This is a genomic window from Streptomyces sp. NPDC046122 (genome assembly GCF_056429965.1).
Genome location: NZ_JBWKLQ010000003.1, coordinates 432,917 through 489,178, shown reverse-complemented (window position 1 = coordinate 489,178; position 56,262 = coordinate 432,917). Strand labels below are relative to the sequence as shown.

Below are 56,262 nucleotides of genomic sequence, written 5' to 3'. Positions count from 1 at the left end.
CGGCACGACGGGACAGCCCACGGTCGTCGGCTACACGCAGCGTGATCTGGACATGTGGGCCGACATGGTCGCCCGCTCGATCCGCGCGGCCGGCGGCAGGCCCGGCCACACCGTGCATGTGGCGTACGGGTACGGCCTGTTCACCGGCGGGCTCGGCGCGCACTACGGGGCCGAGCGCCTCGGGTGCACCGTCGTCCCGGCGTCGGGCGGCATGACCGCGCGCCAGGTGCGGCTCATCCAGGACTTCCGCCCGGAGGTCGTCATGGTGACGCCGTCCTACATGCTGACGCTGCTCGACGAGTTCGAGCGCCAGGGCGTGGATCCCCGTACGACCTCCCTCGAGGTGGGCATCTTCGGCGCCGAACCGTGGACCGAGGAGATGCGGCGCGAGATCGAGGAACGGTGCGCGATCGACGCCGTCGACATATACGGGCTCTCGGAGGTCGTCGGTCCGGGGGTCGCCCAGGAGTGCGTGGAGACGAAGGACGGACTGCACATCTGGGAGGACCACTTCTATCCGGAGGTGGTCGACCCGGTCACGGGTGAGGTGCTGCCGGACGGCGAGCAGGGCGAGCTGGTGTTCACCTCGCTCACCAAGGAGGCCATGCCGGTCGTCCGCTACCGCACCCGCGACCTCACCCGGCTGCTCCCGGGAACCGCGCGTCCGGGCTTCCGGCGGATGGAGAAGGTCACCGGCCGCAGCGACGACATGGTCGTCGTGCGCGGCGTGAACCTCTTCCCCACCCAGATCGAGGAGATCGTGCTCCGGACGCCCGGGGTCGCCCCGCACTTCCAGCTGCGGCTGACGCGCGAGGGCCGTATGGACGCGCTGACCGTACGGGCGGAGGCGCGGCCCGGTGCCACCGGGGACCAGCGGGCCGCCGCCGCGGCGTCGATCGCGACCGCCGTCAAGGAGGGCGTGGGGGTCTCGGCCGGAGTCGAGATCGTCGACCCCGGGACGCTGGAACGGTCGGTGGGCAAGCTCAGGCGGATCGAGGATCTCCGGGAGAGGTGAGCGCGCCGAAGCGCTCCCGCAGTTCGCGCTTGAGGACCTTGCCGCTGGCGTTGCGCGGCAGTTCGTCGACGAGGACCACCCGCTTCGGCGCCTTGAAGCGGGCCAGCTTCTCCCGGGCGTGCGCGAGGAGCACGGCCTCCGTCACGTCGCCGCGCGGCACGACGAAGGCGGTGACGGCCTCGATCCACCGCGCGTCGGGGAGGCCGACGACCGCGGCCTCCGCGACGCCGGGGTGGGTGTGGAGGGCGTCCTCGACCTGACGCGAGGCGATCAGCACACCGCCCGAGTTGATGACGTCCTTCACGCGGTCGACGATCGTGAAGTACCCCTCGCCGTCGCGCGTCGCGAGATCCCCGGAGCGGAACCAGCCGTCGCGGAACGCCTCCCGGGTCTCGGCCGGCTTGTTCCAGTACCCCTCGCACAACTGCGGTGACCGGTAGACGATCTCGCCGGCCGTGCCGTCCGGGACCTCGGCGCCGCTCTCGTCGACGACCTTCGCCTCGACGAAGAGCACGGGCCTGCCGCACGAGTCCATCCGCCCCTCGTGCTCGTCGGGCCCCAGCACCGTCGCGAGCGGGCCGATCTCGCTCTGCCCGAAGCAGTTGTAGAACGCGAGAGCGGGCAGCCGCTCGCGCAGCCGCTCCAGTACGGGCACGGGCATGATGGACGCGCCGTAGTACGCCTTGCGCAGGCCGCTCAGATCGCGGGTGGCGAAGCCGGGGTGCCGGGAGAGGCCGATCCACACCGTGGGCGGGGCGAAGAGGCTGTCGGCCCGCCCCGCCTCCACCAGGTCGAAGATCTGCTCCGGGTCCGGACCGTCGATCACGGTGTTCTCGGCCCCGACAGCGAGATACGGCAGCAGGAACACGTGCATCTGCGCCGAGTAGTACAGCGGCAGCGAGTGGACCGGCCGGTCGCTCTCCCTCAGGTCCAGCGCGGTGACGGCGCTGACGTACGCGTGGACGAGCGCCCGGTGGGTCATCATCGCCCCCTTGGGGAGCGCGGTGGTCCCGGAGGTGTAGAGGAGCTGCACGACGTCCCGCGCGTCCCGGTCCGGGTCGAACTCCCGTGGCGCGGCGAGCGCTTCGAGCAGCGATCCCCCGGCGTCCCGCAGCGGCCGCACCGCGACGCCGCCGGGCAGCCGGCCGGCCAGGTCGGGGTCGGCGAGGACCAGGGCGCTGCCGGAGTCGTCGAGGATGTACGCCAGGTCGTCACCGGTGAGGTGCTGGTTGACCGGCACGTGGACGAGCCCGGCCCGCGCGCAGGCCAGGAAGGCGATCAGGTACGCGTCCGAGTTGTGGCCGTAAGCCGCCACCCGGTCGCCGTCTCCGAGGCCGTGGGCGACGAGTTCGGCGGCGGCGGTGGACACGGCGGCGTCCAGCTCGGCGTACGTCCAGGAGCGGTCCGCGTACCGCAGGGCGGTGCGGTCCGGGGTCCGGCGGGCGCTGCGGCGCACGATCCCGTCGACTGTGCTGCTGCGTGCGTCTGTCGTCATGGCGTGATCCTGGGTCGCGGCGGCGACAGGGGTCAAGGGGCCGAACGGGCCGGGCGGCGGGGTGGAACGGCGCGGACCCGACGGGATACCGAACGGGATGTTGACATGTGCGCGCCCGGCTGCGTGCATGGACCAATCACTGCGCAACTTCTGTGCACCACAGTCGCTCTGGGAGGCACGTTGCACTTCCGCACCCGCCTGAGACAGCTCGCGCTCACCTCCATAGCCCTGGCGACGGCCGTGGCCGCGCTGCCGCCGGCCACGGCCGCGGCCGGCGACGCCGGTTCCCGCGACCGGCACCCGTCGTCCGGCGGACTGTCGGCCCTGATCCGCTACACGGAGTACGGCGTCCCGCACATCGTGGCCAAGGACTACGCGAACCTGGGCTTCGGCACCGGCTGGGCCCAGGCGGCCGACCAGGTGTGCACGCTGGCCGACGGCTTCGTGACCGTGCGCGGCGAGCGCTCGCGCCACTTCGGCCCGGACGCGGCGCCCGACGGCTCGTTGTCGTCCGCCACCAGGAACCTCTCCAGCGACCTGTACTTCACCGGTGTACGGGAGGCGCGCACGGTCGAGAAGCTGCTGGCCACGCCCGCCCCCGCCGGCCCCAGCCGGCGGATCATGGAGTCGATGCGCGGCTGGGCCGCCGGGTACAACGCCTGGCTCGAACAGAACCGTGTCACCGACCCGGCCTGCGCGGGCGCCGACTGGGTGCGCAAGGTGACCCCGCTGGACGTGGCCAGGCGCGGCTTCGCGATCTCCGTGCTGGGCGGCCAGGGACGCGCCGCGGACGGCATCACCGCCGCGACGCCGCCGGGCTCCGCGCCCGTCGGCCGGGTCGACCCCGGGCGGGCGGCGGTGGCGGCGCGCGAGCTGTTCGCGTCGGACCGCGCCGACATGGGGTCCAACGCGGTGGCGTTCAGCGGGAAGACCACCGCCAACGGGCGCGGACTGCTGCTGGGCAACCCGCACTACCCCTGGCAAGGGGGTCGGCGGTTCTGGCAGTCGCAGCAGACCGTCCCGGGCGAACTCAACGTCTCCGGAGCGTCGTTGCTCGGCACGACCATCGTCAGCATCGGGTTCAACGACAAGGTGGCCTGGAGCCACACGGTGGCGACCGGCGTCACGCTCAACCTCCACCAGCTGACCCTGGCCCCGGCCGACCCGACGACGTACCTCGTGGACGGCAGGCCGGAGCGCATGACGAAGCGGACGGTGTCCGTGCCGGTCAAGGGCGGCGAGCCGGTCACCCGGACCCAGTGGTGGACCCGCTACGGGCCCGTCGTCACGACGCTCGGCCCGTCCCTGCCCCTGCCCTGGTCGGCGACGACGGCGTACGCCCTGAACGATCCGAACGCCGCCAACCTGCGGGGCTCCGACACGGCCCTCGGCTTCGCCAAGGCCCGCTCCACGCGGGACATCCACGCCACGCTGCGCCGGGTCCAGGGCCTGCCGTGGGTCAACACCGTCGCGGCGGACTCCGCGGGACACTCGTTCTTCAGCCAGTCGCAGGTCCTGCCGCGGATCACCGACGAGCTGGCGACGCGCTGCTCGACGCCGCTCGGGAAGGTGACGTACCCGGCGTCCGGGATCGCCGTACTCGACGGGTCGCGCGCCGACTGCGCGCTCGGCGCGGACGAGGACGCGGTGCAGCCGGGCATCTTCGGTCCGTCGAGGATGCCCGTGCTCAAGGACGCGCCGTACGCCGAGAACTCCAACGACAGCGCCTGGCTGACCAACGCCGACCGGCCGCTGACGGGGTACGAGCGGATCTTCGGCACGGTCGGCACGCCCCGCTCCCTGCGCACGCGCGGCGCGGTGGAGGACGTGTCGGCCATGGCGGAGAAGGGCCGGCTGACCGTCGGCGACCTGCAGCGCCAGCAGTTCGCCAACCGGGCACCCGCCGGTGACCTGGCGGCGGCGGACGCGGCGAAGGGGTGCGCGGCGCTGGCGGCCGAGCGTCCCGGCGACGGTCTCGAGGAGGCGTGCCGCGTACTGGGCCGGTGGGACCGGACGGTGAACACCGACAGCGCGGGCGCGCTGCTCTTCGACCGGTTCTGGCGCAGGCTGGTCGGGGCGGTGCCCGCCGCGGAGCTGTGGAAGGTGCCGTTCTCCCCCGCCGATCCGGTGCGTACGCCGAACACCCTGAACACGGCCGCGCCCGGGTTCGCGACCGCCCTCACCGGCGCGGTGGCGGAGCTGAGGGCGGCGGGCATCGCGCTGGACGCGCGGCTGGGAGAGCACCAGTTCGCCGTACGGGGCGGCGAGCGCCTCCCGCTCCACGGCGGCACGGAGTCGCTCGGCATCTGGAACAAGATCGAACCCGTGTGGGACCCGGCGGGCGGCGGCTACCCGCGGGTGACGACCGGTTCCAGTCACATCCAGGCGGTCGGCTGGGACGGCGGCCGCTGCCCGGTGGCGCGCACCCTGCTGACGTACGCCCAGTCGTCGAACCCCGCGTCGCCGCACTACAGCGACCAGACCCGGCTGTACTCGGACGAGCGCTGGGTGCGCTCGCGGTTCTGCGAGAAGGACATCCTCGCCTCGCCCGACCTGCGGGTGGAGCGGGTGCGCGAACGCTGACATCTCGGTGTGGCGCGGCGGCAGGGCCCTCACCGGTGCGGTGGGGGCCCTGTCCCGCGTGGGGGGCGGAAGGTGGTCACAGGGCGCGCTCGTGGCCCTCCCAGTACGGCTCGCGCAGGCGGCGCTTGTAGAGCTTGCCGTTCGGGTCGCGGGGCATCGTCTCGATGAAGTCGACGCTCCTGGGCCGTTTGAAGGCGGCCAGGCGCTGCTCGCAGTGCGCGAGGACGGCGGCGGCGAGCGCGTCACCGGGGGTGTGGCCCTCGGCGGGCTCGACGACGGCCTTGACCTCCTCGCCCCAGTCCGCGTGGGGGATGCCGAAGGCGGCGGCGTCCGCGACGGCCGGGTGGCTGAGGAGGGCCGCCTCGATCTCGGCGGGGTAGATGTTGACGCCGCCCGAGATGATCATGTCGATCTTGCGGTCGCGCAGGAAGAGATAACCGTCCTCGTCGAGCACGCCGAGGTCCCCGACGGTGAAGAAGTCGCCAATGCGGTTCTTCCTCGTCTTGCCCTCGTCCTTGTGGTAGCTGAATCCGCCGGTGCTCATCTTCATGTAGACCGTGCCGAGTTCGCCGGGCGGCAGGCGGTTGCCCTCGTCGTCGAACACGGCGAGTTCGCTGATGGGCCACGCTTTGCCGACGGTGCCGGGCTTCTTCAGCCAGTCCTGTGCGGTGGCGAAGGCGCCGCCGCCCTCGCTGGCGGCGTAGTACTCCTCCACGCAGTGGCCCCACCAGTCGATCATCGCCCGCTTGACGTGGTCCGGGCAGGGCGCGGCGCCGTGGATGGCGTGGCGCATCGAGGACACGTCGTACCGCGTGCGAACGCTCTCGGGAAGGGCGAGCAGCCGGTGGAACTGGGTGGGCACCATGTGGGTGTGCGTGCACGCGTACCGGTCGATCAGGCGCAGCATCTCCTCCGGCGCCCACTTGTCCATGAGAACGAGCGGATGACCGATGTGCAGGGCCGCGCCGGCGAACTGCAGCACGGCGGTGTGGTAGAGCGGTGAGCAGACGAGGTGGACGTTGTCGTCGAAGGGGCGGATGCCGAAGATGCCGAGGAAGCCGCCGAGGTAGGACTCCTCGGGGAGCCTGCCGGAGAGCGGGCGGCGGATGCCGCGCGGGCGTCCGGTCGTTCCCGAGGTGTAGTTCATGACCCAGCCGAGGGTGCGGCCTGCGGGCGCGGAGTCGGGCTGTCCGGCGAGCAGTTCGGCGTACGGACGGAACCCGGGAACGTTCCCGACGGCGTAACGGCTGTTCCCGGGAAGCTTCGCCTCGTCGGCCGCGTGGGTGGCGGCTCCGGCGAAGCGCTCGTGCGCGACCACCACCTTGGCGCCGGAGTCGGCGACGATCCAGGCGATCTCCGGGCCCACGAGATGGTGGTTGACGGGGACGAGGTAGAAGCCGGCCTGGGAGGCGGCCAGGTAGGCGGTGAGGAACTCGACACCGTTGGGGAGGACGACGGCGAACGCGTCGCCCTCGCGCAGGCCGGCCGCGCGCAGGCCGTGGACGAGCTGGTTGACGGCGCCGTGCAGCCGTCCCGCCGTCCACCGCTCGCCGTCCGGGGCGGTGAGCACCGTACGGCCGGGATCCGCCGCCGCCTGGGCCCAGAAGCCGTTGGGCGGCTGAGTCGCGGTCATGACCGGCCGCTCCTTCCCGCGATACGGGCGACGCGCTCCACGGCGCGCTCGAAACCGCGCGTGAGGTCGTCGAAGACGGCCTGCACGCTGCGTTCGGACGTCATACGGCCGACGATCTGGCCGACGGGCGTGCCGAGCAGCGGCCCGACCTCGTACTTCTGGATACGGGAGACGGCTTCGGCCACGAGGAGCCCCTGGAGCGGCATGGGAAGGGGGCCCGGCCCGCTCGGGTCGTCCCAGGCGTCGGTCCATTCGGTGCGCAGCTGGCGGGCGGGCTTGCCGGTCAGGGCGCGGGAGCGGACGGTGTCGCCGGAGCCGGCGGCGAGGAGCTTGGCGGTGAGGGCGCGCGAGTGCAGGTCGGCCTCCTCTGTGGTCAGCCAGATCGAACCGAGCCAGGCGCCCTGGGCTCCGAGGGCGAGACCGGCGGCTATCTGTTCGCCGCTGCCGATGCCTCCGGCGGCGAGCACGGGCAGGGGGTGGACCGCGTCGACCACTTCCGGCACGAGGACCATGGAGGCGATGTCGCCCGTGTGGCCGCCCGCTTCGTAGCCCTGCGCGACGACGACGTCGATGCCCGCGTCGGCGTGGTGCCTGGCGTGCCGGGCGCTGCCGGCGAGGGCGGCCACGAGGACGCCGTGGTCGTGGGCGCGGGCGATCACGTCGGCGGGCGGCGAGCCGAGGGCGTTGGCGAGCAGCTTGACGGGGTAGTCGAACGCGACGTCGAGCTGGTTGCGGGCGACCTCCTCCATCCAGCCGGTGATGCGCCACCCCGACGTCTCGCCCTCGGCGAGTGCGGGCACGCCGTGTTTCGCGAGGGTCTCCTCCACGAATCGGCGGTGCCCGTCGGGGATCATCGCCTCGACGTCGGCCTCGCTCACGCCCTCGACCTTCTTCGCGGGCATGACGACGTCGAGTCCGTACGGCTTGCCGTCAGTGTGTTCCGTCATCCAGTCGAGGTCGCGGGCGAGTTCGCCGGGCGCGGTGTAGCGGACGGCGCCGAGTACGCCGAACCCGCCCGCACGGGTGATGGCGGCGGCCACCGCGGGGAAGGGTGTGAAGCCGAAGATGGCGTGCTCGACACCCAGTTTCTTGCTCAGCTCCGTCTCCATGGGCGGCAGGATGCCGCAGCGGGGCGGACGAGGGAAGAGATTTTCTGATGCCGTGTCAGCTTTCTTGGGTTCCTCGCGGTGGTTGACACCACCCGAGCACTGCAAGAAAGTTTCATCTGTTGAGCGTGTGGCGGAAGTTACTTTCACAAGGGGTGGATCGTGACCGACGGTGCGGCGGACGGGGAAGCGGAGGCGGTCAGTGGCATCAGCCGGCGCAGGCTCGGCGGCATCGTGGCACTGGGCGGCGCCCTCGTGCTCGCGCCGTCGGCGGCCGGACGGGCGGACGCGGCGACCGGGCGGGCGGGAACGGCGGCCGGCGGCCCGGACGCGGCGGCGAGCCGCCCCGGCGGCCGCCCGACACTGCGCCGCGGTTCACCCGAACGCGCCGGGCTCCTCCCCGGCCCCCTGGACCGGCTCGTCACGGACGCCGAGCGCTTCCTCGGCCCCTCCCCCAAGTACCCGTGGTACGCGGGCGCGGTCCTGCTCGCCGGGCGGGGCGGCACGGTGGCGCTGCATCGGGCGATCGGCTCGGCGGTGCGCTACGCGGCGTACGACGAGAAGACCGACACGGCGGTGGAGTTCCCGGCGGACCAGCGGATCGCCATGGCCGAGGACACGGTCTTCGACCTGGCGTCGGTCTCCAAGCTGTTCACCTCCCTGCTCGCCGTGCAGCAGATCGAGCGCGGCACGCTGGAACTGGAGGCGAAGGTCGCCACGTACCTCCCGGAGTTCGGGGGCGCGGGCAAGCAGGACATGACCGTGCGGCAGCTCCTCACGCACACGTCGGGGTTCCGGGCGTGGATCCCGCTCTACAAGGAGCCGACCCGCGAGGGAAAGCTGCGGCTGCTGTGGAACGAGGCGCCGGCCAGTCCCCCGGGCACCACGTACCTCTACTCGGACCTGAATCTGATCACCCTCCAGCTGGTGCTCGAAGAGATCACCGGTCGCACGCTGGACGCACTGCTCCACGACGAGATCACCGCTCCGCTCGGGATGCACCGCACTCGTTTCAACCCGCCGCCCTCCTGGAAGCTGAAGATCGCCGCCACCGAGGACGCCAGACAGCCCTGGTCGGGCCTCGACCGGGGGCTGGTGTGGGGGGAGGTGCACGACGAGAACGCGTACGGCCTCGGCGGGGTCGCCGGCCACGCCGGCGTCTTCTCCACCGCCTGGGACCTCGCGATTCTCGCCCGTACGCTCCTCAACGGCGGCGCGTACGGGCGGGCGCGCGTCCTGCGCCCCGAATCGGTGGAGCTGATGTTCACCGACTTCAACACCGCGTTCCCCGGTGACGAGCACGGCCTCGGCTTCGAGCTCTACCAGCACTGGTACATGGGCGCCATGGCCACGCCGAGGACGGCCGGCCACACCGGTTTCACCGGCACCAGCCTGGTCCTCGACCCGTCCACCGACTCGTTCCTCATCCTGCTGGGCAACTCGGTCCACCCGGTGCGCACCCACCGCTCCGGCAGCGCCCCGCGCGTCGCCGCGGCCAACCACCTGGCCCGCGCCGTCGCCGTACGCCCGGCCCACGGCCGCACCGCGTGGTTCTCCGGCACGGCCTCGGCGACCACGGCCACCCTCACGCTGCCCGCCGTGGGCCTCGCCCCCGCCGCGCGGCGCCCGCGACTGCGCTGCTCGCTGTGGTGGGACACCGAGCCGGGCTCCGACCGCCTCTTCCTCGAAGCGTCTGGGGACGCGGGCGCCACCTGGCAGGCGGTCCCGTTCACGACGGTACGCAAGGGGCGCGAGCCGCAGGCGCACCCGACGGGGGCCGTCAGCGGATGGTCGGGGCGCGTGTGGCACCGGCTGGACGCGGACCTGGCGGCCTGGCGCGGCAGGGAGGTACGGCTGCGCTGGCGCTGCCTGACCGACACGCTGTACGTCGGGCGCGGGGCGTACGTCGACGGACTGCGGGTCGACGACGGCCGTCGCACCCTCTTCGACGAGGCGAGGGCCGCGGACGCCGCCCGTATCGAGGCGAACGGCTGGACGGCGTCCGAGGACTGAACGAGAGGGCCTGGGGGGCGGAGGAGCGCGGAATGCCGCGCGTCCCCATACGTCGGCCCCACTCAGCCCCTCTCAGCCCCTCTCAGCTCCCCTCGAATCCCCTCGGCCCCCTCGAATCCCCTCGGCCCCCTCGAGTCGCCTCGGTCCTCAGCGGCCGAGGACCGCCATCGCCGCGTTGTGGCCCGGGATGCCGCTCACGCCGCCGCCTCTGACGGCGCCCGCCCCGCAGAGCAGGACGTTGGCGTGCGCCGTGCTCACGCCCCACCGGCCGCCCGCTTCCGGCCCGTCGGCGAACGGCCCGTCGGCGAACGGGAAGGCGAGCGGGCGGTGGAAGATGTTGCCGCCCGGCAGTCGCAGCTCCCTTTCGAGGTCGAGCGGGGTCTTCGCCTCGACGCACGGGCGGCCGTTCCCGTCGAGCGCGAGACAGTCGGCGATCGGCTCTTCGAGATACGTGTCGAGCTGCGCGAGGGTGGCCGCCAGGAGTTCGGCGCGGACCGCTTCGTTGTCGTGCGCGAAGAGACGGGCCGGGGTGTGCAGGCCGAACAGCGTGAGGGTCTGGTAGCCCTGTGCGGCGAGGTCCGGGCCGAGGATCGAGGGGTCCGTCAGCGAATGGCAGTAGATCTCGGAGGGCGGCGCGCTCGGCAGCCGTCCCGCCGCGGCCTCTCCGTAGGCGGCCGCCAGCTGGCCGTACCCCTCCGCGACATGGAAGGTTCCCGAGAACGCTTCCTTCGCTTCCACGGAACGGTCGCGCAGACGCGGAAGCCTGCGCAGCAGCATGTTGACTTTGAGCTGCGCCCCTTCGGTCGGCGCGGCGGCGGCTCCGGGGGCGGAAGTCGTGTCTCCCAGGAGCGCCGCGAGCGTGTCCGGGGAAGCGTTCACGAGAACGTGCCGGGCGGCGACGGCGCCCTCTCCCGTGTCGCCGCGGAACGTCACCTCGGCACGGCTCCCGTCGGTGTCGACACGGGTCGCCTCGTGGCCGGTGACGATCTCGGCGCCCGCTGCCCGGGCCGCGTCCGCGAGCGCGTCGGTGAGCGCCCCCATGCCGCCCACGGGAACGTCCCAGTCACCCGTTCCGCCGCCGATCACGTGGTAGAGGAAACAGCGGTTCTGGAGCAGCGTGGGGTCGTGCGCGTCGGCGAACGTGCCGATGAGGGCGTCGGTCAGGACGACGCCCCGTACGAGATCGTGCGCGAAGTGCTCCTCGATCGCGACGCCGATCGGCTCCTCGAAGAGCATCCGCCAGGCCGCGTCGTCACCGATGCGCGCCCGCAGCGCCTCCCGGGTGGGCAGCGGCTCGGTGAGCGTGGGGAAGACACGCTCGGCCACGTGGCGCATGACGCCGTAGAAGGACTGCCAGGACGCGAACTCCCTGTCGCCGCCCGTGAGCCGGGCGAACGACTCGCGGGTACGGTCCGCGCCGCCGCCGACCAGCAGGCCGCCGCGCCCGCTCGGCGTGTACGACGAGACGGTGCGCTTGCGCACGGCGAAGTCGAGCCCCAGGTCGCGGACGATCCGTCGGGGCAGCAGCGACACCAGGTACGAGTAGCGGGAGAGCCGGGCGTCGACGCCGGCGAAGGGCCGGGTGGACACCGCCGCGCCGCCCGTGCGGCCGAGGCGTTCCAGCACGAGCACGGAGCGTCCCGCGCGGGCCAGATAGGCGGCGGCGACGAGGCCGTTGTGTCCGCCGCCGACGATCACGGCGTCGTAGCTGTCCTGTACGGGCATGGCGTGCGCACTCCTGTCGCTGAGGGCTTCCGGCTTTCGCGTACCCGCGTCGGCCGCTCTCCCGTGCCTGTGTCCCTGTTTCCCTGTGTCCCCGTGTCGCCGTGCCCCTGTTCGCCGCACCTGTAGGTACCCCGGAACGGGTCACAGGCTCTCGGCGCCGCGCCGCTGCCGCAGGGCGGCCACCCGCCGGTACAGCTCGACGGCCTCCGCGCCGCGCCCGAGCTGCTCCAGACAGTGGGCTTCGTCGTTGCGGCTGGCGAGGGCGTCGGGATGGTCGGCTCCCAGGACGCGTTCGCGTGCGTCGGCGACCTGCCGGTAGACGGCGAGCGCGTCGGACCACCGGCCGAGCCAGCCGAGGCCGACGGCGACCTCCCGGCGGCTGACGAGCGTGTCCGGGTGGTCGGCGCCCAGGACGCGTTCGCGGATCGCGCACACGTCGCGGGCCTCCGCCAGCGCCTCCTCCCACCGGGCGAGGCGGCCGAGGTTGACGCCGAGGCCGTGCCGCGCGCGCAGCGTCTCGGGATCGGCCGGCCCGTGCACCCGGGTGCGGTCGTCGACGAGCGCCCGGTAGAGCTCCAGCGCCTCCGCGCTGCGACCGAGCCGCCCCAGGCTGATGCCCACCTCGTAGCGGGCGGCCAGCGTATCCGGGTGATCGGCTCCGAGCGCCTGCGCACGGGCCTGGGCGACCTCGCGGTACGCCTGGAGAGCCTCCGTCCAGCGCCCGAGCTGTCCGAGTGCGTACGCCACCTCGTACCGCGTGACGAGCGTGTCCGGGTGCGTCGCGCCGAGCACCCGGGCGCGGGCCGTCGCCACCTCGTGAGCCATGCGGTACGAGTCCTCCAGGCGGCCGAGCCTGCTCAGATTGAACGCCAGGTTGTGCCGGCACCGCAACGTGTCCGGGTGATCGGCCCCCATGGTGCGTTCCCGGGACGCGAGGACCGCGGCGTACACCTCGTGGGCCTCGAAGTGCCTGCCGAGCTGGCCGAGGACGTACGCCGTCTCCTGACGCGCGGCGAGGGTCTCGGGGTGGTCGGGTCCCATGGTGCGCTCGCGCCCCTGCGCGACGCGGTCGAACTCCCGCAGGGCGTCGGCGGCGCGTCCGGTCCTGCTGAGGGTGAAGCCGACCTCGTAGTGGCTGGCGAGGGTGTCGGGGTGATCGGGGCCCAGGGCGTGTTCGCGCTCGGCGGCGACGGCCCGGTGCACTTCGCCCGCCTCGTCCCAGCGGCCGAGCCGGCCGAGGCTGAGTCCTGCGTTGTGCCTGCTGTTGAGTACGGCCAGCACCTCGGGCGCCGGCGTGGGCCGCTCCGGCCGGCGCGCGGCGGGAACGGCCGCAGGCGCCCGCATGCCGGCCCCGGTGGTCCACTCCCCCGTCAGCCCCGCGGAATGGTCGGGCGGGGGCAGCGGAAGCGGCCGTGTGCCGCTCGCCTTGTGGCCGGTGGTCATGCCGCGTGTCCAGGAGGGCAGCCGGGGCGCGCGGGACGGCGGCTGCTCGGGGCGCGCGGTCTGCGGCAGCGGGCCGAGAAGGGCGACGGGGCCGGACGTGCGGCCGGCGGTCAGCCGGTGCGCCAGTTCCCTGGCGTCGGCCGGCCGCTCATCGGGGGTTTTCGCGAGCAGGTCGAGCACGGCCCGGTCGAAGAACGCGGGAAGCTCCGGCCGGTGGGTGCGCGGCGGCTCGGGCCGGGTGTCCCGGTGGCCGACGAGCACCGCCCAGGCGTCGTCGAGGTCGAACGGCGGCACGCCGGTGGCGATCTCGTACAGCACACAGCCCAGCGAGTAGAGGTCGCTGCGGTGGTCGACCTCCACGCCGCTGATCTGCTCGGGCGACATGTAGTGCGGGGTGCCCATGGCGATCCCGGTGCCGGTGAGCCGGGAGGTGAACCCGATGTCGTGCCCCAGGCGGGCGATGCCGAAGTCGCAGATCTTCACCGTGCCGTCGGCGAGCCGCATGATGTTGGCGGGCTTGAGGTCCCGGTGGACGATGCCCTGCTCGTGGGTGTAGGCGAGGGCCCAGGCGACCTGCTCGGCGATGTCGACGACATCGGCCACGTCCAGCGGGTGCGCCTTGTTGTCCTCAAGGAGCTGGCTGAGGTTGCGCCCGTCGAGCAGTTCCATGACGAGGTAGAGGACGCCGTCGTGCTCGCCGAAGTCGTGGACGACGGTGACGCCGCGGTGCTGGAGGGCGGCCGCGACGCGGGCCTCCCTGCGGAAGCGTTCGCGCAGCACTCCGGTGAACGACGGATCATGCTGGGGGCCCACCGGCTTGAGGCACTTGACGGCGACCTTCCGCCCCAGTGACTCATCATGGGCACGCCACACCTCTCCCATGCCCCCGCGCCCGATCTGGTCGAGCAGCCGGTACCGGCCCTGGATCAGCCTGGTGTCCGCCATCTCCCGCTGTCGCCCCCGTCACTCCGCTGCGCCCTCCCCGGCCCGTCCAGTATGGACGCCTGTCTGCGGACTTTGTACGGTGCGGGGCGCGCGTCGGGGCCGAGGCGGGCCGTCGCCCCTGACGGCGGCGGGGCCGGCGGTCGCCGTCGCACAGGCGGCGAGATCAAGTGCGGGGCCGTTCCGGGTCGCGGCACGCGGGCGGGCGGCGGTCTCCGGGCCGGGTGCGGGGTGTTCGAACAGCTCACGGGCGCAGGGAGGCAGCCAGGCGTACGCGAGGCCGGCCACGCGCCGTCGCCGGGCCGTGCGCGCCGCTAGCGGCCGAGCCAGAAGCCCTGCCGCGCACCGTCCGGGGGCGAGCTGCCGGTCCGGCGGACCGCGGGCGCCCAGCAGGACGGGACAGTGGGCGCCAGCTGGGTACTGGAGGCGTGGAGGCGGTCTCCGTAGCACCGAACCGGCCGGAGACCCCCGTGGCCGGTGCGTCGATCGGGAAGGAGCCGCAGTCGTGTTCTTCGTCGACACCCTGGAGACCAAGGGGCTGGGCAACCGCAGCTACCTGACCGGCGGGGCGGACACCGCCGTCGCGATCGATCCGCCGCGGGACGTGGACCGGGTGATCACCGCCGCGGCCCGGCGGGGGGTGCGGATCGCGTACGTGCTGGAGACGCACCTGCACAACGACTACGTCACGGGCGGGCTGGAACTGGCCCGTGTCAGCGGGGCCCGGTACCTGGTCCCGGCCGGCGCCTCGGTGTCGTTCGACCGCACGCCGGTCGCCGACGGGGACAGCGTCGAGGTCGACGAGGGGCTGACCGTTCGGGCGCTGGCCACGCCCGGCCACACCCCGCACCACACCTCGTACGTCCTGCGCGAGGACGGCCGCGAGGTGGCGGCCTTCACCGGTGGTTCCCTGCTGATCGGCACGGTCGGGAGGCCCGATCTGGTGGAGCCGCGACTCACCGGGCGACTGGCCCGCGCCCAGTACGCCTCGGCCCACCGTCTGGCCGACGAGCTCGACGACGACGTGCCGGTCCTGCCCACGCACGGCTTCGGCAGCTTCTGCTCCTCGTCCCAGGCCGGCGGTGACGCCACCACCATCGGCGCCGAACGGAAGCACAACGCGGCGCTCACCCACGACGCGGACACGTTCGTCGCGCGGATGCTCGCCGGACTCGACGACGTACCGGCCTACTACGCGCACATGGGCCCGCTCAACGCGGCCGGCCCCGCGCCGGTCGACCTCACCCCGCCGCGTGAGGCCGACGCCGGGCAGATCGCGGAGCGGCTGTCGGCGGGCGAATGGGTGGTGGACCTGCGCAGCCGCGTGGCCTTCGCCGAGGGGCACGTCGCGGGATCCTTCAACTTCGAGGCGGAAGGGAAGCCGGCCACCTACCTGGCGTGGCTCGTCCCGTGGGGCAAACCCGTCACCCTCCTGGCCGAGACGCCCGAGCAGCTCGCTGACGCCCAGCGGGAACTGGCCAGGGTGGGAATCGACCGCCCGGCGGCCGCCGCCACCGGAGACCCGCGGCGTTGGGTGGTCGAGGGGGAGGAACTGCGGTCCTTCCCGCGTGCCACGTTCGCCGCTCTGGGCGCCCGCCGCGCCCGCGGACAGGACGTCGTGGTGCTCGACGTACGCCGTGACGCGGAACGTGCGGGCGGGTACCTCGACGGATCGGTGCACATCCCCGTCCACCAGGTGCACGGCCGGATCGGCGAGGTACCGGCCGGAGAGGTGTGGGTGCACTGCGCGGCCGGCATGCGCGCGGCGATCGCCGCCTCGCTCCTGGACGCGGCCGGCCGCACCGTGGTGGCCGTCGACGACGCCTTCGACGCCGCGGCGGAAGCCGGGCTGCGCGTCACCCGGCCGGGCACGGACTGACTCACGGGCCGCCTCCCCCGGGCGCCACCGCGACGGCGCGCCCACGACCTGTCGCGCCGCCCCGCGGGAGCGAAACCGCCCCGCCGCGCGGGCACGTGCAAAGACGGCCAGCAGGCCGGCCGATCAGCATGGGTCGGCGACCTCCACCTCGAGCATGGGCGACCGTGCTGGACACCGGTCGCTCCTATGCCGCCCCACTGCCGCACTGGCGCCCCCTCGTACCGCTCGTAAAGCCCGAAGCGGCAGGACGAGGGCATCTTCAAGAGTTCGGATCGGACCTAGCTCTCGCGGCGTACAGATGTCGCCGTGGCCACGAAAGCAGACGCCGCCGCGAGACTGGCAAGCACCCCGAACAACTCCGGGTAGCCTCCCAGAGCCGCGGCAAGGGTGGCTGCCGCGAAGGGTGCGAGAGCTGAGGCTGTCATGGCCGGGGCACTGAGGATCGCGGAAAGCCGACCGTAGTGCTGTGTGCCCCAACGGTCGGTGATCGCCGTGGCCTGGAGGAGGGTGAGGTTGCCCCGGACCATGCCTGACGCGATCGACACCGCGATCACCAGGCCGTACGGGCCCGGCGTGACGGCGAGAGCCGCCGCGGTCAGGGCGCCGAGTGCGGTGAGGGCTGTGGTGCGGACTGCCGTACCGGTATGGCGGGCCAGCGGCGCGTAGAGGGTGCGGCCGAGAGTCTGGCCTGCGCCGCCGAGGCCAAGAGCCCAGGCCGCTTGGGCTGTGGTGTATCCGCGTTCGAGCAGGAGCGGGACGAGAGTGACGACGACGGCGGACATCGCGAAGGCCGAGAGCGTGAACGCGACAGCGAGCAGGAGGAACGGTCGGCTTCGGGCTACGGCGCCGGGGTTCGCGTCCGTACCGGCCGGGGAGGGTACCGCCGGGGGCCAGGGGGCTCTGAGCGCGATCGCGTGGGCCGGGAGCGTGACGGCGGCGAGGATCGCCGCCAGCACGAGATAGGTCTCGCGCCACGACAGCAGGTCAGCCAGGGCGGCGGTGAGCGGGGCGAAGACGGTGGAGGCAAGGCCGCCGGCGAGGGTGACGATCGTGAGGGCGCGGACGTGATCAGGGGCCCACCAGCGGGTGACTGCGGCGAACGCGGGCTGGTAGAAAGTGGCCGCCATGGCGCACCCGCTCAACAGCCACCCGGCGAAGAACACCGGCAGGTTCGGCGCCAGGGCCACGATCACCAGACCCAGGACCCCGGCCACGGAGCCTGCCGTCATGACCGTGCGCGGGCCGCGATGGTCGATCATGCGCCCCACACGGATTCCGGCGATCCCGGAGACGACCAGGGCAAGTGAGAACGCGGCCATCGTGTCGCCGGTGGACCAGCCGCTGTCGGCGGTGATCTGCGGGTTCAGGACCGGGAAGGCGTAGTAGACGATGCCCCAACTGGTGATCTGGGTGGCGCAGAGAGCGGGCAGGACGGCGCGAGGCCGCGACCGGTTCCCTGCTCCGGTCGCGGCTCCGCGGGTCTGAAGGCCGGTCATCGAGAGATCAGCAGCATCCGCCGGCAGCAACCGGTTCTGTCGCATCGCTGCCGGTGGTGGCGGCCGTGCCGGCGCAGCAGGTGCTGCCCTGTTGCTTGGTCAGAGTGTCGGCGTCGGCCTTGACGACGTACACCTCCCACGGTTCGCGGCCGGGGCCGTGGACCCACACCTTGTCCTGGAGGGCGTAACAACAGGTGGTGTCTTTCTCCTCCGCCGTCGGCAGACCGGCCTCGCCCAGGCGGGCGGTGGCGGCGTGGACCGCCTCGGTGGTGCCGACCTCCACGCCCAGGTGGTCCAGACGAGTGTCCTCGTTCTCGGCGCCTTCGATGAGGACGAGCTTGAGCGGCGGTTCCACGATGGCGAAGTTGGCGTAGCCCTCACGGAGCTTGGCCGGTTCGGTGCCGAAGAGTTTCGTGTAGAAGGCGACGGATGCCGCCAGATCGGGAACGCGCAGGGCGAGCTGTACACGGGACATCGTGTTCCTCCAGCAGTGGGTGGGTGGATGGGGACAGGGTCAGCAGCCGCCGGAGGCGGCCGAGGGCTCCGACGCCGATCCGGAGCGCCGTCGGCGTCGCGCAGCAGCCGCCGCCGGTCGTAGTGTCGGCGGGCTGCTTTGATTCGACGTTCGTCGATCCGCGGCTTCAGCATGGCACTTGATTCGACATCCGTCAACATAGACATTCATCGAATCCACGGCCCGAGCGCTCGCCGATGGAACGAGGCGGCCCGACCGCATGGGGCGCGCGGCCAGGCGGCACAGCGGCGAGCAGTTTCGGCCGAAAGCCGGTGGCGACCGTGATGGCGCTGCCGGCAAGCCCCGCCACTGCGGATGGCTGTAGCGGGTGGCGGTGCGAGTGGACCTTCCACAACAACCAGATCGAAGTCGACAACGGCCCCAACCGAGCCGGCAGCCAATCGCGGGTATGGATGCACGACGGAAACGCCGACGGCTCCGCCATCGCGGCGTACATCCAGTGGCAGAACACCCTGGCCTACTCCGACCAGATCGACGACAACGGCTCGGGCAACCCCGGCAAGGCCGTGACGCGCACCGAGGACGTACTGCGGGTCAAGTTCTGCTTCTGCAAGAACGGGGTGCGCGTCGACTGCGAAGACGCGCCATAGCGATCCCGGCCGTCGTCCGGCCGACCCTTGGGCGCCGGTTCGACGCGTGTCAGAAGCTGAAGGAAGCCGGGCTGCTCTCCTCGGAACGGCGTGGCACCTGGGTCTACTACCGCGTCGAGCCCGCCGTCCTCGCGGCCATGGGAGCCCTCCTCACCAAGGCCGCCTCGGCCTGACCCGGCGTCACGGTCGCCAGGGCGTCTCGGGCACAGTCGCACGGCGCCGCTCACAGGTGAACCACGCACCGCGCGGCCGAGCGGCCATGACCGCACTGAAGCGCAGGTTCGCGCCGAGGGCGGCGGCGCCGAACGTCAGGAGACCTGGGCCGCCAGAGAGACCTCTTCCTTGCCGGCCTTCTCGGTGTCGGCGAGAAACGCGCCCAGCGAGGCAAGGACGCCGGGCGCCGGGCGGTAGTAGACCCAGGTGCCGCGCCGCTCGGAGGTGAGCAGGCCCGCTTCCCGGAGCTTCTTCAGGTGATGGCTGACCGTGGGTTGAGATACGCCCACGTCGGCTATGTCGCAGACGCATGCCTCGCCACTGGGGTGTGAGGCCACTCGGGACAGGAGGCGGAGCCGGACGGGGTCGGCCAGCGCCTTGAACATCGCCGCCATGATCTCGGCGTCCCCTTCGGACAGCGCGGCGGTCACGATGGGTGGGCAGCAGGCAGCAGCGGTCGCACCGGATATGTGCGGGGTCGACTTGGTCAAGGGGCCGGTCCTCACGCCGAGGCCGCGGGGCGGCCCATGACTGCGTCGGCAGCACTGGGGAAGCAGGCTACGCAGGCGACATTGATGGAGTAGAGCATCGAGGTCCCCTGGCGCTCGCGCAGGACGAACCGCACGTCGGCGAGCAGCTTCAGGTGGTGGGACACCGTCGACTGCCCGACGCCCATCCGGTCCACGATCTCACCGACACTCATCGGCCCGGCCGCCAGCGCGAGGAGATTGAGGATCTGCACGCGGGTGGGATCGGAGAGGGCCTTGAACCAGGTTGCGTAGGACTCGGCCGTGCTTCGGTCGATCAGCTGGGCATTCATCGTACCGCTCATGATCCATCGATGTTATTCGATGACCACCCGCGACGGCAAGGTTCGTTCCGCGTAGAGCGGGCCCGCAGAGGCCCGTCGGTGCCTCATGTACGCCCGGAACACCTGACACGAGCGACTGCATGTAGGCACCACATGGAAGGCGGTCACGTCGATGCGACCTGGCAACAATCCCCACTTCCTGGCAGCCGCCACCGAAAGTGCGGGACGGGCCCCTTCGGCGCGACGAGGGACATCGGATCCCCATTGCCGGTCATCTCTTTAATCGTCTATCATCGATATTCGATAAAGGGGAGGTCGATCGAGCCTCCCCACGCGGCTCGCCACGTCCCCCGTACGTACCTTCACGGCGCCGCTCCCCTCATGTGTCACCGTCTCAGAGAGGTTCGCCTGTGGACGAATTGCGGGCCCTTGGCCTGTTCATCCTGTTCGAGGTGCTGCACTATCTCCCGTGGTTCCTGGTCGCCATCGTCCTGGGGATCGCCGTACAGCGTCTGTCGATCGACGTGGTCGCGCGCCGCAGCTTCGCCCACGGGCGCAGGGGCATTCTCGGCATCGCCATCGTCACGGCCATCGGAGCGTTCAGTCCTTTCTGCTCCTTCACCGTGATCCCGCTGATCCGCCGCTTCCTGATAGCCGGGGTCCCGCTCTCGGCGGTCATGGCGTTCTGGATCGCCTCCCCTTCCATGGACCCGGAGATCTACGCGCTCTCCGCCGCCCAGCTCGGCTTCCCCGTCGCCACCACCCGCCTGATCGGTGCTCTGGTACTGAGCTTCGGCGCGGGTCTCATCGTGCTCGCCCTGGAACGGCGCGGCCGGTTCGCGGACCCGTTGATCGCCTCCACCGAGGAGAAGGCGTCTGCGAAGAGTTGCTCACAGGCGGCAGTGCCCGAGCCTGAGACCGCGTGCTCGGCGGCGAAGGCGACCGTGCCCGAGACCGTGTCCGTCGGAGGCGGCAGCGGCGGTGGCGCTGCGGGCGGGTGCGGCGGCGCCGCCCAGGAGCCCGAGCCCGCGTCCGAAGCCGGTGGCTGCTCCACGGCCGCACGGAACGACGCGGACGACGACGGCACCCCGTGGCGCGTGCTCGTCCGGCGCGACATCAAGAACCTCCGTGCCGGCGAGATCCTCAAGGAGATCGTCAGCGACTCGCTGATCCTGGGCAAGTGGCTGCTCCTGGCCATCGTCCTCGAAGCCCTGATCGTCCGCTACGTGCCCACCGACGTCGTCTCGAGCATCCTGGGCACGGACGGCGTCCTCTCCGTACTGATCGCCGGGCTCATCAGCGTTCCGCTGTATCTCAACGGCGTCGGAGCGATCCCGGTCGTCGAGGGCCTTCTGGACCAGGGCATGGTCGCTGCCGCGGGTGTCACCTTCCTCCTGGGCGGTGCCATCACGACGATCCCGGCGATGGTGGCCGTCAAGAGCGTCGTCAAGACGAAGGTCTTCGCCTTCTACCTCGGCGTCGGCCTCCTCGGCAGCATGGGCATCGGTCTCGTCGCGCTGCCCCTGCTCTGACCCGTCCCCCTCCTCACCCCCACCCACGCTCCTGCGGCGGCCCCCGGCGCCGCAGGAGCGTCGCCGTACCCGCCGACGAAGACCAGCGCATCCCGCCAGGGGCGCGGCGAGGCAAGGAGCACGCATGGCAGCACCCCCGCACCCGGGCATCACCCTGGTCCGGATGACCGACGACCACGCGTCCTCCGTCATGGCGATCTACCAACAGGGCATCGACGAGGGAAACGCCATGTTCGAGACCACCGCTCCGCCATGGAGCGCCTTCGACACCGCCAAGCTCGCGGCACACCGGCTCGTGGCGCTGGATCATCAGGGACGGGTGGTCGGCTGGACCGCGGTGTCGCGTGTCTCTTCCCGGCCCGCGTACGCGGGGGTCGTCGAACACTCCGTGTACGTCTGTCCTACCGCGCGCGGAACCGGTGTGGGGCGCACGCTTCTGGAGGCCTTGATCGCCTCTACGGAGAAGGCCGGGCTCTGGACGATCCAGGCGGGCATCTTTCCCGAGAACTCGGCGAGCCTGGCCCTGCACGAGTCCGTAGGGTTCCGCGTCCTGGGCCGGCGGGAACGCGTGGCCCGCCACCACGGCGTCTGGCGCGACGTCCTGCTCGTGGAACGCCGCAGCCCGGTCGTGGAATGACTGATGCCGGTCACCCTGGCGACCGGCATCAGTCCGCACGTGCACTCGGTGTGGATCCGGCCCGTTCCGATCGCCGTGTCAGGAGAGTTCGAACGGCAGGTCCATCCCGTCGAGCGCTGTCGCGCACGCGCATCGCCTCTCGCGGTCCAGGACGTCGACGGTCTGCAGGACCAGGGCTTTCAGACGTTCCACGTTCGCCGCGAACACGTGGAACACCTCGTCCTGCGACACGCCTTCTCCGTGCTCCACGCCGGCGTCGTAGTCGGTCACCAGGGCTATGGAGGTGTAGCAGAGGGCGAGTTCACGGGCGAGGACGGCTTCCGGGTGTCCGGTCATGTTGATCAGGGACCAGCCCGCGGAGGCGTACCACCGGGACTCCGCCCGGGTCGAGAAGCGGGGCCCCTCGACGACCACCATCACACCGCCGTCGTGAACGTCGGCACCGGCCTCACCCGCGGCCTTGAGCACGGCCGCGCGACCCGAAGCGCAGTACGGGTCGGCGAAGGAGACGTGCGTGGCGCCGTGGTCGTAGTACGTCTGCACGCGGCCCGCGGTCCGGTCGACGAGCTGGTCGGGAAGGACCACGCTTCCGGGGCCGAGGGAGTCGCGCAGCGAACCGACGGCGCAGGGCGCCAGGACCTGCCGGACCCCGAGCGAGCGCAGGGCCCACATGTTGGCACGGTAGTTGATGCGGTGCGGGGGGAGTTCGTGGTGGCTGCCGTGCCGGGGCAGGAAGGCCACCAGGCGGTCGCCCACGGTGCCGACGGACACCGCGTCGGAGGGTGCGCCGTACGGGGTGGTGACCTCGACGCGCTGTACCGACTCCAGGAGTTCGTAGAATCCGCTGCCGCCGATGACCGCGATGTCCGCCGTCGGTGTCTCGTCGGATGGATCACTCATCGTTCTGGTCCTCCTGCGTGGGCGTGTGACCCGGCGCCGTCGGCCTGCCCGGGCGGGGTCGGGAAACGAGTGGGGTGAGGGCAGCGACGGCTTCGTGGCCGGGCACGGCCGCGCGTTCGTCGTCGGGGCGGCGCACGGCCACGGTCTGCCAGCCGGCCGCGGCGGCGGCGTCGAGCTCGGCGCCGACGTCGCTGACGAACAGCAGGTCGCCAGGTGCGTGCCCCAGTTCCGCCGCGATCGCACGGTAGGAATCGGCGTACGCCTTGGGGCCGATCGTCGTCAGGTCGAAGTAGCCGTCGAGCAGCGGACGCAGGTCCCCGTGCGCGGTGTGGCCGAACCAGTCCCGCTGGGCTGCCACGGAGCCGGACGAGTAGATGAATCGGCCTGTGCCCCGCGCCTTCCAGCGCTCCAGTGCGGGCGGGACGTCCGGGTACACATGACCGTGCAACTCGCCCGCCGCGTAGCCGCCGGACCAGATCAGTCCCTGCAGCGTCTTCAGCGGCGCCGCCTTCTCGTCCGCGTCGGCCCACTGCTCCAGGAGGGCCAGAGCTCTCGCCTCGTCGTGGGCCGTTCCGGTGTGGGCGGTGACCGCATCGAGGACCTGCTCCCATGGTGCGCTGCCGCGGTGCTCGGCGAGCCAGGAGGCGAGCCTCGCACGGGCGTAGGGGAAGAGGACGTCCCGTACGTGGCTGAGGGAGCCGGTGGTTCCCTCGATATCGAGGACCACGGCCCGGGGCCCGTTCCCGGGAACTCGGGCCTGCCGGCTGCCCGGCATCAGTCTTCCCGCAGGAGTACGTCGAGGCGGGGGAAGCCTTCGGCGATGGGCTCCTGGGTGAAGTCTCCCACCCAGCCGTCCTCCTTCTCGAAGAACCGGACGGCACAGAAGTCCGGCACGGGTCCCATGTCGAACCAGTGCCGCGTGCCGGCCGGCACCGACAGCAGGTCACCGGCCTCGCACACCACGGCGTACACGCGGTCGTCGAGGTGCAAGTAGAAGCAGCCGGTCCCCTGGGCGAAGAACCGGACCTCGTCCTCGGCGTGCCGGTGCTCGTCGAGGAACGTCGAACGCGCCTTGGCCGCCCGCTCCTGCCACTCCGCTCCCTCCTCGGGGTGGAGCCGGGCGACATCGACGAGGCGCAGCCCCCGGTCGGCGCACAGTTCGTCGACCTCGGCCCGGTAGGCGTCGAGCAGTTCCTCGGACGACGTCCGCGGCGTCACCTGTGCGCGTAGCGGCCAGCGAGTGAAGGAGACCGCCCTCTCGCGCAGGGCTTGTGCGATGGTCTCCTCGTCCTGCGTGCGGAGCAGCACGGTGTCCGGTGCGTCGTCCGGCATGATCTGCAGCAAGGTCATGGCGTGGTCCTGTCGTCGGGTCCGTCAGGCACGGGAGACGTGCAGCTCGGACTGGGAGAGCACGAGCAGCTGGCAGAGCGACTCGAGGCATTCGAGCCGGTTCTTCGCCTGGCCCGGCGAGTCGCCCCACGTGGTGATGCCGTGATCGGCCAGAAGCAGGCCGGGCGGGCCTTCCCGGTCGACCGCGAGATGGGCGGCGACGTCGTCGGCGATCCGGTCGACCTGGGGCCAGTTGGGGAACACTGGCAGGTCCGTGAAGGTCGGGTCCTTCAGTCCCAGTCCCTTGAGCAGCTCGAAGCGATCCACTCGTACCGAGGAGACAGCGTCCAGGGCAGCGGCACGGTGGGCGACGACGGTGGCGTACGGGGAGTGGACATGGATGACAGCGTGGGCTCCGGTGACGCGGTAGACCGCTGCGTGGATGCAGGTCTCCGCCGAGGGGCGGTCCTGGCCGGGATGGGACGCCTGACCTGTGCGGGCGTCGACCTCGACGACGTCCCGGGCGGTCAGTTCGCCTTTGTCCCGGCCGCTCGCCGTGATCAGTGCCCGGCCTGGATCGTCGGGCAGCCGCATGGAGATGTTGCCGGACGTGCCCGGCATCCATCCGCGCGCGTACAGGGTGCGGGAGATGTCGGCCAGGTGCTGGGCGGTCTGCTCACCGGCGGTTGTGGACGGCGCGTAGCTCATGCCCTCACCTCGGATGCGTGGTGGACACCGCGCTCGGAGACGATCGCGGTGATCAGGGAAGCGGGGGTGACGTCGAAGGCGGGGTTGTACGCGCGTGTACCGCGCGGCGTGGTGCGGACCCCGCCGTAGGAGGTCACCTCGTCCGCGGCACGTTCCTCGATGACGATGTCCCGGCCGTCGACCAGAGATCTGTCCCACGACGCCTCGGGGGCGACGACGATGAACGGGATGCCGTGGTGGGCGGCGGCGATCGCCAGTCCGTAGGTGCCGATCTTGTTGGCCACGTCGCCGCGCGCGGTGATCCGGTCGGCTCCGACGAGGACGCAGTCGACGAGCCCCCGGCTCATGGCCGCGGCGGCCGCGCTGTCGACGCATACGCGGTGCGGCACGCCGGCCTCAGCCAGTTCCCAGGCCGTCAGCCGGGCGCCCTGCAGGAGTGGCCGAGTCTCGTCGACGAGGACCTCGGTGACCTTTCCGGCGTCGGCGAGGGCGAGAATCGTGCCGAGGGCGGTACCCACGGCCGCGGTCGCGAGCCGGCCGGTGTTGCAGTGGGTCAGGAACCGCAGGGACCGCTGCGGGCAGCGGTCCAGTACGGCCCGGACCGCGTGGGCGACCATCTGCCGGTTGACCGCCCGGTCCTCGTTGATCATGACGGTGGCTTCCGAAAGGACCGCGTCCGGGCCGTCGGCGAGCCTCCCGAGAACCCGGCCGACGGCCCAGGCCAGATTGACGGCCGTCGGGCGGGCGGCTGCGAGCCGCTGTGCGTCGGCGCGCACGGCCTCCTGCCCGTCGCCGGTGCCGCCGGGCGAGCAGTGTGCGTACGCCGAGAGCGCGACGCCCAGGGCGCCCGCGAGGCCGATGGAGGGGGCACCCCGTACCGCGAGTGTCGTGATGGCGGTGATGACGTCGTCCACGGTGTCCAGACGCAGGAGCCGCCTCTCGTGCGGCAGCGCGCGCTGGTCGACGGTGACGATCGCGTTGTCTTCCCAGCGCAGTGACGGCTGGTCGGAGGGCTTGCTCACGGGCGGCGGCTCCTCGGGGGCCTGAAAGGTGGAACCGGTCAGTCGGTCAGGGGGCGCGACCGCAGTTCGACCAGGGTGGGCGCGGCGTCCACGTCGGCGGTCACCTGCTCGTGGTCCTCGCCGACGGCGATGACGTAGCCGTACCGGTTCATGTACGCCCGGGGCGGGAGGACCAGTCGGGTGCCGGGACCTGCCGTCGCAACCGCGCTGTGCACCGTGCGCCCGAAGAGGTCGTTGCGGACGGTCACTTCGACCGCCTCACAGTCGGTCTCCGGGTAGAGGAACCTGATGGCGGCGGTCCTCTGTGCCTTCGGCGCGGTGTCGGGGGTGAGCCCGGCCGCCACGTGGGCGGCGGCGACGGCGGGATCGGTGCCGGTGGCGAGCATTCCGATCAGGGGGATGAAGTCGCCGCCGAGGCGCGCGTTGATCTCGACGAGGCGCGGTCCCTTGGGGGTGAGCTTGAACTCGGTGTGCGTGGCGCCATGTTCGAAGCCGAGCGCCTTGTGGATGCGGTGCAGTTGGTCCAGGAGTTCAGCGTCCTGGAGGAGGGGGTCAGCAGCGTCGACGGTGTGGCCGGTCTCTTCGAAGTACGGGTCCATGCCGACCTGCTTGCGCGCCACGATCATCGGGGTGCACACGCCGTCGACGACGACCGCGTCGATGCTGATCTCGGGACCGGTGAGGTACTCCTCGACCAGGACGTCGGCGTCGTAACGGGGTACTCCGGGCCAGTTGGCGGAGCTGGCCGCCTCGAAAGCCGCTTCGACTGCGTCGCCGTGGTCGGCCCGGACGACACCGAGGCTGCCTGCGAGGCCACGGGCCTTGACCACCACGGGGTAGCCGGTCGCGTCGGCCGCACGGCGCGCCTCGGCCGCCGTGGAGACCGGGGTGCAGGCCGGCTGCGGCACGTCGGCTGCCGTCAGCCGTCCCCGAGTGGTCGCCTTGTCGCGGCAGGCGAGCACCGCGTCGGGCGCGCTTCCGGGCAGGCCGAGGGCTTCGGCGAGGCGCGCGGCGGCGTGCACGAGGGACTCGTCATAGGTGAAGACCCCGGCGACGGGATGCTGTTGCATGACCTTCTTCGCCTCGGCGAGGAGTTCGTCGAGGTCCTTGGTGTCGAGGAGTGAGGCCCCCTCCACGTACGGCAGTTGCCAGCTCGGCTCGTGGGCGTCGAGGAGCCACAGGCGGAAGTGGCGTGAGACGGCCGCCACGATGTACTCCCGGTAGCGGCGGTCACCGCTGCCCATGAGGAGCAGGACCGGTGCCTCGGTGGTAGACGAGTGCGGGTGGGGCGTGGCGGCCATGGTGGGAAACCTTTGTGTCGACGTGTGGTCGGGGCCGGGGCCGGCCGACAGGGCGGGGCGGAGCCCAGGCCGGCAACGGCACTGTCGGCCGACGGCCGGAACCATGCCAGTGTCAAGCGATGTATGTCAATAGATCGATGAATGACCGAAGGGCCACCCCTTGCCAGGCGTCACCGCCGCACGGTGCCCCTGCCCCGATTCGCCCGCCTCTGTTGGTGCTTGAGAACGCCAGTCAGGTTACCCAGTGTGGGTGTTCATGCAGATGAGCCCGGTGAGGACAAAGAGTGTCCCCGCGCCTTGCGACTCCTGCGGGTGCCGTCGTCCGGACTGTGAGAAGGCACCTGGGCGGCGCGACGCGCGGCGAAATTCGATCGGCGGCCATCGATGATTCACATGGCGGATGGCTCGTGGTGCAACCTGCCCGGCGCGGTCGCCTGCGTGGTCAAGCCGCCTGCATCGGGGTCGCGAGAGAGGCGGGGAGAGAGTAACCTTCGCGCACGGATCGCGACCCGCAGCCCGCGGGGTCACGGGCGAGTGGACGTCGAGACGTCGCGGGCGCTCCGAAGGAGAAGCGGCCGGACTTTCAACCGCAAGGCCGCCGGGCCACAGAGGCTTCGTGCCCTCCGTCGGCCAGACCGCCGAAGAACGTGGCCAGATCGGCCAGCGCCTCGGGGCGCAGCCGGTAGTAGGTAAAGCGCCCGCAGGGCTCGCCCTCCACGACACCCGCTCCCCGGAGAACCCGGAGATGGTTCGACAGATTCGTCTGCCGCGCGCCCGTCTCCTCGACGAGATGAGTCGTACACAGCGACTCACGGGCGAGCAGGCACACGATGCGGAGCCGCAGAGGGTCCGCCAGGGCCCTCAGCAGCTCCGCGTTCACGGACGTCAGCATGGCCTGATCGTGACACACCGAGCACAACCAGTGTCAACCAACGGATTCTTGAACGCCCTTGTATCGCAGCCCATTTGAGGAGACGTAGGTGCCCCGGATGCCCTCTGTCCTGTTCGTCTGCATTCACAACGCCGGTCGGTCCCAGATGGCCGCCGCGTGGCTTCGCCACTTGGCCGGCGACCGGATCGAGGTCCGTTCGGCGGGCTCCGCGCCGGCCTCGGCGGTGAACTCGGCGGCGGTCGAAGCGATGCGCGAAGTCGGCGTCGACATGTCCGCGGAGGTCCCCAAGGTCCTCACCACGGAAGCCGTCAGCGAGTCGGACGTGTGCGTCACGATGGGCTGTGGGGACACCTGCGAGGTCTTCCCCGGCAAGCGCTACCTCGACTGGAAGCTCGACGACCCGGCCGGGCAGGGGATGGAGGCGGTGCGCCCCATCCGCGACGCCATCAGGGGCCTCGTCGAGAACCTCATCGCGGAGATGGACGCGCCGTCGGCGCGTTGAACCAGAACGGTCAGAACGGCGAGCAGTCGACACCTCGGGGGAAGGCATGCTCCCTGAGCCCCTGAAGAGCATCCCAGCGGATCGAGAACCAGGCCCAGGTTCCTCGCTGTTCACGGCGCAGCAGCCCTGCTGTGGTGAGAATCTTCAGGTGACGGCTCACCGTGGGCTGCGCCAGGTCGAGCGACTCGGTCAAATCGCAGACGCAGAGTTCTCCGGTCGGCGACTGGTCGATGAGGTGGACGATCTGCAGGCGGGTCTGGTCGGCCATCGCCTTCAACTGCGCCGTCAGCACCTCGACTTCGCCCCGGTCGATCAGCAGCCCCGGGGAGCACGGGACACAGTGCTCCGCACTCACGTCCTCGACCGGTACACCCGCCACAGGAATTGCCATCCTGACACCATACGAGCCGACAAGATCCCACGGCGAATCCGAGGACCGATATCCGTCAGGCGTTCACCGTTCGTTCACCCGCGCCGCATCAGCGCAGAAGGGCCGCGATGGCGCGCGCGGCTTCGCGCGCGGGACGGCCGACGCCAACAAGGGTGGCAGAGGCGGGCCCGGTCCAGTCGCCGTACCCGAGCAAATGAAGTCGGGGCTCTCCCACAGCCTCGGTATCCCGGGTGGGGACATGTCCGCGAGGACCGCGGAGCCCGAGCGGGGCGAGGTGGGCGAGAGCAGGACGGAATCCGGTGCACCAGATGATCGCGTCGGCCTCCGCCCGCGTACCGTCCGCCCATTCGACACCGGTCCCCGTCACACGCGTGAACATCGGCTGCGCCTTGAGGAGGCCCGCATCGCGGGCTTCGCGTACCGGCGGTACGGCGACGATGTCACCGAGCGAAGCGACTCCCCCGCCGTCGGCAAGGCCTTCATCGAGAGCACGGCGGCGGGCGGTGGCGTGGTCGAAGAGGGCACGGCCGTCGATGTCGTCGGCCAGGAACCGCGCGGGTCGCCGCGTGACCCAGGTGAGGTCGGTGTCGTACGCGAGATCGGCAGCGACCTGCGCTCCGGAGTTCCCGCCTCCGACGACGATGACCCGCATTCCGGCGAACTCACCGGGAGTGCGGTACTCGGCGGTGTGGAGCTGCCGCCCCAGAAAGGAACCGCGGCCCGGGACAGAGGGAAGGAAAGGCCGTGACCACGTTCCGGTGGCGCTGACGACGGCGCGGGCGCGCCGGACACCGGAGTCGGTCTCGACGCGCAGGTGCTCGCCGTCGCGGCGGACCGCCTCAACCCGAACGGCCCGCTGTACGGGGAGCTCGTATCGCCGCTCGTAGTCGGTCAGGTAGTCGACGACGTGGGCGGCCTCGGGGTACGTCTCCCCCTGCTGCCGCGGCATGAGGCGACCGGGCAGGGAGGAGTACGCGGCCGGCGAGAAGAGACGCAACGAGTCCCACGCGTGCTGCCAGGCCCCGCCCGGCGCGGACTGAGCGTCCAGGACGGTGAAGTCGAGGCCGCCGAGGCGGCGCAGGTGGTATCCGGCGGCGATTCCAGACTGGCCACCGCCGATCACGACGACGTCGAGTGCCTTGCTCATCTCCTCGGCTTCCCTTCATAGGGCTGCGCCTCGCCCCGGCCGGGGGGCGAGGCGCACAGTAGCGACACGGCGGGGCTACTGCTGGACGGGGGCGAACTTCTTGCGCCAGGCCAGCGACACGTACACGAGCGCGACCAGGACCGGGACCTCGATGAGGGGGCCGACGACTCCGGAGAGCGCCTGCCCGGAGGTGACGCCGAAGGTGGCGATGGCGACGGCGATGGCGAGTTCGAAGTTGTTGCCGGCGGCGGTGAAGGCAAGCGTTGCGGTGCGGTCGTACTTGAGGCCGATGGCTTTGCCGAGGGCGAACGTGCCGAACCACATGACCGCGAAGTAGACGAGAAGCGGGAGGGCGATCCTTGCGACATCCATCGGCTGCGAGGTGACGGTCTTCCCCTGCAGGGCGAAGAGGATGACGATCGTGAAGAGCAGCCCGTAGAGCGCCCACGGTCCGATCTTCGGCAGGAACTTCGTCTCGTACGACTCCCGACCCGTCCGCTTCTCACCGATCCGTCGGGTGAGGAATCCGGCCACCAGCGGGACGCCGAGGAAGATGACGACGTTCAGGGCGATCTTCCACATCGAGATGTCGAGCGTCTCGCCCTCGCCGAGGCCGAGCCGGCCAGGCAGCAGGTCGAGGTAGAACCAGCCCAGGACACCGAAGGCGATGACCTGGAAGACCGAGTTCAGGGCGACCAGGACAGCGGCGGCCTCGCGGTCGCCGCAGGCAAGGTCGTTCCAGATGATCACCATGGCGATGCAGCGCGCCAGACCCACGATGATCAGGCCGGTGCGGTACTCGGGCAGGTCCGGCAGGAAGATCCAGGCGAGGGCGAACATGAGCGCCGGACCGAGGATCCAGTTGCTGACGAGCGACGAGACAATGAGCTTCTTGTCGCCGGTGACGGCGTCGAGCTTGTCATACCGGACCTTCGCGAGGACCGGGTACATCATGATCAGCAGACCGACGGCTATCGGCAGCGAGATGCCGCCGATCTCGATCGCGGCCAAGGCGTCATTCAGGCCGGGGACCAGCCGCCCGAGCCCGAGGCCGAGGCCCATGGCAAGGAGGATCCAGACGGCGAGGAAGCGATCGAGCGTCGACAGCTTCCCGACGACCGAGGAATCCGCCGCCGGAGCGGGCGCTTGGGTGGGGGTCACGGACAGGCCCTCTTGTTCTCGGCAGCGGTACGGGCGCACTCGGCCAGGTCGGCGAACTGCCCGGCGAGCCGGGCGATGACGTCCGGCTTCAAGCGGTAGTACGTGAAGCGACCACAGGGCTCGGTCTCCACCACACCGGCCTCACGCAGCACGCGCAGGTGGTTGGAGAGGTTGGTCTGCTTGGCGCCCGTTTCCTCGACGAGGTGGGTGGTGCAGAGGGTCTCGCGGGCGAGCAGGGTCACGATCTGGAGCCTGAGGGGGTCAGCCAGAACCCGGATCAGATCAGTGTCGACTGACGTCATCATGGACTGATACTGTCACATCACTCGCTGCTGATACCAGCCGGGGCTGACCTCTTGCCGGCAAGGAAGAACCGATGACCACCGCTCCGCTCGCCTCCGTGCTCTTCGTCTGTGTCCACAACGCGGGCCGCTCCCAGATGGCCGCCGGGTTCCTCAACCACCTGGCCGGCGATCGCGTCGAGGTCCGCTCCGCCGGTTCGATTCCGGGCGACCAGGTCAACCCGGCCGCCGTCGAGGCCATGTCCGAGGTCGGCGTCGACATCTCCGACCAGAAGCCGAAGGTGTTGACCACCGAGGCCGTCCAGGCGTCCGATTACGTCATCACCATGGGCTGCGGCGACGCCTGCCCGATCTTCCCCGGCAAGACGTACCTCGACTGGGCCCTGGAGGACCCGGCCGGCCAGGGTGTCCAGGCCGTCCGTCCGATCCGCGACGAGATCATGGGCCTGATCGAGGGCCTCATCGCCGAGATCGACGCGAAGCAGGAGGCGTGACCCCCTTGACCGACTCGGATGCAGCGGCCGGGGCGACGTCCGTGAGGTCATCGTCATAGGCTCCGGCCCGGCCCGATGCACCGCAGCTCTTTACACCGCCCGCGCCCCGAACTCCTCACCGGCCAGGTCGACCTCGACGACGAGGGCTACATCAAGGTGGAGGCGCCCTCCACTCGTACGAACCTGCCGGGAGTCTTCGCCGCCGGCGACGTCGTCGACCACACCTACCGTCAGGCCATCGCTGCGGCAGGCTCCGGCTGCCAAGCCGCACTCGACGCGGAGCGATACCTGGCCGCCCCTGCCGACACGAGTAAGGCCGCCGCCAGCGTCGCCGTTACAGCCTGAGGCCACACCGAAGCCCACGCTGTCGACCCTCCCCATGAACACCAGCTCCTGCCGGTCACGTTGGCGGACCTGACAGGCAGGAGCTGGCCCTCTGCTCTACGGCCACGAGCGAGCACAAGGAGCCGGCGACGAGACTCGTCGCCGGCTGATCTGCTCTGCCCACTGCTCCGGCCTGCGACCTGTACGAGGCCGCCGCACTCGGTGGTCAAGCGTTTATGCCCTGAGGAGGACCCTGCTTCCGAGGTGAATGCGGACGGAGGCCGACGAGTGCGGCACGGCAGCGGCCGAAGAGGGCCTTCAGCCGGATTCCGGCTCCCGGCAGGAGTGGGCCTGGGCGCCGATGAGGATGTCGGCGGCGCTGGGGAACTCGGTGATGCAGCGGGGGTTGATGGCGTACCGAATGCTGGCACCGGCACGGCGCCTGGTCAGGAAGCGGGCAGTGTGGAGGATCTTCAGGTGGTGCGAGACGGTCGACTGGTTGAGTCGAAGATGAGCGACGATCTCACCCACCGGCACGGGACCCGGCCGACTGCTCAGGAACCGCATGATGCGGATGCGCGTGGGGTCGGCCAGGGCTCGGAACCAGCGGGCGTACTCCTCGACGATCTCCCGGTCGAGTGACGTTTCGGACATGGGAATCCTTAGCGGACCACGAGGATCACCGCCGCCGCGCCGACCGCGGCGAAGGGCGGGCCGGCCGGGTAATCAGGAGCAACGAGTCCGTGGCGACGCCGTTACCCCTGTTGGCCGATACACGCGCGGGGATCGGCACACGGGCGAGCACCACCGTGCACATCGTGGCCGGAGCTTGAGCTCCGGCCACGGCTCGGGTGCGACGACGTGGTCAGCAGCAGGTGCCGCCGGGCGCGCACTCCTGCGCGCCGGCGGTGCTGTCGACCGGCTTGTGGGCGCGGATGATCGCGGCGTGCAGGCCGTCGGCCGCTTCCTGCGTGAAGACGACCTCGGCGTCCTTCAGGCCGACCGCGTCGAGGAGTTCCTTGTACTCGGCGACGGACAGCGCGCCGGCGATGCACTGACTGTGTCCGCCGCGCTCGGCCCGCTCCTCGGGGCTGAGCCGGTCCTCGGCGACCACGTCGCTGATGCCGAGGCGTCCGCCGGGGGTGAGGACACGAGCCATCTCGGCGAAGACGGCGGGCTTGTTCAGCGACAGGTTGATCACGCAGTTGGAAATGATCACGTCGACGGTGTCTGCCGGCAGCGGGATGGACTCGATCGTGCCCTTGAGCAGGACGACGTTGTCGATCTCGGCGTCCTCAACGTTGCGGGCGGCCAGAGCGAGCATCTCCTCCAGGAAGTCCAGGCCGAAGACGCGGCCGTCGGGGCCGACGCGCCGGGCACTGAGGATGACGTCCAGGCCGCCGCCGGATCCGAGGTCCAGGACCGTCTCGCCCTCGCGCAGTTCGGCGACGGCGCTCGGGTTGCCGCAGCCGAGGCTGGCGAGGAGAGCGGCGTCGGGCGCGGTGCCGGGGCCGATCTCGTCGTATGCGGCGGGGCCGAAGGTCTGCGGGTCGGGCGAGCAGCAGGCGCCGCTCGTTTCGGCTTCGGCGGCCTTGGCCCGGTAGTACTGCCGGACCTCTTCCTGCAGGCTGCCGGCCGTGGTGGTGTCGCTCATGACGGGTGGTCCTTCTCGGTCAGGCGCCGGCGGGGGCGAGGCGGTGTACGGGGCGCGGGTAGGAGGGCTTGAACGACACCGGGGTGGTCGCCGAGGAGGCGACGGCGGTGGCGAGGTCGGCGGCCTGCACCGCCTCGGTCACGGCCGCGTCCAGAGCGTCGGGCTCGCAGGCGACCCGGGCGTTGACGACAGCGCGTCCTGACGGCGCGTCGGCCTCGGTGGCGCGGTCGAGGGTGGGCTGTGCGCCGGACTCGGTGAGGCTGAGTTTGGCGAAGTCGCCGTCGGCCGTCTCCACGGTGATCTTGGCGTGGCCGATCACGGCGTCGTGCTCCGAGGCCCAGGCGGAGAGCTCCTGCAGGACGGTGCGGGCCCAGGCGGTCGCGTCGAATCCGTCCCCGGCGGCGGTGAGGTCGAGCTCCTGGTTCATCCATGCGAGCTGGGCCTCGGCGGCGGCGTAGCGGTCGTAGTCGATGTCGAGGACGACGTCCTCGTTCGTGGCCGGCGCCTGCCACGCGTCGAGGAGCGTCTCCAGGTGAGCGCCCGTGGTGGCGGAGTATCCGACGACGGTCGCCTTCGGGTTGCTCGCCCGGAGCGAGGCGAGGAGCTCCTCGGCCCGGTCCGCCTTGATGGTGTCCAGCTTGTTCACGGCGATGACATCGGCCTCGGTGACCTGCTGGCGGAAGAGATACGACAGGTCCGACTCCGGCCCGCCCCGCTCGGCGGCGCGGGCGAAGGCTAGGTGTCGCAAGGGGTCGACCACGGTGGTCAGCGGCGCGACGACCATGTCGTCGCCGTAGTACTGGCGCAGCGGCCGTACGACGGTGGCCTGGAGGTCCGTGCAGCTGCCGACGGCCTCGGCGATCACGGTGTCGACGCTGTCGGAGGCTACCAGGGCGACGATGGCCTCGACGAGGTCTTCGAACTTGCAGCAGAAACAGCCGCCGGTGACCTCGGCGACGCTGTCGAGCTTGCTCCGTACGAGTTTGGTGTCGACCAGTTCGACGCCCTGGTCGTTGGTGATGACGGCGACCTTGCGGCCCTGCGCCTGGAGCGCGAGCGCGGCGGCGGTCATGGTGGTGGTCTTGCCCGCCCCGAGGAATCCGGTCAGGGGGATGAAGGTGATCATGGGGTCCTTCTCGTCCTTGTCGTGGAACCGGGCGGGGTCAGCCGCAGCAGCCGCTGTCGCCGGAGGCGTCCAGGAGGGGTAGATTCGCGGGCTGGGCCGGGGCGGGGGACGCGGTGCCGAACGCGACGCGCCTGGTGTTCCCGAAGGCGTCGAGCCAGGCACTCGCCTGCGGCCGCAGCGCCGGGTCCGACAGCAGCATCGACGTGGTGACTTCGCGCGGGGTGCAGCCGCGCAGGGCCTTCGCCTGGTGGGCGCCGGCGCCGAACTCGACGGTACGCAGCCCCTCGGCGTAGGCGTCGCGGACGGGCGCGTCGAGGACGAGGGCGAAGTAGATGCCGCTGCGCTCGCCGATCGCGGCGTAGTCGAAGCCGGCCCACTTCGGGAACAGGCGGTGGTTCTTGCGGACAGTGACGCAGGTGGCGACCAGCGCGCCGTGCTTGTAGCCGAGGTAGGCGCGGACGTCCGCGCCCTCGTCGATCAGGGCGGAGAGGATGCCGACGATGTGCTCGGGTTCCTCGCCGGCGCCGTTCTTCTCCCGGTTGAGGCAGGTGAGTTCGGCGATGCGCGCGATGTACGGGCGGATGTCGGTGCCGTCGACGCGCTCGATCGTCACACCGGCGGCTTCGGCGCGGCGCACGTCGCCCTTGATGCGCTGGCGCTTCTTCAGCGGCAGGGCGGCGAGGTGTCCTTCCCAGTTCGGAGCGTCGAGGCTCATGAAGTCCTCGTAACCCCAGAAGGTGCTGGAGGCACCGGCCGCGTTGAGCGCGTCGACCAGGGCGTCGTTGCCACGCCGGCTGGGGATCCAGGGGGCGACGATGCATTTGATGCCGGCCTCGAACGCGGCCGGGACCAGCTTGTCGACGATGGCGCCCATCAGGGTGGGCGTCCAGAAGTTGTAGGCGACCTCAGTGCGATAGCCCAGCGGGGATCCGAGCAGGAGCGTCGGGAAGAAGGGCTCGGTTCCCAGGGCGCCGACCTCGGCGCTGCGGGCGGCGTCCGTCTCGGCGCCGCAGCACACCTCTTCACCGGAGGGCGCCTGCCACCCGAGGTAGGTGCGCGGCTCGTGGTCGACGACCGGCGGGGTGGTGAGGATGTAGCCGGGGAGAAGGGCCAGCTCGCCGCGGGCGCGGTGGGCGAGGGTGTGCCAGGGCTGGACGTCGGGCAGTACCTTCTCCGTGGCGCGGAGCCAGGTGGGTCCGAGGTACGGCCACGAGTCGGTGAGGCCGGCGAGCTCGCCACTCCAGTCCATGTCGGGGAGCGTCTGGCCGGTGGAGATGACGACGCGGGGTGATCCACCCATGTCAGTGTCCTTGTCGTGTGATCGGGCGGGTCAGCACTTCACGCAGCAGCGGATCTTGCCCGCGTCCTCGGCGTCGGTCCGGCGCTCCTGCCAGAGCTCCTCGACGCGCTTGTCGGGGTGAGTCCACTCCACCCAGAAGCCGCGGTCGACGGTGGCGATGTCCTCCATCCACGGGGAGGAAAGCAGAGGGGAACCCTTGAAGAGCAGCAGCCGGGTCTGCAGTGCGGTGGGGTCGGTGACCCGGGCCAGGCCCGTGTCGACCAGCCAGTCCTCGAAACCGAGGAGCTCCTCGTATTCGATCCACGGGGTGAACGGGATGAACGTCGGGTACAGCTCGAAGCCGATGCGCTCAGCCTCGGCGACCGCCTCGCGCATGTGGTCGACGTCGATGTGCTTGTCGAAGATGCGCAGGATGCGGTTGGAGGGGAACTCAAGCGCGCAGGTGACGCGGCGCAGCCCCAGCGAGACGAGCTTTTCCAACTCCTTGGTGTAGTCGAGGACGTGGTCGACGCGCGTCGTGAACTCGAACGTGATCGGACCGATGGCCTCGACGAGCCGCTCGACCACACCGATGCCGATGGTGCGTGAGTTGAAGAACTCGGCGTCGATGAAGCAGAAGTGCCGGACACCCTCCTCCGCGAGCTGCAGGGCGTCGGCCAGGACGCTGTCGGCGTCGTAGGCGGCGACACCACCGTCGTACGCGCCGTAGACGGAGCAGTAGGTGCACTTGTGGTGACAGCCCCGGGACGCCTCGATATTGCCCATCAAGCCGAACTGTGAGTGGTGTGCCGGGTAGTGCACGAGGGAGGGGAACAGGTCACGGGCGGGCTTGGTGACCGAGATGCGCCGGCGCGGGGGCTTGGGCCGCATGCCCGTCCGGGTCATCAACGCGGGTACCGCGTCGAGGGCGATGGTGCCGGCGGCAAGCTGCGCCAGCTCCTCGCTGATGAGCTCGGGCTCCTCCATGATGATGCCGTGGGCGACGTCGAGGAACTCCCGATGGTTCATCTGCGCGTACTGGCCGAAGGTCACGACCGTGGTGCCGTACGCCTCCGAGACCCTCCGCGCGAGGGCGATTCCGCGCTCGAGACCCTCGAACTGCTGGACCGAGACGAGCGTGAGGTCGAAGGGGCCTTCCGGCATGGCGTCGGGAAGCAGGTGCGCGTCCCAGCCGACGACATCGGCGCCATGGTGCTGCAGAGCGGCCGCCGCACACGCGGACGTCAGGGGCTGGAGCTCCGCTTCGAACGCGGAGGCAACCAGAACACGGGGACTACTCACACTTCCCCCCAGGGAGTGATCAAAGAGCGTGACAGATTGAGATGGGGCCGGGTCAGAGCCCTGGGCCGGCAACGAGGTTTTCGGCCGACGGCCGGAACCCTGCCAGCGTTGAGCGATGTATGTCAATAGATCGATGAATGACGAAGAGCATCCCTCCACCCCGCAGTCACCACAGAAGGCCGCTGCCCCGATTCGCCCTCGTCTGTGGCTGGTTGCGACGAGGGCAGCCGACCGCTGAACTCCGGTTAAGGTCACAGCCTGAAGCCGTCCGGGCGAAGGTGCCGGACGGCGACCCACTCGGCTTCGGATTTCGTGGCCGCCCCCAGGCAGCGCACTCACCGCTCCGGCGCGTGGCCACAAATTCAATCGCCGATCATCGATGATTTCGTCAGTCAAGATGTCGCCAGGGCGACGCAGAGGCGGTAGCGTTCGCCCACGGCATCGCGCTCCGCACCTGGGGTCAGCGGGTGAACGGGTACCGATGCCAAGATGCGTGAGGCCCTTCAAAGGGGAGTGGGCCGAGCACCAGTTGTTCAGGGCGCATCAGCGCCCTACGGCAGCCCCCTATGGTCCGGAGCGAGTTCGACGGGGAACGCGAGAAGGATCGCAGGGGCATCCGGCTGCAAGCCGTAAGCAGCCGTCGCCCGGTGTCCACCGCGCCGCACTCCCCGAGCACCTGCAGGCTCGTCCGGCGTCCACTCGCCTCGTCCACGCGGCAGTTGGTGGCGTCGGCGGGAATGCCTGCCGCACTTCTGCGTCCTGACGGCCGACCGCGGACCAGCACGCCACAAGTCGGCGATCCGCCATCTGTGTTGTTCCCCGATTCCCACCCCTTCCATCACCGCAAAGGCACCGCCATGTCTTTCATGCCCACTGAAACCCGCGGCACGGCAACACGCCTCACCGGACGGCGTGTCCGCCAGGGCGCCTCCGTCGCCTCCGCCGCTCTCCTGCTCTCCGCCGCCCTGACGGGCTGCGCCGACTCCGCGAAGGCAGGTTCGGACGCCGTCCAGGCCAGTGGCTCCACCACCGTCGCCCCGGTCGCCTCCGACGCCGCCGAGGCGCTGAAGGCCAAGGGCCTGAACATCACCGTCGCCACCCAGGGCGGCTCCGCCGGCGGCATCTCCCAGCTCGGCACCGGCCAGATCAACATCGCCCTCAGCTCCAAGCCCCTGTCCGACGAGGACCACAAGGCGTACCCCGGCACGGACTTCGTCACCACGCAGATCGGTGCGGACGCCGTCGGAGTCATCATCACCAAGGAGGTGGCCGACGGCGGGGTCAAGGGGCTTTCCAAGGCTCAGGCGGCGGGCCTGTTCGAGGGAAAGATCACCAACTGGAAGGAGGTCGGCGGTCCCGACCTCCGTGTCTTCGTGTACGACAAGGAGCCCGGCCGCGGCACCCGTGAGGTGCTCGACAAGTTCATCTACGGCGAGGGCGAGCCGCCGGCCCCGCCCAAGTCCGCGAACTACGCCATCGTCGGCGGCAACCTGGAGACCCGCAACAAGCTGAAGTCCACCCGCGGTTCCATCGCCCCGCTGTCGACCGGCTTCATCGAGGGGCACCCCGAACTGGTCGCCGTGCCCCTGGAAGGCGTTAGCCCCACCCTGGCGAACGTGGCGTCCGGCAAGTACCCGATGACCCGACCTCTGTACATGATCACCAATGGCCGGCCGAAGGGCACCGTCAAGCAGTACATCGAATACATCCTCTCGGCCGAGGGCCAGAAGCTGCTGCCCAAGCACGGCTACCTCACGCGCGAGCAGATGGGCCTCTGACCATGGGTCTCACTCTGGAGCGCCCTGCCCGGGCGCCCGGACCCGCCGTGTCGCGGCCCTCCTCCGGGAAGGGCCGCGGCAACCGGGCGAGATGGGTCTGGGGTTGGGCGTACAGCGGCATCCTGTCCGTGCTGCTCACCCTCGCGGTCCTGCTCGGCTACCTGGTCACGGGCATCGGGAGCGGAACCGTCGACTGGACGGCGCTGCTCACCTCATCCACCTGGAGTCCGGGGAACCTCTCCTTCGGCGGCCTGGCCATGATCTACGGCTCAGCGGTCGTGTGCGTCCTGGCACTCATGCTCGCCGTCCCGATCGGCTGGGCGGCGGCCGTGGCCCTGTCCGAGTACCTGCCGCCCCGCCTCGCCAAACCGCTGCGCCTGAGCATCGAACTCCTGGCAGCGGTCCCCTCCATTGTCTACGGCCTGATCGGCATCATGGTGATCCGGCCGTTCGTAGCGGACCTCGGTGACGTGCCGGGCGGTGACAGCCTGCTCGCCGCCGGCATCGTCCTCGCCGTCATGATCATGCCGACGATCGTGGCGGTCAGCGTGGACGCACTGGCCGCCGTGCCCGACCGTTACCGGGAGGCCGCGTACTCCCTCGGCCTGACCCGCCGCGAGGTCGTCCGCTCCGCCGTCCTGCCCCAGGCCCGTCCGGGCATGCGCGCGGGCGTCCTCCTCGGCCTCGCCCGGGCACTCGGTGAGGCCATCGCGGTCTTCATGGTCATCGGCCGCGCCGACGGACGGCTCCCGGATTCGCTGGGGAACTTCTTCTCCTCCCTCACGCGCCCCGGTCAGACGCTCACCACCAAGCTGGCCGGCCCTGAGCCGATGCTCGCGGGGACCTCCGGCCCGTACTTCGCGGCCCTGTGCGGGCTGGGCATCGTGCTGCTGGCCCTGGTCGCCGTCGCCACCGTGTGGGGCACCCGCGGCTCCACGGGACGGATCCCGCGCGCTCCACGTGCCCGCTGGTCCTCCGCGTGGCTGCGCACTCCGAAGGACCGGCTCACCACCGTCGTCCGACTCGGCGCCCTGCTGCTGCCGGGGGCCCTCCTCGTCGGCATGCTCGGCATCCTGCTGACCCGCGGCGGCGCGGCACTCAACCCAGTGTTCTGGTTCTCGGCCTCCGAGGGCGCGGCGGGGGGCGGCATACGCGACCAGATCCTCGGCACGCTCCTGCTGCTCGCGACCACGGCGCTGATCGCGCTGCCCCTCGGTTACGGAGCGGGCATCGTGGTCGGCACGCGTGCCTCCCCGAAAACCGCCCGCGTCCTGGAGACACTGACCGTGGCGATCGGCGGGACCCCCACCATCTTGCTGGGCCTCGCAGGGTACGTACTGTTCTGCACGACCATGGGCTGGGGCCGTTCCTGGCTGGCCGGCGCCGTGGTCCTGGTGCCCGTGGTGGTGCCGGTGGTCGCCCTCACCACCGCGGGCCGGATCCGGAGCATGCCGGGGGAGATCACCGAGGCCGCACTCGCACTGGGCCTCACCAGCTCCCAGTACGTCCGCTCCGTCGTCATCCCGTACACCTGGCCGGCCACGCTCACCGGTCTGCTGCTCGGCCTGGCCCGCGCGGCGGGCGAGACGGCCCCCCTGATCTTCACCGCCACGGTGTTCTTCGGGGCACCCGCCCTCCCGACCGGCATCGTCAACGCTCCGGTCCAGGCCCTGCCCACGCACATCTTCACCCTGTCGCAGGACTCGGGCGCCCCCGAGGCGATCGCCCAGGCATGGGGCAGCGCCCTCGTCCTGGTCCTGATCACCGCGGGTCTGCTCAGCCTGGCGGTCTTCCTGCGCAACCGCTTCGAAGGAGCACGACGATGGACGACGTGACAACCGGTGTCACGACCATGGACGAAACGGTCGACACGACTGTCATCGCGGTTCGCGACCTGCAGATTTTCGACGGCACGAAGCGCCTGGTCGGACCGGTCACGTTCGAGCTGGCCACCGGATCCACCACCGGCCTGTGCGGCCCGTCGGGCGCCGGCAAGTCCACGGTGCTCCGCGCCCTGGTCGACCTGCTGCCCCACGGGCTCCGCCGTCAGGGCGAGGTGGCAGTGCTCGGCCGTCCCGTCCGGTACGGCAGGGGCGACTCCAGCCTGCGCAGCACGGTCGTCCTGGTACCGCAGACCCCCGTCGTCTTCGGCGGCAGCATCCTGGACAACGCCCTGTTCGGTCTCCGTCACCTGGTGCGGGCGTCCCGGACGGAGATGCAGGACCGCGTGGAGCAGGCACTGCGGGAGGCAGGCCTGTGGAGCGAGGTCTCCGACCGGCTGGACACGCCGGCCCAGACGCTCTCCAACGGGCAGCGTCAGCGGCTGTGCCTGGCCCGGGCCCTGGCCCTTGAGCCGTCGGCCCTGCTCCTCGACGAGCCGACCAGCGCCCTGGACGAGCGGAGCCGCGACGCGGTCGAGGAGTCCGTGGCGGCCCTGCGGGGCAACCGGACCGTCCTGCTCGTCTCTCACGACCCCGCACAGGTGGAACGGCTCTGCGACCGGACGGTCCGTATCGACCTGCCGCACTCCTGCGAGCCTTCCCGGGCAGCGGTCTGAGCGTTCGTCCACTCCGCACTCCGTGCCCACTCGGACCTGGGCCCGCCGTCACGTGGAAGGCGCGACGGCGGGCAGCAGGAGCACGACCGGGATCCGGCGGCTCCGCCGGCCAGCCCGACGGCAGGCGGCGCCGGCCAACTGAGAATCCCCGTCACAGCACGTCAGCGGCGTACGCGCGGCATTCCCAGGCCGATCCACGAGATGATCTCGCGCTGGATCTCGTTGTTGCCGCCGCCGAAGGTGAAGATGACCGCGCTGCGGTAGCCGCGTTCCAGTTCGCCGCGGAGGACCGCGCCCGCCGATCCTTCCTTCAACGGACCGGCCGCGCCGACGACCTCCATCAGCCAGGCGTAGGCGTCGCGGCGGGCCTCGGAGCCGTAGACCTTCACGGCGGAGGCGTCCTGCGGCGTGAGCACGGCGTGCTGGAGGGCGGAGACCATCTGCCAGTTGAGGAGCTTCATCGCGTCGAGCCGGGTGTGGGTCCTCGCGAGCCGGCCGCGGACCCAGCCGAGGTCGATGACGCGGCGCCCGTCCGCGAGCTTCGTGCCCGCCGCCCAGCGCTGGACGTCGTGCAGCGCGCGGACGGCCATGGTGCCGTGGGCGGCGAGGGTGACGCGTTCGTGGTTGAGCTGGTTGGTGATGAGCCGCCATCCCTTGTTCTCCTCGCCGACGCGGCGGGAGACGGGGACGCGGATGTTCTCGTAGTAGCTCGCCGTGGTGTCGTGCGAGGCGAGGGTGTTGATGAGGGTGCACGAGTAGCCGGGGTCGCTCGTCGGGACGAGCAGTATGGTGATGCCCTTGTGGGGCGGCGCGTCGGGGTCGGTGCGGACGGCGAGCCACACCCAGTCGGCGGTGTCCCCGTTGGTGGTCCAGATCTTCTGTCCGTTGACGACGTAGTGTCCGGTCGTCCCGTCTCCCTCGCGCACGGCGCGGGTCTTCAGAGCGGCGAGGTCGGTGCCCGCGTCCGGCTCGCTGTAGCCGATCGCGAAGTCGATCTCCCCGGCGAGGATCCGGGGCAGGAAGTACGCCTTCTGCTCGTCCGTGCCGAACCGCATGAGGGTCGGGCCCACGGTGTTGAGGGCCATCAGCGGCAGCGGTACGCCGGCCTGCGCGGCCTCGTCGAAGAAGATGAACTGCTCCATGGGCGAGAGCCCCCGTCCGCCGTACTCCTCGGGCCAGCCGACGCCCAGCCAGCCGTCCTTGCCCAGGCGGCGGACGGTGGCGCGGTAGAAGCGTTTCCGGGCCGCCGGTTCGGCGTACCGGGCGTAGGCGTTGTCGGGTACCAGTTCGGCGAAGTACGCACGCAGGTCGGCGCGCAACCGCGTCTGCTCAGGCGTGTATGCGAGGTGCACGGCCCCTCCAGAGTGTCGCGTTCCCTACGGGCGGCGCACACACTAGAACGTGTTTCAAGAATCTGGAAGGGCTTCCTGCACCCAGTCGCGGTCGCCGTACGGGTCCTGTCGGCGCGTCAGGCCCGTCAGAAGGCCGGACATCGTCTCGGCCGCGTCGACCGACGCCCGCGCACAGCAGTTGTTGAACAGGACGTGGACCTGTTCCGCGCGCTGTGCGAGGGCGCGGATACGCGGGACCCAGCCCCTCAGTTCGTCGCGGGTGTAGTGGTGCCGGTACTTGCTCTCCTTGGTGCCGGCGCCCCAGTGCGGGCTGCGTCCGTGGAACCGCACGACGGCGAGCCCGGGCGCCGTCGCCTCCGCGACGGGCGGCACCGAGTCGGGCAGTCCCTGGAGCGTGTCGACGGCCACCAGCGGTATGCCCCGGTCGCGCAGAAAACGCGTCGTCTCGGCGACACGGTCCGGCGCGAGCCACTGGGGGTGCCTGAACTCGACGGCGATCGGCCCCCCGGTTCGTTCCGCGCACTCCTCTATGTACTCCTGCGCACGGGCTCCCGGGCGGAACCAGGGGGAGAACTGGAACAGCACGCTGCCCAGCCGGCCGGCGTCACGCAGAGGCGCGACGCCGACCCGGAACCTCTCCCACAGTTCTTCCACCGCGCTCGGCGGCATCCCTGACCTGCGTACCCACGCGGCCGGTTCGAGGCCCGTCGGCCGCAGCGCCGCCGGCAGCGCGCCCACCCGGGCGCCGTGCCCGGTGAGGAGGGCGAACGCCTTCACGTCGAAGAGGAAGCCCTCGGGGGTGCGTTCGGCCCACAGGGCGCTGACCCGCTCGGCGGGCAGCGCGTAGAAGGTGCTGTCCGCCTCGACCACGGGGAACCGGGAGGCGTAGTGCCGCAGCCGCCCCTCGGCTCCCCTGGCCCCCGGCGGATACCAGCCGCTGGACACCAGCGCGGGATCGGTCCACGAGCAGGTGCCGACGAGGATGTCTCCCATGGTCAGTCGGTGGACAGGGCCTCCAGAAGCTCACCGACCCGTGGTTCGGGCAGCGCCCTGGCCACGTCGGCCTGGGCGATCATGCCGACCAGGCGGTGGTCGTCGATGACGGGGAGCCTGCGCACCTTGTGGCGCGTCATCGTACGGAGCACCTGCTCGACGTCGTCGTCCGCGCGTACGAACACCGCCTCGCCCCGGGCGAGTTCGGCGGCCTTCGTCGTGTTCGGGTCCTTGCCCGCGCCGAGTGCCCGCACCACGATGTCGCGGTCGGTGACCATGCCCCTGAGCTTGTCGTCGGCCCCCCAGACGGGCAGCGCACCCACACCGAGCCGCGTCATCAACCGGGCGGCGTCCGCGAGGGTTTCCTGCTCGCCCACGCACTCCGCGCCCTTGGACATGATCTGGCGTGCGGTGGTCATCGTCCCTCCCGAAGTGGATGTGACGGTCTGTTCGCTGCAGTCCGTCGGGTGCCCGGACGACGGGCGGGCAACCGTCCTGCGGCGATGACTGGTGTCGCACCAGGGATAGCGGCGGCTGCGCCGGCACGTGCAGACGGCCACCATGAACCGGTCGGAGCGGGCGGTCGTGCCGTCCGCCAGCGTGATCTCCACCGGCCCCTCGACGAGCACCGGCCCCTGGGGGTCGACGACGACCCGCCGGGCCGGGGGCGCGTCCCGCGTCTCGGACTGCTCAGGTGCGCCGGGCACGGATCACCACCAGCTCCTCTTTCGTCTCTCCCGGGTCGACCAGCCCCTGGGTCTCCAGCCACGCGGCGTGCCGCCGCATCACCGGGCCGTACGGCACGGTCTCCCGGGCCACGGGTTCGGCCCGCAGCCCCTGGGCGGTCAGGGCGTCCACGGTGGCGCCCACGCCGCACAGCGCCGACTGCACGAGAAGGATCACGCCGCCCGGCCTCAGCAGCGGCGGCGCCTGTACGCACAGCCGGTCCAGCACCGCCCGCCCGTCCGCGCCCGCCCACCAGGTCAGGTCGGCGCTCCTCGCCGGCACGTCGCCGGGCGAGGCGACGTACGGTGGATTGGAAAGGATCAAATCGAAGCTCTCCCCCGCGAACGAGGTCAGCAGGTCCCCGCGGCGTACACGGATCGGATGTCCCCGCAGCCGGGCGTTCAGCCGGGCGGCGAGGACGGCTCTGCGCGACAGGTCGGTGGCGGTGACGCTCGCGGCACCGCATTCGGCGGCCGCCAGGGCGAGCGCACCGGTGCCGGTGCCGACGTCGAGCACGTCGGCGCCGGGCGTCCGCGGTTCCTCCCGCGTCACCCGTGCGAGCAGTTCGGTGTCTTCCAGTGGGGCGTAGACACCAGGTGGTCTGAGTAGGCGCATGGGACGGGGGTACCTCAAAGTGCCCTGGTCATAACGGCCCCTGCCGTAAGGAGCAGCAAATGAGGGATGTCCCCGACCGCCCCTTTTCGTACTGGATGGAATACGGCGACGCCGAGGCACACCCCCCGCCGCCCGACGGGCTCGACGTGGACGTGGCGGTGATCGGTGGAGGCATCGCCGGGATCTGCACGGCCTGGGAGCTCGCACGGGCCGGAAAGAACGTCGCTCTGCTGGAGGCGGGCCGCATCGCCGCGGGCGTGACGGGCAACACCACGGCCAAGCTCTCGGCCCTGCACGGGCTCGCCTACCAGCGGCTGCGCAGCACGCGCGGCAGCCAGAACGCGGCCCTGTACGCGCGCTCGCAGCAGGACGCCATCGGCCACGTGGTGGCCGTGTGCGAGGAGCTGGGGATCGACTGCGACCTGGAACGCACGCCCGCGTTCACGTACGCCGAGGCGCCCTCGGAGGCGTCCACGGTCGAGGCGGAGGCGGAGGCGGCGCGCGCCGCCGGGCTGCCCGCGTCGTTCGTCAAGGAGACGGGGCTGCCGTTCCCCGTCGCGGGCGCGGTACGCGTCGAGGAACAGGCCCAGTTCCATCCGCGCAAGTACCTGTACGCCCTCGCCGCCGACCTGGAGCGGCGCGGCGGGCAGATCTTCGAGGGGGCCAGGGTCGTCGGGCTGCGCGAGGGCGAGCCGTGCCGGCTGACCATCGAGGACGGGCGCACGGTCGTGGCCCGCGACGTCGTGGTCGCCACGCACTACCCCGTCTTCGACCGCTCGCTGCTCTTCGCCCGGCTCAAGCCGCACCGTGAGCTGGTGGTGGCCGGGGTGATCCCGGCCGCGCAGGATCCGGGGGGCATGTACCTCACGCCGGAGGGATCGACCCGTTCGGTGCGAACCGCGCCGTACGGCGAGGGGGAGCGGCTGCTCATCGTGACCGGTGAGAAGTTCACCCCGGGAGCGGGCCGTGTCGAGGAACGGTACGAGCGGCTGGAAGAGTGGACCACGCGGCGCTTCCCCGACGTACGGCTGACGCACCGGTGGGCGGCCCAGGACAACGAACCGACGGACGGCGTACCGTTCGTCGGCGCACTCCACCCGCGCGCGCACCACGCCTACGTCGCGGCCGGCTTCAACGGCTGGGGCATGGCGAGCGGCGTGATGGCGGGGAAGCTCCTCGCCGCCCGGATCACCGGGCAGAAGCTGCCCTGGACCGACCTGTACGACCCGGTGCGCCTCCAGCCGCTCAAGGAGGCTCCGGCCCTGATGCGCTTCCAGGCCGCGGCGGCCGGGCACTTCGTGGGCGACCGGCTGCCGTTCGTGACGGGCAGCGGGCCCGCCTCGTCGATCGCGCCCGGCAGCGGCGCGGTGGTGCGCTGCGGCGCCCGTCACGTGGCGGTGCACCGTGACGACGCGGGTGAAGTGCACGCGCTGTCCGCCCGGTGCACGCACCTGGGCTGCCTGGTGCGGTTCAACGACGGCGAACGCACCTGGGAGTGCCCGTGCCACGGCTCCCGGTTCGGCGTCGACGGCGAGGTGCTCCAGGGACCCGCCGTACGCCCCCTGGAAAAGATCGACGACTTCGAGGACGACCACAAATGACAGCTGTCGCTGAGCTGCCCCCCTCCCGCGGGCCCCTGTCCGCGGCCGTCCGGGACATATTGCTCGGCTCTCCCCCGGACGCCGGGCCCCTGCTCGACGAGGCCGCTTCCGCCGACCCCTTCGGGGACGATCTCCAACTGGCCCTCTACCTGGCGTACGAACCGCACTACCGGGGCTTCCGGGGCGTTCCCGACACGCGGGAGTGGGACCTGGACCTGCTGCGGCTGCGCGGGGCCCTGGAGGACGCGTTCCTGGACGCGCTGCGCGCGGCGGCGGGCGGCGAGGACGACGTGGACGCCGAACTCGACGCCCTGCTCGTCGAGCCGGTCGAGGGGCACGGAGTCTCCCACGAGCTGATGCACGACGGCACCTGGGAGCGGATGCGCGAGTACCTGGCGCACCGGTCGCTCTACCAGCTGAAGGAGGCGGACCCGCAGGCGTGGGTGATTCCCCGCCTCGAGGGACAGGCGAAGGCGTCCCTGGTGGCCGTCGAGTTCGACGAGTTCGGCGCCGGACGCGGGGCGCACGTGCACGCCCGGCTGTTCGCCGACCTGATGGAGGGGGCGGGGCTGGACGCGCGCTACGGGCTGTATCTGGAGTTCGCGCCGGCCGTCACCCTCGCTCCCGTCAACGCGATGTCCCTGTTCGGCCTGCGTCGCGCCCTGCGCGGCGCCCTGGTGGGCAACTTCGCGACTCTGGAGATCACCTCGCCGCCGGGCGCGCGCCGGATGGCGAAGGCACTGGAGCGGCTGGGCGCCGGTGAGCAGTGCACACGGTTCTTCACCGAGCACGTCGAGGCCGACGCGGTGCACGAGCAGGTGATGCGCCGCGACGTGATCGGGGACCTGCTCGCCAGGGAGCCGGAGCTGGCCGGCGACGTGGCCTTCGGCATCCGGGCGAGCGTGCTGCTGGAGTCCCGCTGGGAGCAGCACGTGCTGGACGCCTGGCGGGAGGGCCGGAGCTCGCTGATGCCCGGCGCGCCGGGCATCAGCCGCCCCGCACCGCCTCGATGAGCTCCAGGGCGTGCGCCAGGCCCTTCGGCCGGTGCACGCCCTCCGTGGGACGTGTACGGCTCCAGCCGGGCCCCGCGACCAGTACGGCGGATCGGGTGCGCGCCCCCTTGATGCCCCAGGCCGTGGCCCGCAGGAGACGGGGCAGGGCGCGGTCGGCGGTGGGGCGGGTCTGGGACCACAGGACGACACCGGCGGGCCCCGTCCTGCGTACGGCCTCGGTCAGGGCGCGGGCGGGCACCGCCGCCCCGAACATCCGCACCGGCGTCCCCCGTTCGCCGAGGGCCGCCGCCAGCGCCTCCAGCGCGAGGGTGTGGCCCTCGCCGGGCGCGCAGGCGAGCAGGACGGGGCGCCCGTCCCGCACGTCCGCTCCGTCCCGCTGCTCGTGCGCGCCGTCCCGGGGGCGGCGCAGGGCGCAGGAGATGTGCCACGACAGGAGGTGCTCGGCCTCGACGTACCGCTCGGCCGCCTCATCGCCGCTCGCTGCCCAGGTGCGGCCGATGGCGCGCAGGGCCGGCGTCATCACGTCCTCCCAGGCGGCCACGAGACCGCGATCGGCGACGGCGGAGACGAGGAGTGCGTCGAGCAGGGGCGAGTCGAGCCGTACGGCGGCCCGGCACAGGCCCCGCGCGACCCTCGCCGTGTCCGCCGGGTCCGGCCCGCCCGCCGAACGGGTCCCGTCCGGCCAGGCGACGCCGCCCGCCGCCGGGCGGGGCGGCCGCGCGTCGTGCGGCGGCGTCCTGTCGCCGGTGCGCGGGCCGGGGACCGGCGCGGCAGCGGGGCGGGGCGCCGGGCAGTCCGGGCCGGCGTCCGGTGTACGGGCCAGCCTGGCGGCCTCGGCCGGGGCGACGCCCCGCGCGGTGAGCCGGCACATGCGCTCCAGTACGGCCACGTCGGCGGGCGTCCAGCGCCGGTGCCTGCCCCCTTCGCGGTCGGCGGGCCCCAGCCCGTAACGCCGGTCCCAGGACCGCAGCGTCGTCGGTGCGACGCCCAGCCGCAGGGCGAGCGCCCCGGTGGTCAGTCCGGCGTCCTGCGAAGGCTGTCGTACCACGTCCATGCACGGACGATACGACGCACGAACGACGCGAGTTGCCCGCTCCCGGCAGCCGGTCCGAGGGTGGTCACGCGAAGGACGGCGGCAGGTCCGCGGCTCCGGGGCATCCGTGCGGTCGGCCGTACGGATGCCACCGGGCGCGCCGTGCGGGGCACGCCGCCCGCAGAGGCGTCACCGGAACAGCGGCCCCGTGACGCCGAGCGGCCGCCCGGCCCGTTCCAGGGCTCCCCCCGGGGCCGGGCGGACCGCACCCGCACTCCGCCCCGCACAGGACGGCCTGTGCGGGGCGGAGTGCGTGAGTGCGGGTGTGGTGTCGGAGTGCTCTAAGGAAGCTGTGTGTCGATCGCCGCCCGGCCCTCCTTCTCCAGCCGGCGCCGCGCCCACTCCAGAGTCGCCGGGGTCACGTCGCGCCCGGAGGAGAGCACCAGGTCCTCGGGCGTCACGTCGTCGGTGGCGCCGGTGTGCAGCAGGCTGTCGGGGGTGACCTCCGACGGCTTCGGCCTCGCAACGGATTCCTCGCTCATACCGCCTCCTTGTTTCGTCGATCAGTCGGCATTCTGGTTCCCGCGTACCCGCGGCGCATCCGGTGAACATTCCGGAAACCGGGTGTTCTCCCGTTCCGGATGCGAGGGGCGGCCGCCTGCGGGAGCGTGGGCAATGTGGGGCAGCCCAATCGGGCCGAACGAGGCACGGAGCGGGACATGAGTGAAGACAACACGGTTCCTCCCGAGGACGACGGAGTGCTCGACGCGCAGGACACACTCGAGAGCGACGACCTGGAGTACGACCCGCTCGACGCGGGGCTCGCGCCCCCCGAGCACTGGTCGCCCGCGGAGTTCTTCGGCAACACGGCGGAGGAGGCGCACCGGGGCGAGTCGCTGGACCAGCTTCTCTCCGAGGAGGAGCCGGACATCGATCCGGACGCCCCCGACGACGACGAGGAGGAGGACGAACTCAAGGGCCTCGACGAGGAACTCGAAGAGCTCGGGGGCCTCGACGGGGAACTGGAAGACATGTAGCCGGGGAAACGCGGCCGGCGGCTGCGCGGACTACTGACCCCGGCCGGCCGGATCGCCCTGCCCGCTCGCATCGCCGTCGCCCTGCCCTTCCGGCCCATACCGCCGCTCGAAGCGCGCGACCCGCCCCTCCGTGTCCACGGTCCGTGCCTTGCCGGTGTAGAACGGGTGGCTCTCCGAGGAGATCTCGACATCGACGACGGGATACGTGTTGCCGTCGTCCCACTCGATGGTGTTCTCGCTGGTGGCCGTCGACCGGGTGAGGAACGCGTATCCCGCGGCCCGGTCCCGGAAGACCACCTGCTGGTAGGAGATGCTGGCGTCCGGCTTCACGGCTGGCTCCTCGCCTCGTGGTGCGGGGGAAGTACGCGCTGACGGATCGGGTGCTCTCAGGCTAAGCCGGACTGCGCCCGTCGGCATCCGTCGCCGCCGCGCCCGCGTTCTCCCGGGCCGTCGCACCCCGGAACGTGGCGCGGTAGGCGCTCGGCGACACGCCCAGGGCCGTGTGCAGATGCTGGCGAAGGGACACCGCCGTACCGAAGCCGACCGCCGTCGCCACCCGGTCGACCGGCAGGTCCGTCTCCTCCAGCAGATGGCGGGCGCGGTCGACGCGCTGCCCGGTGAGCCACTGGAGCGGCGTCTGCCCCGCCTCCTCGCAGAACCGGCGGGAGAACGTGCGTGTGCTCATCGCGGCGCGGTCGGCCAGGTCGCGCAGGCTGATGGGGCGGTCCAGGTGGTCCAGCGCCCAGGTGCGGGCGGGTTCGGTGGAGGACCGGCGCGGGGCGGTGACGGGGCGCGGGATGTACTGCGCCTGGCCGCCGTCGCGGTGCGGCGGGACGACCGTGCCGCGGGCCACCTCGTTGGCCACCTGCGATCCGTGGTCGCCGCGGATCATGTGCAGACACAGGTCGATGCCGGAGGCGACGCCCGCCGCCGTGAGGACGCCGTCCTCGTCGGTGTAGAGCACGTTCGGATCGACCCGTACGTCCGGGTGCAGCCGCTGGAGGTCGGCGGCCGAACGCCAGTGCGTCGTGGCGCGCTTCCCGTCGAGCAGCCCGGCCGCCGCGAGGACGAAGGAGCCGGTGCAGATCGAGGCGATGCGGGTCCCGGGGCGGATCCGGGCCAGTGCGCGCGCCAGGTCGGACGGCAGGTGGGGCGCCGTGCGGGGCGTGTAGTCCTCGTCGGAGGCCGGGACGATCACGGTGTCGGCCTCGGCGAGGATGTCGGTGCCGTGCGCGACACGGACGGTGACGTCGGCGTCCGTGCGGAGGTCGCCGGGCTCGGGTGTGCACGTGCGGACCTCGTAGAGGGGCTCCCCCGCCGCCGACCGGGCCTGCCCGAAGAGGCGGTGCACGATGCCCAGTTCCATGGTCACCAGCCCGTCACGGACAAGCACGGCGACGCGGTGGGGGCCTCCGGGGCCGGCGAACGCCGTCGCGGCGCGCTGGTCTGACATGGCGAGATTCTTTCACACCATGGCGATCTCGCCACTGGCGGCCGGTGCGCCGACGGGCGCAGGGTCGGACGCATGGTTCGGATCGCGGAGATTTCCAGCAAGCGTCCGCCGGTACGGGCACGGGTGCACCGCGCCTGGCTCGTCGTCGCGGTCGCCGCCCTCGCGATCGTGGTGGCCGGGGTCTTCACCACCATGGCGGGCCTGCTGACCGGCCCGCTCCACCGGGAGTTCGACTGGTCTCGCTCGGTGATCGGGCTCGGCGCGTCGGTGAACATGGTCCTCTACGGCCTGACCGCGCCCCTCGCGGCCGCCCTGATGGACCGCTTCGGCATGCGCCGGGTCGTCGGCGGCGCGCTGGGCGCCGTCGCGGCGGGCGCGCTGTTCACCGTGGTCATGACGGAGCCATGGCAGTTCGTGCTCGCCTGGGGCCTCCTCGTGGGAACGGGATGCGGGTCGATGGCGATGGCGTTCGCCGCGACCGTGACCGACCGCTGGTTCGCGCGCCGCCGGGGGCTGGTCACGGGCGTGCTCACGGCGGCCGGCGTGTCCGGGCAGTTCGCGTTCCTGCCGGCGCTGTCCTGGACGGTCGAGCGGTACGCGTGGCGGGCGGGAACCGTCACGCTCGCGGCCGCGGCGCTGGCGGCGCTGCCGCTCGTACTGCTGGTGCTGCGCGATCGTCCGAGGGATGTCGGACTACGGCCGTACGGCGTTCCCAGGAACGACACGTGTGCGTCCAGGGAACGGCCGACGAGTGCGTCCCGGGAACGGCCGACGCGCGTTCCCGGGGCGGCCCGGCGGACCGTTGACGTGCTCGCACGGTCGGCGCGCACGGGTCCGTTCTGGCTCCTGGCGGCGACGTTCGCGATCTGCGGCGCGTCGACGAACGGCGTCATGTGGACACACTTCACCCCCGCCGCCCACGACCACGGCATGCCCCCGACCGTCGCCTCCTCGCTGCTGGCCGTGATCGGCATCTTCAACATCGCGGGAACCGTGGCCTCCGGCTGGCTGACGGACCGGCTCGACCCCCGCCGGCTGCTGGCCGCGTACTACGCGCTGCGCGGCCTCACGCTCTTCGCCCTGCCCCTGCTGCTGACGGCCCGCGTGGAGACGCCCCTGGTCGCCTTCGTGGTGCTCTTCGGGCTGCTCGACGTCGCCACGGTGCCGCCCACGCTGGCCCTGTGCCGGGAGTTGTACGGCGACGACAGCGCCATCGTGTTCGGCTGGGTCGCGGCGGCCCACCAACTGGGTGCCGGGCTGGCCGCGTTCGCGGGCGGCGTGGCGCGGGACGCGTTCGGTTCGTACGACCCGCTGTGGGTCGGCGTCGGCGCGCTGTGCGGGGCGGGCGCGCTGCTGGCGCTGACGGTCGTACGGCCGGGGGCGCCGTAAGGCGCGAGTGGGTGGCGTGAGGCGCGGGAGCGGCGTGAGGACGACCCTGCCACCTACCCCGCCCGGGAAGCGGACAAGCCACGACCGGCAGAATTCAGGCAAAGGCGTTACTACATAAGGAAACTGACAGTAATCGGCCTGTACCGTGCCCGGCATGGACGGGGTCCGGGGCGCATGCTCCTTCGGGGAAGAACTGCGGCGCCTGCGGAGCGAGCGCGGCATCTCGCTCACGGCGCTGGCCCGGTCGATCCACTACAGCAAGGGCTACCTGAGCAAGATCGAGAACGGCGGCAAGCCGCCCACGCCCGACGTGGCCAGGCGCTGCGACGAGGCGCTGGAGGCGGGCGGCGCCCTGCTGCGCCTCGTCGCCGATGTGCCGCCCGCACGGCGCCCGCCGTCACCCTCACCGTCTGCGTCACCCGCACCGTCTGCGCCGGCCTCGTCGCTACACCTGCCCGACCCGGCCGACGCGGTGTGCCCGTACCGGGGTCTCGCCGCCTTCGGACCCGAGCACGCGCAGTGGTTCTTCGGCCGTGAACGGGCCACGGCCGACCTGGTGGACAGGCTCGCCGATCGGGCCGGCAGCGGGCCCCTCGCGGTGGTCGCCTCTTCGGGAGCGGGCAAGTCGTCGCTGTTGCGGGCCGGTCTGGTGCCCGCGCTGCGGCGCGGCGCGCTGCCCGTCGAGGGGTCGAGCGGCTGGCCGGTGGTGGTGTGCACGCCCACCGCGCACCCGTTGAAGGAGCTGCTGCGGTGCGTGACCGAGGCACTCGGGTCCGGGCTCGCGGTGAGCCCGGAGTCGTTGCGGGCGCGGCCGCGGGCCCTGGCCGAGGCCGTGCGGCCGGTGCTGACGACGCGCCGGCTGGTGCTGCTGGTGGACCAGTTCGAGGAGACGTTCACGCTGTGTGCGGACGAGGCGGAGCGGCGCGCGTTCGTCGCCGCGCTGTCCGCGCTCGCCACCCCCGACGCCGCGCAAGACGGGTCGCACGACGCCTCGCACCTCGAATCGCACGACGTCTCGCAAGGCGGGTCGCACGGCGAACCGCCCCCCGCCGCGGTGGTGCTGGGCGTACGGGCCGATTTCAGCGGCCGGTGCCTCGACCACCCGGAGCTGGCGGCCGTGTTCACGCACGGCCTGTTCGCGCTCGGCCCCATGACCGGCGCCGAGCTGCGCGAGTCCATCACGCTCCCCGCCCGGCGCGCGGGCCTGACCCTGGAGCCGGGCCTCGTGGGCCTGCTGCTGCGGGACGTCGGCGTGGGCGGCACCGGCCGGGGCGGCGGCCCCGAGGACCTCACGCCCGCCTCCCCCGGCGCACTGCCCCTGCTCGCCCACGCCCTGCTGGTCACCTGGCAGCAGCGCACCGACCGCACGCTGACCGTCGCGGGTTACGAGACGACCGGCGGCATCCACGGCGCCATCGCGCGCACGGCCGAGGCCGTGTTCACCCGGTTGCGCCCCGCCGAGCAGGAGATGGCGCGGCGGGTCCTGGTGCGGCTGGTGCAGGTAGGCGCGGGGGACGGTGACGACGGGGGCGGCGACGCGGCGACCCGGCGCAGGGCGAGCCGCGAGCTGCTGCTGCGGCAACTGCCCGACCGCCAGGCGGTGGAGACGGCGCTCGACGCGTTCGTCCGGGCCCGGCTCGTGACGGTGGACAGCGACGCCGTGGAGATCACCCACGAGGCGCTGCTACGGGCCTGGCCCCGGCTGCGCGGCTGGATCGGCACCAACCGGGCCGGGCTGCTCATCCACCAGCAGCTCGCCGAGGCCGCCGCCGAGTGGATGCGCGAGGACCGCGACCCCGGGCTGCTGTACCGGGGGACACGGCTCGCCACCGTGCGGGAATGGGCCGGGCAGACCGACGGACGCGCGGAACTCGGCCCGTACGAGCGCGCGTTCCTCGACGCGAGCCGGGCGCAGGAAGTGGCCGGCAAGGAGGCCCAGCGGCGCCGGATCCGCACCCACCGCAGGCTGCTGGTGCTGCTGGGGGCGCTGCTCGTGCTGGCGCTCCTCGCGGGCGGGACGGCGTTCCACCAGCGCTCCCGCGCCGTCGACGAGCGCCGGGTCGCCCAGTCCCAGGCGATGGCGGTACGGTCCGGCGCGCTGGCGTCGGGGCAGCCGGAGGAGTCGATGCGCCTGGCGGCCGAGGCGTACCGCACGGCGCCGACCACCGAGGCACGCGGCGCGCTGCTCAGTACGCAGGCGCAGCACTTCGCGGGCCGCCTCGTCGGGCACACGGGACCAGTCAACGCTGTGGCGTTCAGCCCCGGCGACGCGCTGCTGGCGTCGGCCAGTTCGGACGGCACGGTCCGGTTGTGGGGCGGGGCGGACCACCGCCGCGCGGTTGACACGCTGACAGGCCACGGCGGCCCGGTCCTCTCCGTGGCGTTCAGCCCGGACGGGCGGCTGATCGCGTCGGCGGGCACGGACGGCACCGTCCGCCTGTGGGGCGTCGCCGAGCGTCAGCCGGCCGGGACCCTGCTCGGCCACGGCGGGGCCGTACGGTCGGTCGCCTTCGGCGCGGACGGCCGCACCCTCGTGTCGGGCGGCGCGGACCGTACGGTGCGCGTCTGGGACGTGCCGCGGCGGCGTGTGCGGGCGACGCTGCGGGGCCACCGGGACAGCGTGTACGCGGTCGCCGTCAGCCCGGACGGCCGCCGCGTCGCCTCCGGCGGCGCGGACCGCACAGTCAGGCTCTGGGACGCGGCGGGGCGCGGGACGCCGTTCACGCTGCGGGGGCACAGCGACGGGGTGCTGGGGCTCGCGTTCAGCCCGGACGGTCGCAGCGTCGCTTCGGGCGGCGCGGACCGCACGGTCCGGATCTGGGACGTACGCGGCCACCGCGCCCGGGCCACCCTCACCGGGCACAGCGACGACGTCAACGCGGTGGCGTACGGCGCGGACGGGGCCACCGTCGTGAGCGCCGGCGGGGAGGGCGCGGCGAAGGTGTGGGACACGGCGAGCCACCGGGTGACCGCCACACCGGCGGGACATACCGACTACGTGCTGGGGGTCGCCGTCAGCGGCGGCAATCTCGTGGCGACGGCGGGCTTCGACCAGTCGGTGGTGCTGTGGGACCTGGACCGGTCGGCCCTGACGGCGCGCCCGTTCGCCGAGGTCTGGCAGTCGGCGGTCGCTCCGGAGGGCCGGATCGTCGCGTCGGCGAGCGTGGACCGTACGGTCAGGCTCTGGGACCCACGCCGCCACGCGCCCCCCACCGCCCTCACGGGCCACACCG

The 56,262-nt window shown here is 71.8% G+C and carries 50 protein-coding genes and 3 pseudogenes (1 of these 53 running past the window's edge); 19 read left to right on the top strand and 34 right to left on the bottom strand.

What is annotated here, in order from left to right; translation table 11 throughout:
- Positions 1-1,015, top strand: the 3' portion of a protein-coding gene (gene paaK, locus AC07FK_RS11495; RefSeq protein WP_479104653.1) for a phenylacetate--CoA ligase PaaK. It extends 275 nt beyond the left edge of the window; 1,015 of the gene's 1,290 nt are visible here — the last part of the coding sequence; its start codon lies beyond the left edge, outside the window; it ends in the stop codon at positions 1,013-1,015.
- Here paaK and AC07FK_RS11490 read toward each other — a convergent pair.
- Entirely contained in the window at positions 984-2,510 is a 1,527-nt protein-coding gene (locus tag AC07FK_RS11490) for an acyl-CoA synthetase (protein ID WP_479104652.1), read from the bottom strand. The genes paaK and AC07FK_RS11490 overlap by 32 nt on opposite strands.
- A gap of 180 nt (positions 2,511-2,690) precedes the next feature.
- On the opposite strand from AC07FK_RS11490, the gene AC07FK_RS11485 reads away from it, so the two are divergent.
- Positions 2,691-5,093 (top strand): penicillin acylase family protein, encoded by a 2,403-nt coding sequence (locus tag AC07FK_RS11485; protein WP_479104651.1) that lies wholly within the window; start codon positions 2,691-2,693, stop codon positions 5,091-5,093.
- 76 nt (positions 5,094-5,169) lie between these two features.
- On the opposite strand, the gene AC07FK_RS11480 is transcribed toward AC07FK_RS11485, so the two are convergent.
- Together AC07FK_RS11480 and AC07FK_RS11475 are read right to left on the bottom strand one after the other, a co-directional pair.
- Positions 5,170-6,726, bottom strand: coding sequence for an acyl-CoA synthetase (locus tag AC07FK_RS11480; RefSeq protein ID WP_479104650.1), 1,557 nt, complete (start codon positions 6,724-6,726; stop codon positions 5,170-5,172).
- Positions 6,723-7,835: an NAD(P)H-dependent flavin oxidoreductase gene (locus tag AC07FK_RS11475; RefSeq protein ID WP_479104649.1), complete on the bottom strand. Its 1,113-nt coding sequence runs from the start codon at positions 7,833-7,835 to the stop codon at positions 6,723-6,725. The genes AC07FK_RS11480 and AC07FK_RS11475 overlap by 4 nt, the downstream gene beginning before the upstream one ends.
- Before the next feature lie 159 nt (positions 7,836-7,994).
- Here AC07FK_RS11475 and AC07FK_RS11470 point away from each other — a divergent pair, with 159 nt between their 5' ends.
- Positions 7,995-9,845, top strand: coding sequence for a serine hydrolase domain-containing protein (locus tag AC07FK_RS11470; RefSeq protein ID WP_479104648.1), 1,851 nt, complete (start codon positions 7,995-7,997; stop codon positions 9,843-9,845).
- 147 nt (positions 9,846-9,992) lie between these two features.
- On the opposite strand, the gene AC07FK_RS11465 is transcribed toward AC07FK_RS11470, so the two are convergent.
- Together AC07FK_RS11465 and AC07FK_RS11460 are read right to left on the bottom strand one after the other, a co-directional pair.
- A complete protein-coding gene (locus tag AC07FK_RS11465; protein ID WP_479104647.1) occupies positions 9,993-11,570 on the bottom strand; it encodes a phytoene desaturase family protein in 1,578 nt (525 codons plus the stop codon).
- Between the two features lie 141 nt (positions 11,571-11,711).
- Complete coding sequence (locus AC07FK_RS11460; protein WP_479104646.1) at positions 11,712-13,958, bottom strand: serine/threonine-protein kinase; 2,247 nt, start codon at positions 13,956-13,958, stop codon at positions 11,712-11,714.
- 502 nt (positions 13,959-14,460) lie between these two features.
- Here AC07FK_RS11460 and AC07FK_RS11455 point away from each other — a divergent pair.
- The gene (locus AC07FK_RS11455; protein WP_479104645.1) at positions 14,461-15,834 is read left to right on the top strand and encodes a rhodanese-like domain-containing protein; all 1,374 of its coding nucleotides are present in this window, start codon (positions 14,461-14,463) and stop codon (positions 15,832-15,834) included.
- A gap of 278 nt (positions 15,835-16,112) precedes the next feature.
- Here the strand turns inward: AC07FK_RS11455 and AC07FK_RS11450 are convergent, their stop codons facing one another.
- Both AC07FK_RS11450 and AC07FK_RS11445 read right to left on the bottom strand, forming a co-directional pair.
- Positions 16,113-17,330 (bottom strand): MFS transporter, encoded by a 1,218-nt coding sequence (locus AC07FK_RS11450; protein ID WP_479104644.1) that lies wholly within the window; start codon positions 17,328-17,330, stop codon positions 16,113-16,115.
- Between the two features lie 7 nt (positions 17,331-17,337).
- Positions 17,338-17,805, bottom strand: coding sequence for an ArsI/CadI family heavy metal resistance metalloenzyme (locus tag AC07FK_RS11445; RefSeq protein ID WP_479104643.1), 468 nt, complete (start codon positions 17,803-17,805; stop codon positions 17,338-17,340).
- Between the two features lie 452 nt (positions 17,806-18,257).
- On the opposite strand from AC07FK_RS11445, the gene AC07FK_RS11440 reads away from it, so the two are divergent.
- Together AC07FK_RS11440 and AC07FK_RS11435 are read left to right on the top strand one after the other, a co-directional pair.
- A complete protein-coding gene (locus AC07FK_RS11440; protein ID WP_479104976.1) occupies positions 18,258-18,455 on the top strand; it encodes a hypothetical protein in 198 nt (65 codons plus the stop codon).
- Positions 18,456-18,505: 50 nt separating this feature from the next.
- Positions 18,506-18,628: pseudogene (locus tag AC07FK_RS11435) on the top strand (transcriptional regulator); the annotation flags it as partial.
- Between the two features lie 135 nt (positions 18,629-18,763).
- Here AC07FK_RS11435 and AC07FK_RS11430 read toward each other — a convergent pair.
- The gene (locus AC07FK_RS11430; RefSeq protein ID WP_479104642.1) at positions 18,764-19,159 is read right to left on the bottom strand and encodes an ArsR/SmtB family transcription factor; all 396 of its coding nucleotides are present in this window, start codon (positions 19,157-19,159) and stop codon (positions 18,764-18,766) included.
- 11 nt (positions 19,160-19,170) lie between these two features.
- On the bottom strand, positions 19,171-19,500 hold the full coding sequence (locus AC07FK_RS11425; protein WP_479104641.1) for an ArsR/SmtB family transcription factor: 330 nt from the start codon (positions 19,498-19,500) through the stop codon (positions 19,171-19,173).
- A 389-nt stretch (positions 19,501-19,889) separates the two neighbouring features.
- Between AC07FK_RS11425 and AC07FK_RS11420 the strand changes: the two genes are divergently transcribed.
- On the top strand, positions 19,890-21,011 hold the full coding sequence (locus tag AC07FK_RS11420; RefSeq protein WP_479104640.1) for a permease: 1,122 nt from the start codon (positions 19,890-19,892) through the stop codon (positions 21,009-21,011).
- Positions 21,012-21,135: 124 nt separating this feature from the next.
- A complete protein-coding gene (locus tag AC07FK_RS11415; RefSeq protein ID WP_479104639.1) occupies positions 21,136-21,648 on the top strand; it encodes an N-acetyltransferase family protein in 513 nt (170 codons plus the stop codon).
- Positions 21,649-21,726: 78 nt separating this feature from the next.
- Here AC07FK_RS11415 and AC07FK_RS11410 read toward each other — a convergent pair whose 3' ends face one another.
- The 7 genes from AC07FK_RS11410 to AC07FK_RS11380 form a co-directional block, all read right to left on the bottom strand.
- Complete coding sequence (locus tag AC07FK_RS11410; protein WP_479104638.1) at positions 21,727-22,548, bottom strand: S-methyl-5'-thioadenosine phosphorylase; 822 nt, start codon at positions 22,546-22,548, stop codon at positions 21,727-21,729.
- Positions 22,541-23,323 (bottom strand): acireductone synthase, encoded by a 783-nt coding sequence (gene mtnC / locus AC07FK_RS11405; RefSeq protein WP_479104637.1) that lies wholly within the window; start codon positions 23,321-23,323, stop codon positions 22,541-22,543. Before mtnC ends, AC07FK_RS11410 begins: the two co-directional genes overlap by 8 nt.
- Entirely contained in the window at positions 23,323-23,898 is a 576-nt protein-coding gene (locus AC07FK_RS11400; protein ID WP_479104635.1) for a 1,2-dihydroxy-3-keto-5-methylthiopentene dioxygenase, read from the bottom strand. The genes mtnC and AC07FK_RS11400 overlap by 1 nt, the downstream gene beginning before the upstream one ends.
- 24 nt (positions 23,899-23,922) lie before the next feature.
- The gene (mtnB, locus tag AC07FK_RS11395; RefSeq protein WP_479104634.1) at positions 23,923-24,585 is read right to left on the bottom strand and encodes a methylthioribulose 1-phosphate dehydratase; all 663 of its coding nucleotides are present in this window, start codon (positions 24,583-24,585) and stop codon (positions 23,923-23,925) included.
- On the bottom strand, positions 24,582-25,607 hold the full coding sequence (mtnA, locus tag AC07FK_RS11390; RefSeq protein WP_479104632.1) for an S-methyl-5-thioribose-1-phosphate isomerase: 1,026 nt from the start codon (positions 25,605-25,607) through the stop codon (positions 24,582-24,584). The genes mtnB and mtnA overlap by 4 nt, the downstream gene beginning before the upstream one ends.
- Positions 25,608-25,645: 38 nt before the next feature.
- The gene (locus AC07FK_RS11385; RefSeq protein WP_479104630.1) at positions 25,646-26,908 is read right to left on the bottom strand and encodes an ATP-grasp domain-containing protein; all 1,263 of its coding nucleotides are present in this window, start codon (positions 26,906-26,908) and stop codon (positions 25,646-25,648) included.
- A gap of 583 nt (positions 26,909-27,491) precedes the next feature.
- A complete protein-coding gene (locus tag AC07FK_RS11380; RefSeq protein ID WP_479104628.1) occupies positions 27,492-27,800 on the bottom strand; it encodes an ArsR/SmtB family transcription factor in 309 nt (102 codons plus the stop codon).
- 88 nt (positions 27,801-27,888) lie between these two features.
- On the opposite strand from AC07FK_RS11380, the gene AC07FK_RS11375 reads away from it, so the two are divergent.
- Positions 27,889-28,302 carry an arsenate reductase ArsC gene (locus AC07FK_RS11375; protein WP_479104626.1) on the top strand — a complete coding sequence of 138 codons (414 nt, stop codon included), beginning with the start codon at positions 27,889-27,891 and terminating at the stop codon, positions 28,300-28,302.
- A 10-nt stretch (positions 28,303-28,312) separates the two neighbouring features.
- On the opposite strand, the gene AC07FK_RS11370 is transcribed toward AC07FK_RS11375, so the two are convergent.
- The 4 genes from AC07FK_RS11370 to AC07FK_RS11355 all read right to left on the bottom strand — a co-directional run bounded on the left by AC07FK_RS11370 (position 28,313) and on the right by AC07FK_RS11355 (position 31,306).
- Positions 28,313-28,693, bottom strand: a complete 381-nt coding sequence (locus AC07FK_RS11370) for an ArsR/SmtB family transcription factor (RefSeq protein WP_479104624.1) — start codon at positions 28,691-28,693, stop codon at positions 28,313-28,315.
- 88 nt (positions 28,694-28,781) lie between these two features.
- Positions 28,782-29,840: an ArsO family NAD(P)H-dependent flavin-containing monooxygenase gene (locus AC07FK_RS11365; protein WP_479104622.1), complete on the bottom strand. Its 1,059-nt coding sequence runs from the start codon at positions 29,838-29,840 to the stop codon at positions 28,782-28,784.
- 75 nt (positions 29,841-29,915) lie between these two features.
- Positions 29,916-31,001, bottom strand: a complete 1,086-nt coding sequence (gene arsB / locus AC07FK_RS11360; RefSeq protein WP_479104620.1) for an ACR3 family arsenite efflux transporter — start codon at positions 30,999-31,001, stop codon at positions 29,916-29,918.
- Positions 30,998-31,306 (bottom strand): ArsR/SmtB family transcription factor, encoded by a 309-nt coding sequence (locus tag AC07FK_RS11355; RefSeq protein ID WP_479104618.1) that lies wholly within the window; start codon positions 31,304-31,306, stop codon positions 30,998-31,000. Before AC07FK_RS11355 ends, arsB begins: the two co-directional genes overlap by 4 nt.
- Positions 31,307-31,377: 71 nt before the next feature.
- On the opposite strand from AC07FK_RS11355, the gene AC07FK_RS11350 reads away from it, so the two are divergent.
- Both AC07FK_RS11350 and AC07FK_RS11345 read left to right on the top strand, forming a co-directional pair.
- Entirely contained in the window at positions 31,378-31,797 is a 420-nt protein-coding gene (locus AC07FK_RS11350) for an arsenate reductase ArsC (protein ID WP_479104617.1), read from the top strand.
- Positions 31,798-31,890: 93 nt separating this feature from the next.
- Positions 31,891-32,142: pseudogene (locus AC07FK_RS11345) on the top strand (FAD-dependent oxidoreductase); the annotation flags it as partial.
- Positions 32,143-32,439: 297 nt separating this feature from the next.
- Here AC07FK_RS11345 and AC07FK_RS11340 read toward each other — a convergent pair.
- The 5 genes from AC07FK_RS11340 to arsL all read right to left on the bottom strand — a co-directional run bounded on the left by AC07FK_RS11340 (position 32,440) and on the right by arsL (position 37,482).
- Entirely contained in the window at positions 32,440-32,775 is a 336-nt protein-coding gene (locus AC07FK_RS11340; RefSeq protein WP_479104615.1) for an ArsR/SmtB family transcription factor, read from the bottom strand.
- A gap of 211 nt (positions 32,776-32,986) precedes the next feature.
- A complete protein-coding gene (locus AC07FK_RS11335) occupies positions 32,987-33,775 on the bottom strand; it encodes a methyltransferase domain-containing protein (RefSeq protein WP_479104613.1) in 789 nt (262 codons plus the stop codon).
- A 19-nt stretch (positions 33,776-33,794) separates the two neighbouring features.
- The gene (locus AC07FK_RS11330; RefSeq protein ID WP_479104611.1) at positions 33,795-34,901 is read right to left on the bottom strand and encodes a GTP-binding protein; all 1,107 of its coding nucleotides are present in this window, start codon (positions 34,899-34,901) and stop codon (positions 33,795-33,797) included.
- A 37-nt stretch (positions 34,902-34,938) separates the two neighbouring features.
- Positions 34,939-36,201, bottom strand: a complete 1,263-nt coding sequence (locus tag AC07FK_RS11325; RefSeq protein ID WP_479104610.1) for a GNAT family N-acetyltransferase — start codon at positions 36,199-36,201, stop codon at positions 34,939-34,941.
- A gap of 30 nt (positions 36,202-36,231) precedes the next feature.
- The gene (gene arsL, locus AC07FK_RS11320) at positions 36,232-37,482 is read right to left on the bottom strand and encodes an arsinothricin biosynthesis radical SAM protein ArsL (protein WP_479104608.1); all 1,251 of its coding nucleotides are present in this window, start codon (positions 37,480-37,482) and stop codon (positions 36,232-36,234) included.
- An 866-nt stretch (positions 37,483-38,348) separates the two neighbouring features.
- Between arsL and AC07FK_RS11315 the strand changes: the two genes are divergently transcribed.
- The 3 genes from AC07FK_RS11315 to AC07FK_RS11305 are packed head-to-tail and all read left to right on the top strand — an operon-like array spanning position 38,349 to position 41,817.
- Positions 38,349-39,260, top strand: a complete 912-nt coding sequence (locus tag AC07FK_RS11315) for a phosphate ABC transporter substrate-binding protein (RefSeq protein ID WP_479104607.1) — start codon at positions 38,349-38,351, stop codon at positions 39,258-39,260.
- A 2-nt stretch (positions 39,261-39,262) separates the two neighbouring features.
- On the top strand, positions 39,263-41,095 hold the full coding sequence (gene pstC, locus AC07FK_RS11310; protein ID WP_479104605.1) for a phosphate ABC transporter permease subunit PstC: 1,833 nt from the start codon (positions 39,263-39,265) through the stop codon (positions 41,093-41,095).
- Positions 41,083-41,817, top strand: coding sequence for a phosphate ABC transporter ATP-binding protein (locus AC07FK_RS11305; protein WP_479104604.1), 735 nt, complete (start codon positions 41,083-41,085; stop codon positions 41,815-41,817). Before pstC ends, AC07FK_RS11305 begins: the two co-directional genes overlap by 13 nt.
- A gap of 161 nt (positions 41,818-41,978) precedes the next feature.
- Here AC07FK_RS11305 and AC07FK_RS11300 read toward each other — a convergent pair whose 3' ends face one another.
- From AC07FK_RS11300 to AC07FK_RS11280, 5 genes and pseudogenes are all read right to left on the bottom strand, one after another.
- Positions 41,979-43,169: an acyl-CoA dehydrogenase family protein gene (locus AC07FK_RS11300; RefSeq protein WP_479104602.1), complete on the bottom strand. Its 1,191-nt coding sequence runs from the start codon at positions 43,167-43,169 to the stop codon at positions 41,979-41,981.
- Positions 43,170-43,223: 54 nt separating this feature from the next.
- Positions 43,224-44,162, bottom strand: a complete 939-nt coding sequence (locus tag AC07FK_RS11295) for a DUF72 domain-containing protein (RefSeq protein WP_479104601.1) — start codon at positions 44,160-44,162, stop codon at positions 43,224-43,226.
- 2 nt (positions 44,163-44,164) lie between these two features.
- Complete coding sequence (locus tag AC07FK_RS11290; protein ID WP_479104963.1) at positions 44,165-44,581, bottom strand: CBS domain-containing protein; 417 nt, start codon at positions 44,579-44,581, stop codon at positions 44,165-44,167.
- A 93-nt stretch (positions 44,582-44,674) separates the two neighbouring features.
- Positions 44,675-44,791: pseudogene (locus AC07FK_RS11285) on the bottom strand (CDGSH iron-sulfur domain-containing protein); the annotation flags it as partial.
- A 61-nt stretch (positions 44,792-44,852) separates the two neighbouring features.
- Positions 44,853-45,503 (bottom strand): HemK2/MTQ2 family protein methyltransferase, encoded by a 651-nt coding sequence (locus AC07FK_RS11280; RefSeq protein WP_479104599.1) that lies wholly within the window; start codon positions 45,501-45,503, stop codon positions 44,853-44,855.
- A 59-nt stretch (positions 45,504-45,562) separates the two neighbouring features.
- Between AC07FK_RS11280 and AC07FK_RS11275 the strand changes: the two genes are divergently transcribed.
- Positions 45,563-47,104 carry an FAD-dependent oxidoreductase gene (locus AC07FK_RS11275; protein WP_479104597.1) on the top strand — a complete coding sequence of 514 codons (1,542 nt, stop codon included), beginning with the start codon at positions 45,563-45,565 and terminating at the stop codon, positions 47,102-47,104.
- Positions 47,101-48,117: an iron-containing redox enzyme family protein gene (locus AC07FK_RS11270; protein WP_479104595.1), complete on the top strand. Its 1,017-nt coding sequence runs from the start codon at positions 47,101-47,103 to the stop codon at positions 48,115-48,117. Before AC07FK_RS11275 ends, AC07FK_RS11270 begins: the two co-directional genes overlap by 4 nt.
- Here the strand turns inward: AC07FK_RS11270 and AC07FK_RS11265 are convergent.
- Both AC07FK_RS11265 and AC07FK_RS11260 read right to left on the bottom strand, forming a co-directional pair.
- The gene (locus tag AC07FK_RS11265) at positions 48,092-49,171 is read right to left on the bottom strand and encodes a MerR family transcriptional regulator (protein WP_479104593.1); all 1,080 of its coding nucleotides are present in this window, start codon (positions 49,169-49,171) and stop codon (positions 48,092-48,094) included. The two genes, AC07FK_RS11270 and AC07FK_RS11265, sit on opposite strands and share 26 nt — an antisense overlap.
- Positions 49,172-49,491: 320 nt before the next feature.
- Positions 49,492-49,692, bottom strand: a complete 201-nt coding sequence (locus AC07FK_RS11260) for a hypothetical protein (protein WP_453405030.1) — start codon at positions 49,690-49,692, stop codon at positions 49,492-49,494.
- Positions 49,693-49,869: 177 nt separating this feature from the next.
- Between AC07FK_RS11260 and AC07FK_RS11255 the strand changes: the two genes are divergently transcribed.
- Entirely contained in the window at positions 49,870-50,187 is a 318-nt protein-coding gene (locus AC07FK_RS11255; RefSeq protein ID WP_479104591.1) for a hypothetical protein, read from the top strand.
- A 30-nt stretch (positions 50,188-50,217) separates the two neighbouring features.
- Here the strand turns inward: AC07FK_RS11255 and AC07FK_RS11250 are convergent, their stop codons facing one another.
- Positions 50,218-50,517, bottom strand: a complete 300-nt coding sequence (locus AC07FK_RS11250; protein ID WP_479104589.1) for a type B 50S ribosomal protein L31 — start codon at positions 50,515-50,517, stop codon at positions 50,218-50,220.
- A 61-nt stretch (positions 50,518-50,578) separates the two neighbouring features.
- Positions 50,579-51,640: a GlxA family transcriptional regulator gene (locus AC07FK_RS11245; RefSeq protein ID WP_479104587.1), complete on the bottom strand. Its 1,062-nt coding sequence runs from the start codon at positions 51,638-51,640 to the stop codon at positions 50,579-50,581.
- Between the two features lie 72 nt (positions 51,641-51,712).
- On the opposite strand from AC07FK_RS11245, the gene AC07FK_RS11240 reads away from it, so the two are divergent.
- Both AC07FK_RS11240 and AC07FK_RS11235 read left to right on the top strand, forming a co-directional pair.
- Entirely contained in the window at positions 51,713-53,029 is a 1,317-nt protein-coding gene (locus tag AC07FK_RS11240; RefSeq protein ID WP_479104585.1) for an MFS transporter, read from the top strand.
- A 154-nt stretch (positions 53,030-53,183) separates the two neighbouring features.
- The coding region (locus AC07FK_RS11235) for an nSTAND1 domain-containing NTPase (protein WP_479104583.1) at positions 53,184-56,262 on the top strand (3,079 nt) is incomplete at its 3' end.

Coding starts and splice junctions, on each gene's coding strand:
- AC07FK_RS11490 (WP_479104652.1), bottom strand. CDS start 2,510: ATGACGACAGACGCACGCAGCAGCACAGTCGACGGGATCGTGCGCCGC.
- AC07FK_RS11480 (WP_479104650.1), bottom strand. CDS start 6,726: ATGACCGCGACTCAGCCGCCCAACGGCTTCTGGGCCCAGGCGGCGGCG.
- AC07FK_RS11475 (WP_479104649.1), bottom strand. CDS start 7,835: ATGGAGACGGAGCTGAGCAAGAAACTGGGTGTCGAGCACGCCATCTTC.
- AC07FK_RS11465 (WP_479104647.1), bottom strand. CDS start 11,570: ATGCCCGTACAGGACAGCTACGACGCCGTGATCGTCGGCGGCGGACAC.
- AC07FK_RS11460 (WP_479104646.1), bottom strand. CDS start 13,958: ATGGCGGACACCAGGCTGATCCAGGGCCGGTACCGGCTGCTCGACCAG.
- AC07FK_RS11450 (WP_479104644.1), bottom strand. CDS start 17,330: ATGACCGGCCTTCAGACCCGCGGAGCCGCGACCGGAGCAGGGAACCGG.
- AC07FK_RS11445 (WP_479104643.1), bottom strand. CDS start 17,805: ATGTCCCGTGTACAGCTCGCCCTGCGCGTTCCCGATCTGGCGGCATCC.
- AC07FK_RS11440 (WP_479104976.1), top strand. CDS start 18,258: ATGCACGACGGAAACGCCGACGGCTCCGCCATCGCGGCGTACATCCAG.
- AC07FK_RS11425 (WP_479104641.1), bottom strand. CDS start 19,500: ATGAGCGGTACGATGAATGCCCAGCTGATCGACCGAAGCACGGCCGAG.
- AC07FK_RS11415 (WP_479104639.1), top strand. CDS start 21,136: ATGGCAGCACCCCCGCACCCGGGCATCACCCTGGTCCGGATGACCGAC.
- AC07FK_RS11410 (WP_479104638.1), bottom strand. CDS start 22,548: ATGAGTGATCCATCCGACGAGACACCGACGGCGGACATCGCGGTCATC.
- mtnC (WP_479104637.1), bottom strand. CDS start 23,323: ATGCCGGGCAGCCGGCAGGCCCGAGTTCCCGGGAACGGGCCCCGGGCC.
- AC07FK_RS11400 (WP_479104635.1), bottom strand. CDS start 23,898: ATGACCTTGCTGCAGATCATGCCGGACGACGCACCGGACACCGTGCTG.
- mtnB (WP_479104634.1), bottom strand. CDS start 24,585: ATGAGCTACGCGCCGTCCACAACCGCCGGTGAGCAGACCGCCCAGCAC.
- AC07FK_RS11385 (WP_479104630.1), bottom strand. CDS start 26,908: ATGGCCGCCACGCCCCACCCGCACTCGTCTACCACCGAGGCACCGGTC.
- AC07FK_RS11380 (WP_479104628.1), bottom strand. CDS start 27,800: ATGCTGACGTCCGTGAACGCGGAGCTGCTGAGGGCCCTGGCGGACCCT.
- AC07FK_RS11370 (WP_479104624.1), bottom strand. CDS start 28,693: ATGGCAATTCCTGTGGCGGGTGTACCGGTCGAGGACGTGAGTGCGGAG.
- AC07FK_RS11365 (WP_479104622.1), bottom strand. CDS start 29,840: ATGAGCAAGGCACTCGACGTCGTCGTGATCGGCGGTGGCCAGTCTGGA.
- AC07FK_RS11355 (WP_479104618.1), bottom strand. CDS start 31,306: ATGATGACGTCAGTCGACACTGATCTGATCCGGGTTCTGGCTGACCCC.
- AC07FK_RS11350 (WP_479104617.1), top strand. CDS start 31,378: ATGACCACCGCTCCGCTCGCCTCCGTGCTCTTCGTCTGTGTCCACAAC.
- AC07FK_RS11340 (WP_479104615.1), bottom strand. CDS start 32,775: ATGTCCGAAACGTCACTCGACCGGGAGATCGTCGAGGAGTACGCCCGC.
- AC07FK_RS11335 (WP_479104613.1), bottom strand. CDS start 33,775: ATGAGCGACACCACCACGGCCGGCAGCCTGCAGGAAGAGGTCCGGCAG.
- AC07FK_RS11330 (WP_479104611.1), bottom strand. CDS start 34,901: ATGATCACCTTCATCCCCCTGACCGGATTCCTCGGGGCGGGCAAGACC.
- AC07FK_RS11325 (WP_479104610.1), bottom strand. CDS start 36,201: ATGGGTGGATCACCCCGCGTCGTCATCTCCACCGGCCAGACGCTCCCC.
- AC07FK_RS11315 (WP_479104607.1), top strand. CDS start 38,349: ATGCCCACTGAAACCCGCGGCACGGCAACACGCCTCACCGGACGGCGT.
- pstC (WP_479104605.1), top strand. CDS start 39,263: ATGGGTCTCACTCTGGAGCGCCCTGCCCGGGCGCCCGGACCCGCCGTG.
- AC07FK_RS11305 (WP_479104604.1), top strand. CDS start 41,083: ATGGACGACGTGACAACCGGTGTCACGACCATGGACGAAACGGTCGAC.
- AC07FK_RS11295 (WP_479104601.1), bottom strand. CDS start 44,162: ATGGGAGACATCCTCGTCGGCACCTGCTCGTGGACCGATCCCGCGCTG.
- AC07FK_RS11290 (WP_479104963.1), bottom strand. CDS start 44,581: ATGACCACCGCACGCCAGATCATGTCCAAGGGCGCGGAGTGCGTGGGC.
- AC07FK_RS11280 (WP_479104599.1), bottom strand. CDS start 45,503: ATGCGCCTACTCAGACCACCTGGTGTCTACGCCCCACTGGAAGACACC.
- AC07FK_RS11275 (WP_479104597.1), top strand. CDS start 45,563: ATGAGGGATGTCCCCGACCGCCCCTTTTCGTACTGGATGGAATACGGC.
- AC07FK_RS11270 (WP_479104595.1), top strand. CDS start 47,101: ATGACAGCTGTCGCTGAGCTGCCCCCCTCCCGCGGGCCCCTGTCCGCG.
- AC07FK_RS11265 (WP_479104593.1), bottom strand. CDS start 49,171: ATGGACGTGGTACGACAGCCTTCGCAGGACGCCGGACTGACCACCGGG.
- AC07FK_RS11260 (WP_453405030.1), bottom strand. CDS start 49,692: ATGAGCGAGGAATCCGTTGCGAGGCCGAAGCCGTCGGAGGTCACCCCC.
- AC07FK_RS11255 (WP_479104591.1), top strand. CDS start 49,870: ATGAGTGAAGACAACACGGTTCCTCCCGAGGACGACGGAGTGCTCGAC.
- AC07FK_RS11245 (WP_479104587.1), bottom strand. CDS start 51,640: ATGTCAGACCAGCGCGCCGCGACGGCGTTCGCCGGCCCCGGAGGCCCC.
- AC07FK_RS11240 (WP_479104585.1), top strand. CDS start 51,713: ATGGTTCGGATCGCGGAGATTTCCAGCAAGCGTCCGCCGGTACGGGCA.